52 protein-coding genes, 1 tRNA gene and 2 pseudogenes (1 of these 55 cut by a window edge) are annotated in these 56601 nt (G+C 67.9%); 20 read left to right on the forward strand and 35 right to left on the reverse strand.

Going from position 1 to position 56601, the window contains the following annotated elements:
- Positions 1 to 166: 166 nt before the first annotated feature.
- Positions 167 to 3265: a TonB-dependent receptor gene (locus L2D00_11855; GenBank protein ID WBQ12538.1), complete on the forward strand. Its 3099-nt coding sequence runs from the start codon at positions 167 to 169 to the stop codon at positions 3263 to 3265.
- A 130-nt stretch (positions 3266 to 3395) separates the two neighbouring features.
- Here L2D00_11855 and L2D00_11860 read toward each other — a convergent pair whose 3' ends face one another.
- Positions 3396 to 3764 carry a response regulator gene (locus L2D00_11860; protein ID WBQ12539.1) on the reverse strand — a complete coding sequence of 123 codons (369 nt, stop codon included), beginning with the start codon at positions 3762 to 3764 and terminating at the stop codon, positions 3396 to 3398.
- A gap of 121 nt (positions 3765 to 3885) precedes the next feature.
- On the opposite strand from L2D00_11860, the gene L2D00_11865 reads away from it, so the two are divergent.
- The 5 genes and pseudogenes from L2D00_11865 (at position 3886) to L2D00_11885 (ending at position 6803) form a co-directional block, all read left to right on the forward strand.
- Positions 3886 to 4770 carry an N-formylglutamate amidohydrolase gene (locus L2D00_11865; GenBank protein ID WBQ12540.1) on the forward strand — a complete coding sequence of 295 codons (885 nt, stop codon included), beginning with the start codon at positions 3886 to 3888 and terminating at the stop codon, positions 4768 to 4770.
- Between the two features lie 179 nt (positions 4771 to 4949).
- Positions 4950 to 5339, forward strand: coding sequence for a helix-turn-helix transcriptional regulator (locus L2D00_11870; protein WBQ12541.1), 390 nt, complete (start codon positions 4950 to 4952; stop codon positions 5337 to 5339).
- A gap of 2 nt (positions 5340 to 5341) precedes the next feature.
- Positions 5342 to 6163, forward strand: coding sequence for a histidinol-phosphatase (locus L2D00_11875; protein ID WBQ12542.1), 822 nt, complete (start codon positions 5342 to 5344; stop codon positions 6161 to 6163).
- 79 nt (positions 6164 to 6242) lie between these two features.
- Positions 6243 to 6449 (forward strand): annotated as a pseudogene (locus tag L2D00_11880) (NifU N-terminal domain-containing protein).
- A gap of 138 nt (positions 6450 to 6587) precedes the next feature.
- On the forward strand, positions 6588 to 6803 hold the full coding sequence (locus L2D00_11885) for a NifU family protein (GenBank protein WBQ14510.1): 216 nt from the start codon (positions 6588 to 6590) through the stop codon (positions 6801 to 6803).
- Positions 6804 to 6825: 22 nt separating this feature from the next.
- Here L2D00_11885 and L2D00_11890 read toward each other — a convergent pair whose 3' ends face one another.
- The 3 genes from L2D00_11890 to L2D00_11900 all read right to left on the reverse strand — a co-directional run bounded on the left by L2D00_11890 (position 6826) and on the right by L2D00_11900 (position 10689).
- Positions 6826 to 7218, reverse strand: a complete 393-nt coding sequence (locus tag L2D00_11890) for a hypothetical protein (GenBank protein WBQ12543.1) — start codon at positions 7216 to 7218, stop codon at positions 6826 to 6828.
- Between the two features lie 25 nt (positions 7219 to 7243).
- The gene (locus tag L2D00_11895) at positions 7244 to 8407 is read right to left on the reverse strand and encodes a PepSY domain-containing protein (protein WBQ12544.1); all 1164 of its coding nucleotides are present in this window, start codon (positions 8405 to 8407) and stop codon (positions 7244 to 7246) included.
- A 131-nt stretch (positions 8408 to 8538) separates the two neighbouring features.
- Positions 8539 to 10689, reverse strand: a complete 2151-nt coding sequence (locus L2D00_11900) for a TonB-dependent receptor (protein WBQ12545.1) — start codon at positions 10687 to 10689, stop codon at positions 8539 to 8541.
- Positions 10690 to 10887: 198 nt separating this feature from the next.
- On the opposite strand from L2D00_11900, the gene L2D00_11905 reads away from it, so the two are divergent.
- Entirely contained in the window at positions 10888 to 11523 is a 636-nt protein-coding gene (locus L2D00_11905) for a malonic semialdehyde reductase (protein ID WBQ12546.1), read from the forward strand.
- A gap of 10 nt (positions 11524 to 11533) precedes the next feature.
- On the opposite strand, the gene ftsY is transcribed toward L2D00_11905, so the two are convergent.
- Together ftsY and mtaB are read right to left on the reverse strand one after the other, a co-directional pair.
- Positions 11534 to 12784: a signal recognition particle-docking protein FtsY gene (gene ftsY / locus L2D00_11910; protein ID WBQ12547.1), complete on the reverse strand. Its 1251-nt coding sequence runs from the start codon at positions 12782 to 12784 to the stop codon at positions 11534 to 11536.
- Positions 12781 to 14109, reverse strand: coding sequence for a tRNA (N(6)-L-threonylcarbamoyladenosine(37)-C(2))-methylthiotransferase MtaB (gene mtaB, locus L2D00_11915; GenBank protein WBQ12548.1), 1329 nt, complete (start codon positions 14107 to 14109; stop codon positions 12781 to 12783). Before mtaB ends, ftsY begins: the two co-directional genes overlap by 4 nt.
- Positions 14110 to 14250: 141 nt before the next feature.
- Here mtaB and L2D00_11920 point away from each other — a divergent pair, with 141 nt between their 5' ends.
- The 4 genes from L2D00_11920 (at position 14251) to L2D00_11935 (ending at position 18200) form a co-directional block, all read left to right on the forward strand.
- Complete coding sequence (locus L2D00_11920; protein WBQ12549.1) at positions 14251 to 15270, forward strand: hypothetical protein; 1020 nt, start codon at positions 14251 to 14253, stop codon at positions 15268 to 15270.
- A 2-nt stretch (positions 15271 to 15272) separates the two neighbouring features.
- The gene (locus L2D00_11925) at positions 15273 to 16289 is read left to right on the forward strand and encodes a peptidoglycan -binding protein (GenBank protein ID WBQ12550.1); all 1017 of its coding nucleotides are present in this window, start codon (positions 15273 to 15275) and stop codon (positions 16287 to 16289) included.
- 255 nt (positions 16290 to 16544) lie between these two features.
- Positions 16545 to 16766, forward strand: coding sequence for a 50S ribosomal protein L31 (rpmE, locus tag L2D00_11930; GenBank protein ID WBQ12551.1), 222 nt, complete (start codon positions 16545 to 16547; stop codon positions 16764 to 16766).
- 168 nt (positions 16767 to 16934) lie between these two features.
- Complete coding sequence (locus tag L2D00_11935) at positions 16935 to 18200, forward strand: FAD-dependent oxidoreductase (GenBank protein ID WBQ12552.1); 1266 nt, start codon at positions 16935 to 16937, stop codon at positions 18198 to 18200.
- A 2-nt stretch (positions 18201 to 18202) separates the two neighbouring features.
- On the opposite strand, the gene L2D00_11940 is transcribed toward L2D00_11935, so the two are convergent.
- From L2D00_11940 to ftsE, 5 genes are read right to left on the reverse strand one after another with little or no spacing between them, the layout of a single operon-like run.
- Positions 18203 to 19264: a DUF2125 domain-containing protein gene (locus L2D00_11940; protein ID WBQ12553.1), complete on the reverse strand. Its 1062-nt coding sequence runs from the start codon at positions 19262 to 19264 to the stop codon at positions 18203 to 18205.
- A 5-nt stretch (positions 19265 to 19269) separates the two neighbouring features.
- Entirely contained in the window at positions 19270 to 19989 is a 720-nt protein-coding gene (locus L2D00_11945; protein ID WBQ12554.1) for a 1-acyl-sn-glycerol-3-phosphate acyltransferase, read from the reverse strand.
- Between the two features lie 18 nt (positions 19990 to 20007).
- Positions 20008 to 20619, reverse strand: a complete 612-nt coding sequence (locus tag L2D00_11950) for a YdcF family protein (protein ID WBQ12555.1) — start codon at positions 20617 to 20619, stop codon at positions 20008 to 20010.
- Positions 20616 to 21515 (reverse strand): cell division protein FtsX, encoded by a 900-nt coding sequence (locus L2D00_11955; protein ID WBQ12556.1) that lies wholly within the window; start codon positions 21513 to 21515, stop codon positions 20616 to 20618. Before L2D00_11955 ends, L2D00_11950 begins: the two co-directional genes overlap by 4 nt.
- Positions 21512 to 22231, reverse strand: a complete 720-nt coding sequence (gene ftsE, locus L2D00_11960; GenBank protein WBQ12557.1) for a cell division ATP-binding protein FtsE — start codon at positions 22229 to 22231, stop codon at positions 21512 to 21514. Before ftsE ends, L2D00_11955 begins: the two co-directional genes overlap by 4 nt.
- Positions 22232 to 22306: 75 nt before the next feature.
- On the opposite strand from ftsE, the gene L2D00_11965 reads away from it, so the two are divergent.
- Positions 22307 to 22987, forward strand: coding sequence for a zinc-ribbon domain-containing protein (locus L2D00_11965; GenBank protein ID WBQ12558.1), 681 nt, complete (start codon positions 22307 to 22309; stop codon positions 22985 to 22987).
- Between the two features lie 7 nt (positions 22988 to 22994).
- Here L2D00_11965 and L2D00_11970 read toward each other — a convergent pair whose 3' ends face one another.
- The 4 genes from L2D00_11970 to L2D00_11985 form a co-directional block, all read right to left on the reverse strand.
- Positions 22995 to 24353: a trypsin-like serine protease gene (locus tag L2D00_11970; GenBank protein WBQ12559.1), complete on the reverse strand. Its 1359-nt coding sequence runs from the start codon at positions 24351 to 24353 to the stop codon at positions 22995 to 22997.
- An 81-nt stretch (positions 24354 to 24434) separates the two neighbouring features.
- Positions 24435 to 26918, reverse strand: a complete 2484-nt coding sequence (locus tag L2D00_11975; GenBank protein WBQ12560.1) for a PAS-domain containing protein — start codon at positions 26916 to 26918, stop codon at positions 24435 to 24437.
- A gap of 201 nt (positions 26919 to 27119) precedes the next feature.
- The gene (locus L2D00_11980; protein ID WBQ12561.1) at positions 27120 to 27563 is read right to left on the reverse strand and encodes an energy transducer TonB; all 444 of its coding nucleotides are present in this window, start codon (positions 27561 to 27563) and stop codon (positions 27120 to 27122) included.
- Between the two features lie 83 nt (positions 27564 to 27646).
- On the reverse strand, positions 27647 to 29359 hold the full coding sequence (locus L2D00_11985) for a methyl-accepting chemotaxis protein (GenBank protein ID WBQ12562.1): 1713 nt from the start codon (positions 29357 to 29359) through the stop codon (positions 27647 to 27649).
- Between the two features lie 178 nt (positions 29360 to 29537).
- Between L2D00_11985 and L2D00_11990 the strand changes: the two genes are divergently transcribed.
- On the forward strand, positions 29538 to 32084 hold the full coding sequence (locus L2D00_11990; protein ID WBQ12563.1) for a DUF4175 domain-containing protein: 2547 nt from the start codon (positions 29538 to 29540) through the stop codon (positions 32082 to 32084).
- Between the two features lie 19 nt (positions 32085 to 32103).
- On the opposite strand, the gene L2D00_11995 is transcribed toward L2D00_11990, so the two are convergent.
- Entirely contained in the window at positions 32104 to 32514 is a 411-nt protein-coding gene (locus L2D00_11995; GenBank protein WBQ12564.1) for a response regulator, read from the reverse strand.
- A 98-nt stretch (positions 32515 to 32612) separates the two neighbouring features.
- Positions 32613 to 33854, reverse strand: a complete 1242-nt coding sequence (gene aroA / locus L2D00_12000) for a 3-phosphoshikimate 1-carboxyvinyltransferase (GenBank protein WBQ12565.1) — start codon at positions 33852 to 33854, stop codon at positions 32613 to 32615.
- 211 nt (positions 33855 to 34065) lie between these two features.
- Here aroA and L2D00_12005 point away from each other — a divergent pair, with 211 nt between their 5' ends.
- Together L2D00_12005 and L2D00_12010 are read left to right on the forward strand one after the other, a co-directional pair.
- Positions 34066 to 34569 (forward strand): FYDLN acid domain-containing protein, encoded by a 504-nt coding sequence (locus L2D00_12005; protein WBQ12566.1) that lies wholly within the window; start codon positions 34066 to 34068, stop codon positions 34567 to 34569.
- Positions 34570 to 34728: 159 nt separating this feature from the next.
- A tRNA-Ala gene (locus L2D00_12010) sits at positions 34729 to 34804 on the forward strand.
- A 66-nt stretch (positions 34805 to 34870) separates the two neighbouring features.
- Here L2D00_12010 and L2D00_12015 read toward each other — a convergent pair.
- The gene (locus L2D00_12015; protein ID WBQ12567.1) at positions 34871 to 35572 is read right to left on the reverse strand and encodes a tellurite resistance TerB family protein; all 702 of its coding nucleotides are present in this window, start codon (positions 35570 to 35572) and stop codon (positions 34871 to 34873) included.
- Between the two features lie 157 nt (positions 35573 to 35729).
- On the opposite strand from L2D00_12015, the gene L2D00_12020 reads away from it, so the two are divergent.
- Positions 35730 to 35966 carry a DUF1150 domain-containing protein gene (locus tag L2D00_12020; protein WBQ12568.1) on the forward strand — a complete coding sequence of 79 codons (237 nt, stop codon included), beginning with the start codon at positions 35730 to 35732 and terminating at the stop codon, positions 35964 to 35966.
- An 83-nt stretch (positions 35967 to 36049) separates the two neighbouring features.
- On the opposite strand, the gene L2D00_12025 is transcribed toward L2D00_12020, so the two are convergent.
- Together L2D00_12025 and L2D00_12030 are read right to left on the reverse strand one after the other, a co-directional pair.
- Entirely contained in the window at positions 36050 to 36388 is a 339-nt protein-coding gene (locus tag L2D00_12025; GenBank protein WBQ12569.1) for a Rieske (2Fe-2S) protein, read from the reverse strand.
- A 10-nt stretch (positions 36389 to 36398) separates the two neighbouring features.
- Positions 36399 to 36719, reverse strand: a complete 321-nt coding sequence (locus tag L2D00_12030; protein WBQ12570.1) for a YciI family protein — start codon at positions 36717 to 36719, stop codon at positions 36399 to 36401.
- Positions 36720 to 36813: 94 nt separating this feature from the next.
- Here L2D00_12030 and L2D00_12035 point away from each other — a divergent pair, with 94 nt between their 5' ends.
- Positions 36814 to 37446 carry a LysE family translocator gene (locus L2D00_12035; GenBank protein WBQ12571.1) on the forward strand — a complete coding sequence of 211 codons (633 nt, stop codon included), beginning with the start codon at positions 36814 to 36816 and terminating at the stop codon, positions 37444 to 37446.
- 67 nt (positions 37447 to 37513) lie between these two features.
- Complete coding sequence (gyrB, locus tag L2D00_12040) at positions 37514 to 39916, forward strand: DNA topoisomerase (ATP-hydrolyzing) subunit B (protein WBQ12572.1); 2403 nt, start codon at positions 37514 to 37516, stop codon at positions 39914 to 39916.
- A gap of 593 nt (positions 39917 to 40509) precedes the next feature.
- Here gyrB and mnmH read toward each other — a convergent pair.
- From mnmH to ruvC, 14 genes and pseudogenes are all read right to left on the reverse strand, one after another.
- Entirely contained in the window at positions 40510 to 41562 is a 1053-nt protein-coding gene (gene mnmH / locus L2D00_12045; protein ID WBQ12573.1) for a tRNA 2-selenouridine(34) synthase MnmH, read from the reverse strand.
- Entirely contained in the window at positions 41559 to 42395 is an 837-nt protein-coding gene (gene folP / locus L2D00_12050; protein WBQ12574.1) for a dihydropteroate synthase, read from the reverse strand. Before folP ends, mnmH begins: the two co-directional genes overlap by 4 nt.
- Before the next feature lie 216 nt (positions 42396 to 42611).
- Positions 42612 to 44411, reverse strand: a pseudogene (gene ftsH, locus L2D00_12055) (ATP-dependent zinc metalloprotease FtsH).
- 80 nt (positions 44412 to 44491) lie between these two features.
- Complete coding sequence (gene tilS, locus L2D00_12060; GenBank protein WBQ12575.1) at positions 44492 to 45790, reverse strand: tRNA lysidine(34) synthetase TilS; 1299 nt, start codon at positions 45788 to 45790, stop codon at positions 44492 to 44494.
- 21 nt (positions 45791 to 45811) lie between these two features.
- On the reverse strand, positions 45812 to 46636 hold the full coding sequence (gene ybgF / locus L2D00_12065) for a tol-pal system protein YbgF (protein WBQ12576.1): 825 nt from the start codon (positions 46634 to 46636) through the stop codon (positions 45812 to 45814).
- A 155-nt stretch (positions 46637 to 46791) separates the two neighbouring features.
- Entirely contained in the window at positions 46792 to 47310 is a 519-nt protein-coding gene (pal, locus tag L2D00_12070) for a peptidoglycan-associated lipoprotein Pal (protein WBQ12577.1), read from the reverse strand.
- Between the two features lie 123 nt (positions 47311 to 47433).
- A complete protein-coding gene (gene tolB / locus L2D00_12075) occupies positions 47434 to 48795 on the reverse strand; it encodes a Tol-Pal system beta propeller repeat protein TolB (GenBank protein WBQ12578.1) in 1362 nt (453 codons plus the stop codon).
- Positions 48796 to 48830: 35 nt separating this feature from the next.
- A complete protein-coding gene (locus tag L2D00_12080; GenBank protein ID WBQ12579.1) occupies positions 48831 to 49649 on the reverse strand; it encodes a hypothetical protein in 819 nt (272 codons plus the stop codon).
- Between the two features lie 9 nt (positions 49650 to 49658).
- Positions 49659 to 50096: a biopolymer transporter ExbD gene (locus L2D00_12085; protein WBQ12580.1), complete on the reverse strand. Its 438-nt coding sequence runs from the start codon at positions 50094 to 50096 to the stop codon at positions 49659 to 49661.
- Between the two features lie 4 nt (positions 50097 to 50100).
- Positions 50101 to 50754 (reverse strand): MotA/TolQ/ExbB proton channel family protein, encoded by a 654-nt coding sequence (locus tag L2D00_12090; protein WBQ12581.1) that lies wholly within the window; start codon positions 50752 to 50754, stop codon positions 50101 to 50103.
- A 203-nt stretch (positions 50755 to 50957) separates the two neighbouring features.
- A complete protein-coding gene (gene ybgC / locus L2D00_12095; GenBank protein WBQ12582.1) occupies positions 50958 to 51407 on the reverse strand; it encodes a tol-pal system-associated acyl-CoA thioesterase in 450 nt (149 codons plus the stop codon).
- Positions 51404 to 52435 (reverse strand): Holliday junction branch migration DNA helicase RuvB, encoded by a 1032-nt coding sequence (ruvB, locus tag L2D00_12100; GenBank protein WBQ12583.1) that lies wholly within the window; start codon positions 52433 to 52435, stop codon positions 51404 to 51406. The genes ybgC and ruvB overlap by 4 nt, the downstream gene beginning before the upstream one ends.
- Positions 52432 to 53070 carry a Holliday junction branch migration protein RuvA gene (gene ruvA, locus L2D00_12105; GenBank protein WBQ12584.1) on the reverse strand — a complete coding sequence of 213 codons (639 nt, stop codon included), beginning with the start codon at positions 53068 to 53070 and terminating at the stop codon, positions 52432 to 52434. Before ruvA ends, ruvB begins: the two co-directional genes overlap by 4 nt.
- Positions 53067 to 53576 carry a crossover junction endodeoxyribonuclease RuvC gene (ruvC, locus tag L2D00_12110; GenBank protein WBQ12585.1) on the reverse strand — a complete coding sequence of 170 codons (510 nt, stop codon included), beginning with the start codon at positions 53574 to 53576 and terminating at the stop codon, positions 53067 to 53069. The genes ruvA and ruvC overlap by 4 nt, the downstream gene beginning before the upstream one ends.
- 129 nt (positions 53577 to 53705) lie before the next feature.
- On the opposite strand from ruvC, the gene L2D00_12115 reads away from it, so the two are divergent.
- Complete coding sequence (locus L2D00_12115; GenBank protein WBQ12586.1) at positions 53706 to 54272, forward strand: twin-arginine translocation signal domain-containing protein; 567 nt, start codon at positions 53706 to 53708, stop codon at positions 54270 to 54272.
- A gap of 2 nt (positions 54273 to 54274) precedes the next feature.
- Complete coding sequence (locus tag L2D00_12120) at positions 54275 to 55450, forward strand: cupin domain-containing protein (GenBank protein ID WBQ12587.1); 1176 nt, start codon at positions 54275 to 54277, stop codon at positions 55448 to 55450.
- A 95-nt stretch (positions 55451 to 55545) separates the two neighbouring features.
- Here the strand turns inward: L2D00_12120 and mgtE are convergent, their stop codons facing one another.
- Positions 55546 to 56601: the 3' portion of a magnesium transporter gene (mgtE, locus tag L2D00_12125; GenBank protein WBQ12588.1), read on the reverse strand. It continues 282 nt past the right edge of the window; only the last 1056 of its 1338 coding nucleotides appear in the window; its start codon lies off the right edge, out of view; the stop codon is at positions 55546 to 55548.

Genomic DNA, 56601 nt, shown 5'->3' on the forward strand with positions numbered 1-56601 from the left:
TTTTGCAACATTCGCGTGGCAAAAGCGGTAAACCACCGCCGCAACACGGTGCACAGCGCTTTACGCAGCGGCCTCGCGCCCCTCATAGTCCGCGCCAAGTGCGGCGATCCGCGCTGGCAGCCGGATAGCGGCGCGACAAGAACGGTCCAACACAAGGGGAACGATCGTGAAGATTTGGGAAAAGGAGCGCTTGCTGCGCTCGACGATTCTGGCGGGCTTCGCTGCGGTCACCATGACGGGTGCCCTGGCCTACGCCCAGGAAGCCGACGAAGACGAAGATGACGATCAGGCGCGCACCGAAGAGCGGGCACCTGAAGCCCGCAGCGGCGACACCGTGGTTGTGACCGGCTCGCGCATCCGCCGCGACAGCTTCACCTCCACCGCCCCGCTTCAGGTGATCGATGTCGAAGAGATCCGCGACGCGGGCCTGATCGACACCGCTCAGATCCTGCAGCAGTCGAACGTGGCGCAGGGCGTCCAGCTCGACAGCACGATTTCGACCGGCGGCTTCGTGACCGATGGCGGCCCGGCGGCGAACAACGTCTCGCTGCGCGGCCTGTCGGCTGACCGCACCCTGGTTCTGATCAACGGCCGCCGCTTCGCCCCGGCCGGTGCTGAGGGCGCGCCGTCGCTCCCGGACGTCAACCTGATCCCGACCACCATGATCCAGCGCATCGACCTGCTGCTGGACGGCGCGTCGTCAGTGTACGGCTCGGACGCCATCGCCGGCGTGGTGAACGTGGTTCTGCGCGACAATTTCGATGGCGTGCAGGCTGATGCCTTCTTCCAGGTTCCGGAAAACGGCGCGGCGATGAGCCAGCGTTACAACCTGCTGATGGGCAGCAATGGCGACAACCACAACTTCCTCATCGGTTTCGAGTATTTCACTCAGGACCGCATGAACCTGAACGACAGCGACTATAACTTCGACCCGAACCGCGGCATCGCCTGCTACCGGAACATCTGGATCGATGCGAACGGTCAGGAACAGTCGCGTTGCACCGGTGCCATCATCAACCGCGTCCGCCGCGGCGCTGACGTGTACCGCACGCCCGGCACCACCAACTTCCCGGGCGTTCTGCCGGTCGGCTGGTCCACGGGCGACTCGCAAGCTCCCCAGAACACGAGTTCGTATCTGGAAGGCAATGACGACGTCATTCCTTACTCCCAGCGCTACTCGCTGTTCGCGACCGCCAGCCGCGACCTCCAGCCGATTTTCGGCTTTGAAGGCGTCCAGGCGTTCGCCGAGTTCTCCCACTCGAACAGCCAGGCCAACCAGAACCAGGGCTTCCGTGGCCAGCTCTTCCCGGACGTGCCGGCGTCAAACCCGTTCAACCCGTTCGGTGTGAACGTTACGCCGATCCTGCACTGGCCGGCCGACCGCAGCTACTCGATCGAAGTTCAGCAGACCCGCTTCCTGGGCGGCCTGCGCGGCGATCTGGCGGGCTTCGGCATTCCCGAGTGGGAATTCGAAACCTTCGCCGGCTACACCCGTTCGATCGGCTATTCCCGCCGTAACGGCCTGGATGAAGACCGGCTGCGTCTGACCATCAACACCTCGCGTGTTGAAAATGGTGAGATTGTTTGCGGCATCGACGTTCCGCCGCCGGGCTTCGCCTTTATCGGCGCGGACTCCTGCGTTCCGGTCAACCTGTTCGCTGACAGCCTGTATCCGATCGATGGCGTGAGCGACTCGTCCTTTGCGACCCCGGAAGAGCTTGACTATCTCTTCGTCCAGCGCACGGTCACCACGCGCGTCGACCAGGCGGTCGCCGGCGGCTTCGTGACCGGCCCGGTCTTCCAGCTGCCTGCTGGCCCGCTGGCGGCGGTGCTCGGTGTCGAATGGCGCCGTGACTCGCTGGACTCCGGTGTGGACGCCGTGGCCTCTCAGGGCCGTGCGGCCGGCTTCTTCGCCGACCGTCCGTCCGTGGGCGCGGTGAGCATCGCCGAAGCCTATGGCGAGGTGTCGATCCCGCTGATCTCCGGCGCGCAATTCGCCGAAGACCTGTCCATCGACCTGGCCGGCCGTCTGACCGACCACGAGTTCTACGGTCAGAACAGCACCTACTCGGCCCGCGTCGGCTACTCGCCGTTCGACTTCCTGACCCTGCGCGGCACCTATGGCACGTCGTTCCGCGCTCCGAACGCCCGCGAGCTGTTCTTGGGTGGCCAGACCGGCTTCGTGGCCGGTGGGGTTGACCCGTGCGTCGTGCCAGTGGCGGCTCGCCAGTCGGACCCGAACGATCCGAATGCTCCGCCGACCTATGACGGCAGCCAGGACAATCGGAACCCGCAAGTGCTCGCTAACTGCCAGGCTGAGGGCGTGGATCCGTTCGCGCTCGGCCTGAACGGGGTGTCGTCGGTTGAAGCGTTCCGTGCAGGTAACCGGGGTCTGGATCCGGAAACCTCCACGGCTCTGTCGGTGGGCTTCGTGCTCGAACAGCCCTGGATCGATGCGTTCGACTTCGCCCTTTCGGTGAACTACTTCAAGCTGGAAATCGAAGACTCGATCGCTCTGCCGGGTGCCGCGTTCGGTCTGTCGCAGTGCTACAACTCCAACAACTTCCCGAACGACCCGTTCTGCGCCCGCCGCGTGCGTGACCCGAACAGCGGCCTTCTGCTGTCGGTCGACAACACGCCGTTCAACGTTGCCCGCTCGGAAATCTCCGGCGTTGACCTGAACACGCGCTTTGGCATGGACATCGACTATTTCGGTGGCCTGCGCCTTGACGTGAACACGGCGTGGACCTGGTCGGACGAAATTCTGAACCAGACCACCTCCACCTCGGCGATCTTCAACCAGGTCGGCGACTGGGGTAACCCGGAATGGCGCGGCAACATCACCACCCGCGTACGCCGTGGTGACTGGTCGGCCTTCTGGACCGCGCGTTATGTCGGCGCCCAGGCGGCGATCTACAACGACACCACGCCGGGTGCTGCGTTCCCGTACGGCCAGCGCATCTACCCGACCTGCTCGACGCTCGACGCCGGGTGCGTCACGGTCAACAACCCTGCCACGCCGTACGTGGACTTCTCGTCCTACGTCACGTCGCAGCCGGGCACGTGGTACCACTCGCTGTCGGCCACCTACACGCAGGACACCTGGATCATTCGCGCGGGTGTGAACAACATCCTCGGCGAAGATCCGGCCGTTGTGTCGGGCAACGCCAGCGGTCCCACCCTCGGGAACGGCAACGCGGTGCTGGGCTCCGGTTACGACATCGTCGGCCGCAGCTTCTTCCTGAACGTGACGAAGCAGTTCTAAGCACCGATACGCTTAGGAGACTGAACAGACTGAAAGGGCCCGCTCGAATGAGCGGGCCCTTTTTCTATTTTCAGATCGATATAGACAGGGTGGCCCTCACAGGCGCGGCGCACCCTTGAGGCCAGACGCCTCAGGCCGCCTGCATCACCCGGGCGACCTCATCGACCAGATCGCGCAAATGGAAGGGCTTGGACAGCACCTTGGCCTGGGCGGGCGCATTCGCGCCGGCATTGAGCGCCACGGCGGCAAAGCCGGTGATGAACATGATTTTCAGGCCCGGATCGACCTCGGCCGCCCGCCGGGCGAGCTCGATGCCGTCCACGCCGGGCATCACGATATCGGTGAGCAACAGATCATAGCCGCCGGGCGTCTCGCCCAGAGCTGCCAGACCTTCTTCGCCATCGGCGACCCGCTCGACCTCGTGACCGGCGCGTTCGAGCGCCTTGGCCAGGAAGTCTCTCATCGAGTCGTCGTCTTCAGCCAGGAGTATGCGGGCCATTCTCATCCCCTTCATGGTATCCACCAGTTTCACCCTATGACATCCGGGTAAAAGTCTGCTGAACGCGCACGGCGGCGTGATGTGATTGACCAAAAGGGCCGGGGCGCGGACACTGCGCCTCATGTCCCATGATCCTGCCGCGTCCGGTCCCGGCCCAGAAGACGGCCCTGAAAACAGTACGTGCACTGTGCATGCGCCCGTGCGGCGCACGTCCGCCTTTGTCTTCGCCTCCCCCCATTCGGGCCGCCAGTATGCGCCGGAGGCCCTGGCCAGGGCCCAGCTGCCGCTGAGCGTGCTGCGCCAGTCTGAAGACGCCTATGTGGATCAGCTGTTCGCCAGCGTCCCCGGTCATGGCGCCCCTCTGGTCGAGGCGCTGTTCCCGCGTGTCTTCGTGGATGTGAACCGGGCTGAATGGGAGCTCGACCCGGATATGTTCGATCCGGCGCCGGCCAGCACACGCGCGGTCAGCGCCCGCGCCGCGGCCGGGCTGGGTGTGATCCCGCGCGCCGCTGCGGACGGCCGCCCGCTCTATGCCGGACGGCTGGCGCTGACCGAGGCCGAGACGCGTCTGGCACAGTGCTACCGTCCCTATCACGCGGCGCTGAAGGCCGAGCTGGCTGCGGCGAAAGCCGCATTCGGCGAGGCGTTCCTGATCGATTGCCACTCCATGCCCGCCGCCAGTGCGCGCGGGGCCGATATCGTGCTGGGCGACCGCTATGGCGCAGCGTGCTCGCGCGCCTTCATCGCGGCAGCCGAAGCGCAGTTCCGTGCGCTCGGCTTCACCGTGGTGCGCAACCGGCCCTATGCCGGGGGTTATACAACCGAGCATTACGGCCGCCCGGCCCGCGGCGTCCACGCCGTACAGATCGAGATCAACCGCGCCCTCTACCTGGATGAGCGCACCGTGACCCCGAACGCTCACATGCCCGCGCTGGCCGCCGCCCTGTCCCGCTGGATTGAGCAGATGGATATGCATACCCTCTCTGCTCCACGGGCGGCCGAGTGACTGGCGCCGCTCTTGCGGGGCTGATTGATGACAAATGCGTGACGTGGCGGGTCAGTCTGCGTTATACTCTTGCGCGGGGAATAAGCGTGTGACTTGTTACGCACCGTCACCAATGTGATTTGTCCGTACGTTCCAGGTCGCCAAGCTTGGTCTCCACATCCTTCAAGGAATTGAGTGCCATGACTAATGAAATTGATCATCACGTCGGAAAACGAATCCGCCGCCGCCGCCGTCTTCTCGGCCTGACCCAGCAACAGCTGGCTGTTTCGGTCGGGATTCGCTTCCAGCAGGTGCAGAAGTACGAAAGCGGTGCCAATCGCGTCAGCGCCAGCCGTCTGTTCGAGATCGCAGAAGCGCTCGACGTGCCGGTTCAGTATTTCTACGAAGGCCTGTCGGGCCGGGGCGAGAGCGCAGTGCCCGAGGGCGAACACATCGCTGCGGATATCCTGTCGCAGAAAGAAACGCTGGACCTGATCCGGGCCTATTACCGGCTCAATGAGCGCCCGCGCCGCCGCCTGCTCGAGCTGGCGCGCTCGCTGGATCCTGACAGCAAGTCTGACGCCGCCTGATCGTGCCGCCGGCCCGGCCGGACCTGAAGGACGAGCTGGTGTTTCTGGAGACGCTGGCGGACGCTGCGCGTCCGCTGGCGCTCCGGCATTTCCGTACCGGCATCATGTCTGAATCAAAATCCGCCGGACCGGACGCGGAGTATGATCCCGTCACCGCCGCCGACCGTGAGGTCGAGGCGCGCCTGCGCGCCCTGATCGCGCAGCACCGCCCCGGAGACGGTGTGCTGGGCGAGGAGCAGGCGGCCACGCCCTCTGCGACAGGCCGCACCTTCATCATTGATCCCATAGACGGCACCCGCGCTTTCATCGCCGGCCTGCCCACCTGGTGCGTGCTGATCGCGGTCAGCGGGCCCGGCGGTCCCGTGGCCAGCGTGATCGACCAGCCGTTTACCGGCGAGCGGTTTCTCGGTCTGACCGGCCAGACGGCCTGGCTGGATCGCGGGCTTGGCCGTCAGCCCATCCGCACCCGCGGACGGGCCGTCAGCCGGATTGAAGACGCCATTATCTCCACAACCGATCCGGGCCTGTTCGGCGGGGCTGAAGCGGGCGCATTCGCCGCCCTGGCGTCCCGGGCCCGCGTGCGCCGCTTTGGGCTGGACGCCTATGGCTATGCCGCGCTGGCGCTGGGCGGGATCGATCTGGTGGTGGAAAGCGGGCTCAAGGCGTGGGACGTCGCGGCGCTGATCCCTGTGGTCACCGGGGCTGGCGGCGTCATGACCGACTGGCGCGGCGGTGCGTGTCATGAGGGCGGGCAGGTGGTGGCGGCAGCGAACGCCGAGCTGCATGCGCTGGCGCTGGAGCATCTCTCACCGGCGGCGGCCTGAGCGAGAGCCCCCAGATCGCCAAGGGTTGAACCGCGCACGCGGTCAGGCCATCTGTGTTACAGAGCAAAGGTGGCCCGACATGTTCATTCAGACTGAAATCACCCCCAATCCCGACACGCTGAAATTCCTGCCCGGTCAGGAGATCGCCCCCGGCACGCCCCGCGATTTTGCCTCGCCTGAAGCGGCCGCGTCCTCCCTGCTGGCGCGCGAGCTGTTTGCCATTGACGGCGTGGTCGGCGTGTTCGCCGGTGCCGACTTCGTCTCGGTCACCAAGCGCGAGGAGGCCGACTGGATCCAGATCCGCCCGGCCATCCTGGGCGTCATCATGGATGCGGTGCAGTCCGGCCAGCCGCTGTTTGGCGAATCCGCCGGCACCGGCCATGCCGAATATACCGGCGAGGCGGAAGGCATTGTGCGCGAGATCATGGAGGTGATCGACACCCGCGTGCGCCCGGCCGTGGCCCGCGATGGCGGTGATATCGTGTTTCACGCCTACGACGCTGACAGCGGCGTGGTGCAGCTGCACATGCGCGGCGCCTGCGCCGGCTGCCCGTCCTCGGCCATGACGCTGAAGCACGGCATCGAGAACCTGCTCAAGCACTACGTGCCTGAAGTGACCGGCGTGGAGGCGGTGGTTTAAGGCCGCCTCCGGCCCGGCACAATTAAGGCGTGCTGGCTGCAGCCTCACCGCCCGCGAGCCTGGCCGCGCCCTGCGAGAAGGACGCGCCATGACGGCGCACGCCATCCGCCTCCCATTGCTCCGATGCCAGGTGCAGCGCTTCAAGCTCCGCCTGGAGGGCGATCACCTCCAGGCGCACCCGTTCCATGGCGTTTTCCAGGGTATAGGTCAGCTCGTGAATCTCGTTCATCGAGACTTCGTCGAGCTCGCCGGCCAGCGCCGTTTCCAGGGCTGGCAAATTACTGCGCAGATTGATCAGCGCCTCATCAAGGGTCTCGGCCGGCAGGCCTTCGAAATGATCGTCATCATCAGACGCGAGCGCTGCAGGCGACGCCAGCGCGGCGGTGAGGGCGGCCATCATCACAAACATTCTCATGGGTTTACTCCTTTTGAAGGTCCCGTCACAGGACGGCCGGGGCGAGAATGAACGGCAATAAAGTCAGTCCCAGCGCGACCCATCGGATCCTGCCCATGGCGCGCCAGGTCGCGACAAGGCCCGTGATCCAGCGTGCCGGGATGCGATCCTGCTTGGCGATGCGCAAGACATAGATCACCACGCCGGTCACGGCCAACGCGCTCAGGATAACGCCGAACACGAACCAGATTGTTTTGGTCCAGTAGCCGCCGAACGTGCCAAAATGCAAAGGATCGGCCGCCTCGGATATGCGCGTGTGCACGCTAAGGGCGCCGGGATCGGCGGCGCCGGCGATCCCGGCTGTGGCAGGATCCACCCAGACGACATTGGCGCGCGGGCGCACCAGAATGGCGTTGTCGGAATAGCCCTGGATTTGGAACAGGCCGTCCTCTCCGCGGGGCCAGTAAACCTGTTGCACCCGGTAATCGGGCCGCGCGGCCTGAAGGCGGGCGATCGCGCGGTCGACGGCTTCGCCGGGCGAGGCGGCGGGCAAGGCGGCGTGCGGATCAGCCAGCGCGTGCATCTGCGCGGCCACTGGCGGGCGCGCCGGATTGGGAGACGGTGCCGCGCCCCCCCATTGCTCGGCGAAATACCACAGGCTGGTGATCACCATCAGCACGACAAACCAGATCGACCAAAGCCCGCCAAAGCGGTGCAGATCGCCAATGAAGGCGCGGGCGGTCCGCCCCTGCGGAAGCCGGAAGAAGCCCCGCCACCACTTCTTGTAGACCCAGAAGGAGGTCACCAGGCTGACCGCCAGGAACACCGCCGCGAGGCTGACCAGCGACACGCCCCATTTTACCGGGATCATGAGATGGCGGTGGGCGTTCCTGAGAAAGCGCTGAATTCCGGGCCAGGGCCCCGTCCCGGTCACCTCGCCGGTGCGCGGATGGACATAGATGTGAAACGGCCCGTCCTCGCCGCGCATCAGCACGTCAAAGGTTGAGGCCGGGTGAAGCGGCCCATAGACGTTCAGCACCACGGCGTCAGGCGCATGCGCCGCCGCGGCCTCGCCCACCGCGCCCCAGCTGACCCGCTCCTCCGCCGCAGTTGGCGCAACCCACATGGCCGGGCGCGCCATCCAGTCCAGCTCGTACGAAAACACCGCCAGCGTGCCGGTGATGAACACGAACGCCAGAAACAGCGACATCTGCAGGCCGGCCCACTGATGCAGGCGCCACCATATCGACCGCTTCTTCACCGGCTTCGCGCCCGGGACCGGGCGCGCAGACGCCGCTGCGGAAGGATTTGGAGCGGCGTCTGGACGGTTGGCGGCGCACTCTACCACCGCCGGGTCAGCTCAAGGAAGATCGACCGCGGTGCGCCGGGGAAGTGCCCGGTCCGGTCGATGAAGCCGGAGGCCGCATAGGTCGCGTCAAACAGGTTGTCGGCTCTCAGGACCGCGCGCCAGGCATCGGTTTCGTAAATCAGCGAGGCGTCGAAGACCAAATAGGGCCGCACTTTCTGGCCGGAGATCGACTGGCGGACGTCCACATAGTCGCCGCCGAAGGCGATGGCCGTGTTCAGCTCCGGGAATTGATAGCGCGTCCAGAAGCCCAGCGTGTGTTCGGGCGCGTTGGCGAACCGGTCGCCCACCGAGACGGAGAAGCCGCCGCTGCCGTTATCGGCGGTGATGCGCGTGTCGTTGTACGCGTAGGACACGGTGCCGACCCAGTTCGGGGTGATGTCGGCCGTGACGTCGAATTCGAACCCTTCGCTGGTCACTTCGCCGAAGGCGATGAAGTCATCGACGCCGTCGCCGCCCACATCGCCGCGCGGATCAGACTGCAATACGTTTGAGCGCGTGATCTCGTAGATCGAAGCCGAGGACTGAAGCCGCCCGCCCATCAGTTCGGTGCGCACCCCGGCCTCGTAAATCTCGCCTTTTTGCGGATCAAACGGACCGCCAGCCAATGGGCTCTGCGCGCCGATGCTCTGCGGCTCGAAGCTTTCCGCCCACTGGGCGAACAGCGAGATATCTTCACGCACCCGATAGACCAGGCCTGCGCGCAGCGTGGTCGCCTCGTCCTCGAATCTGGCACCAGTCACGAGGTTGGTGTCCTCGAACAGGTCGCGTCGCACGCCGATGACGCCGATGAAGTCACCCAGCGTGGCTTCGTTCAGCAAGTAGGCGCCCGCCCGGTTCTGTTCGCTGGCGGTCAGGGAGTACCGGCTGCGCGGCGGCAGGGCGTAAGTTGAGGGATCGGTCACACCGTACTGCGGATCGAACAACGAGAGCGGCGTGGGGAGTCCGGCGGTCGGTGTGGCGCGGCCCCGCAGGGAGAAGCCGAGGAAATCGATTTCCATGGTGAACCAGTCCACGCCAGCCAGAAGCCGGTTGTCCACTGCGCCGAAGCTGTGCGACCAGATGGCGTTGGCCCCGAAGGACAGGCTTTCACCACTGCGGATCTGGTCGCGGAATTCTCGCACCGACGCGTCGACTGCGCCGTCGCCGTTGGAATCGAACAGGCCGCGCGGCTCGTGATATTGCTGCACCTCTTCGCCCGAATTCCAGCGCAGGCCGACGTCAATCACCAGATCATCGGTGAGCGCGTAATCCACCCTTGCCTGCAGCACATTGGATTCAAGGCGAAGGAAGTCGCTCTCCTCGTTATGGTTCCACCGCCGGTCAGTGATGAAGTTACCAAGATTGTCTGTGGGCACGCCGCGCAGGCGGTTGCCGCCGAGATCCTGATCATAGCGCGTCGCCTGCAGGACGATCTCACCGCGGCCGAGATCGACGCTGAGCCCGGCGTCGAAGATCTCGGTCGTGCTGTCGGCGTTGCGCCGCGGCTGGTTCATGTGCTCGAAAAAAAGCCCGCCGCGTGCCGAGACCCGATCAGACAGGCGGCGCTCGACCTCGACGGAGGTGCCATAGCGGCCCTCGGTCCCGATCACGAGGGAGGTATCGAGGATGTCACCCTCGCCGGGCCTTTTGGTGACGTAGTTGAACAGGCCGCCCGGCGCGCCCGGGCCGTACAGCATGCCCGAAGGGCCTTTGAGATATTCAACGCGCTGCACGTTGAACAGCTGCGGCACGGAGAAGCCGGCATACGGGTCCCCGCGCAAACCGTCGAAGAAATTCTCTTCCTGGCGGAAGCCTCGCGCCGTCACGCCGGCATAGCTGAACACGCTGACGCCGGAGAGATTGCGGTACAGGTCCTGGGCGTCGCGCGCGCCCTGGTCCTCGATCAGCTGCGCATTGATGACCTGGATGGTCTGGGTCGATAATAGCGGCTCCACCGGCAGCTTGCCGCCCTCGATCTCGCCAACGCGATAGAGCGCCTGGGCCCGTCCGGTGATGATGACCGTATCCCCGGTGTCTTCGGCTTGCGCTGCTGCGGGCGGCGCAACCTCCTGTCCCATGGCCCCTGTCCCGCACAGACCGGCCGTCAGGCTGGCCGACACCAAAAGCGCTATACGAAACCCCATAACCACCTCCTGCGAATGAGAATAGGTCTCATACGCAGGAGAGTTTCACCTGTCAATTTCTCCTGAAGAGGTCCGGGTCGCCTGGCTTTCCGGTTTTGAAACAGCGTGTTTCCCGCTTCCGGGGTGGTGAGGCGCGCGCCGCCGCCTTATGTCTCGCTGCAGCGTTCACGCCTGACCGCAGACACTGGAGACTTACCCATGACCGACACCGCCCCGCTCGCTCTCGCCGACCGTCACAAGCCGCTGAGCGACCATGCGCTCGATCAGCTGTTCCGCGGGGCGCGCACCTTCTATTCGTGGGAAGACCGGGATGTGTCCGACACGACGCTGCAGGCGCTTTACGACCTTCTTCAGTTCGGCCCCACCAGCGCCAATCAGAGCCCGGCGCGCTTCCTGTTTCTCAAGGGCGAGGCCCAGGCCAAACTGCGCCCGCATCTGATTGAAGCCAATATCGAGAAGACGCTGACCGCGCCGGTGACCGTGGTGCTCGCCTGGGACTGGAATTTCCACGACAAGATCCCGGAGCTCTTCCCGCACAATCCCGGTGCCCGTGACTGGTTTGCCGGCGACGAGGCGCGGTTTGAAAACGGCTTCCGCAACAGCTCGCTCCAGGGTGCCTATCTGATCATGGCCGTGCGCGCGCTGGGCCTTGATTGCGGGCCCATGTCGGGTTTCGACAAGGCAGGCGTGGACGAGACCTTCTTCAAGGCCGATCCGGACATGGGCACCTGGCGCTCCAATTTCCTGATCAATCTGGGTTATGGCACGCAGGACGCTCTGTTCCCCCGCCTGCCCAAGCTGAGCTTCGATACGGCGGCGAAGATTCTGAGCTAGCCTGACCGGCTCAGCCGGTCAGGCCTGCCAGCGCCCGCGCGAAATCGCGGGCGTTGAAGGCCTGCAGATCCGCCTCGCCCTCGCCCACGCCGATGAAGTGGATGGGCAGGCCGTAGCGTTCAGCCACCTGGACCAGCGCGCCGCCCTTGGCGGTGCCGTCCAGTTTGGTCATGATCACGCCGGTCACCCCGCCCGCCTCCATGAAGGCCTCGGCCTGGGACAGGGCGTTGGAGCCCACCGTGCCGTCGAGCACCAGCAGCACGTGGTGGGGCGCGGTCTCGTCCATCTTGCGGATCACCCGCACGATCTTGCGCAGCTCATCCATCAGCTCGGTCTTGTTCTGCAGCCGCCCCGCCGTGTCGATCAGGACCGCGTCCGCGCCCTCGCGCCGCGCGGTCTCCACCGCGTCATAGGCCAGCCCCGCCGCATCCGACCCGATGGGCCGGCTCATGAAGCGCGCGCCCGCGCGCTGTGACCAGACATCCAGCTGCTCCACGGCGGCCGCGCGGAAGGTATCGCCCGCCACCGTGATGACGGACGCGCCCTCGCGCGTCATTTTCACCGCGATCTTGCCCAGCGTGGTGGTCTTGCCCGATCCGTTGACGCCCACGAACAGCACCACGCGCGGCGCCGGGCCGGACATGTCCAGAGGCTGCTCGCACGGCTGCAGCGTCTCGGCGACCACATCGGCCAGCGCGGCGCGGATCTCGGCACCGGTAATCTCCGCATCGAATTTGTCGCGCGCCAGGCGTGCCGTGACCCGCGCCGCCGCAGCGGCGCCCAGATCGGCGGAGATCAACAGCTCTTCCAGCTCCTCCAGCGCCGCATCGTCGAGCTTGCGCCGGGCGAACACGGTGGTGAAGGCATCGGTCAGGCGCGATGAGGATTTCTTCAGCCCCGAGGCGAGTCGCGCGAACAGGCCTCTGGCCTCCGGCGCGGGGGCCTCGGCCTTGACCACGGGCGTTTCAACCGGCGCGTCCTTGGCAGAGGGCGCGTCGGGTTCCGGCGCATGGGACACCGCCGGGTCATCCTCCGGAGCTGGCGCGGGCGCGGGCAGAGGCTCTACATCCCTTTCAGCCGGATAATCCGGTTCGGGCGTGTAGCGGATCCGCTCGGGAATGGTGTCGGGCGCAGCCGGCACAGGTGCTGCGTCCTCCACCCCGTTGTCCTTGGCCCCGTCCTCCTCGGCCCCGGCGTCCTTGGGCCCGTTATCCTTATGCTTTTCGTCCTTCTTGCCGAAGCCGAAGCGGAACCAGCTCATAATGCGGCCTCCAGCGCGCGTGCGACCAGCGCCTGGCCGTCATGGCCGGTGATCGACGCGCGCACCAGCGCGCCGGGCCGGGCCGGCGCATCGATGCGCACGGGCGTGAAGTCGGCCGCGCGCGCCTGACCGCCGCGCTCCATCAGCACCTCCAGCTCGCCGCCCTGGTGCCGGTCGAGATGCCGCGTCAGCGCCGCCGCCCCCGCCGCTCGCAGGCGGGCGGCTCGGTCCTTGATCACGGCGCGGTCCAGCTGGGGCATGCGCGCAGCCGGCGTGCCCGGGCGCGGCGAGAACGGGAAGGCGTGCACGAAGGCCAGATCGCACTCTTCAATGAGGCGCAGCGTGTTGTCGAACATCGCCTCGGTCTCGGTGGGAAAGCCGGCGATCAGGTCGGCGCCAAACGCGATGTCCGGGCGCGCGGCGCGCAGCTGCCTGGCCAGTGCAATCGCATCCGCGCGCAGATGGCGGCGCTTCATGCGCTTGAGGATCATGTCATCGCCTGCCTGCAGCGACAGATGCATATAGGGGCAAAGCCGCTCTTCCTGCGCGATGGCCCGCATCAGATCGTCATCGATCTCGATGGCGTCGATCGAGGACAGGCGCAGGCGTTTCAGGTCCGGAACCTGTTTCAGGATCGCGCGCACCAGCCGGCCGAGCTTGGGCGCGCCCGGCAGATCGCCGCCCCAGCTGGTCATGTCCACGCCGGTGAGCACGACCTCGCTATGGCCGGTCTCCACCAGTCGGCGCACCTGCTCTACCACATCGCCCGCCGGGGCTGAGCGCGCATTGCCGCGTCCATAGGGGATGATGCAGAAGGTGCAGCGGTGGTCGCAGCCGGTCTGGACCTGCACGAACGCGCGCGCGCGTCCTTCCAGCCCGTCCACCAGATGGGGCGAGATCTCGGTCACGCTCATGATGTCGCCGACACTGACCCGCTCGCCGCCCTCAACCGCCAGAGCGCGAAAGCTCTCGGCGCGCAGCTTCTCGGCATTGCCCAGCACGCCGTCCACCTCGGCCATGCGCGCAAAGCGCTCCGGCTCGATCTGGGCGGCGCAGCCGGTGACGATCAGGCGCGCATCCGGACGTTCGCGGCGCAGCCGCCGCAAAGTCTGGCGCGCCTGCCGCACCGCTTCGGACGTCACCGCGCAGGTGTTGAGAATGATCGTGTCCTCAAGGCCGGCGGCGCGTGCATGATCGCGCATCACCTCGCTCTCCCAGGCATTGAGCCGGCAGCCGAACGTGATGATCTCCACGCCCTCGCGTGCCGCCGTTTGGGGGGCCGCGTCTGACGCCGTCGTGGCCGGGATGTCCTTGATGGTGGTCATGGCCGCGCAAAGTGGGCGCGCCCCGCCCACGGGTCAAGCCGGGCGCGTGTGTTGGGGCCCGCCCAAATTCCGCCCGAAGCCTTGCCTTTCATGGCCAATGAGGCCAACCCTGACCCGTGTCCGCTGTCTCAAGGGATTTCCATGCCCCAGTACGACTCCGCCACCCGCCAGCCCGTTCCGCGCAAGGCGCGTTTCACCGGACCGGGCCAGTATATCCTGTGGATGGCGGTGTTTATCGGCGCTGTGGCCGCGCTGTGCGCGGCGCTCTACGAGCCCCTGGCCACGGCCTTCCAAGCGAACCCGGCGATCAATGGCGTCATCCTGGCCGTGCTGGTGATCGGCGTGGCCTATACCTTCCAGCAGGCGCTGGCCATCGGTCCCAGTGCGCGCTGGCTGGTGCGCCTGCATGGTGCCGAACACCCTGATCAGCTGCCCCAGCCGCCGGCCCTCATTGCGCCCATGGCGGCGCTGATCACCGACGCGGCGGACGGGCGCTCGCGCATGACGGCGGGGTCCGCGCGCGTGGTGCTGGATTCAGTGGCTGCGCGCATGGCCGAAAGCGGAGCGTTCACGCGCTATTTTGGCCGGCTGCTGATTTTCCTGGGCCTCTTGGGCACGTTCTGGGGCCTGCTTCTGGTGGTCTCCGATGTGGGCGCGGCCGTGCGGGCGGTGTCGGCGACTGCGACCGGCGCGGGCGAGACCGACGCCATGGCGCTGATGTCGGCCATCGAAGAACCGATCCAGGGCATGGGCACGGCTTTCGCCTCCTCCCTGTTCGGTCTGGCGGGCTCGCTGATCATCGGCTTTCTGGAGCTGCAGGCGAGCCGGGCCCAGAACCGCTTCTACAACGAGGTGGAGGAATGGCTGTCCTCCATCTCGCGGCTGTCTGCGGCCGGTCCGGCCGGGGCGGGCGATGACACGGGCGGTGCTTATGTGGGCGCGCTCCTGGAGCAGAGCGCCGATGCGCTCGACCGGCTGTCGCACACGCTGGAGCGTCACACCCGCCAGCTGGAAACCATCATGGCGCGCTTCGCCGAGGATTCGGCCGAAAGCCAGCGCGAGGCCGCGCGCCTCCTGCGTGACGAGATCAAGGTGCTGGTGCGCGCGCTGGAAGCCCAGGCGCGCATCAACCGGGAACGCGGCGGCGGCGAGGACCGCTAGCCATGGCTCTGCCGCGCCATCTTCAGCAGAACCAGGGCGACCAGGGCGATTACTGGCCCGGCTTCGTCGATGCGCTGGCGACGCTGCTGCTGGTCATCGTCTTCCTGCTGGCCGTGTTCACCGCCGGGCAGTTCGCCCTGTCCACGGCGCTCACAGGCCGTGACGAGCAGCTGGCCGAGCTCAATGCGCGCCTGTCCACGCTGGCCGAAGAGCTCAATCTGGCGCGCAGCGATAATGAGCGCCTGTCGCTGCGGGTCAGCGGGCTGGAGACCGAGCGCGACCAGCTGGCCGCGGTGAACGCAGATCTCGAAGCCTCCATGGCCGGCATGCGCGAGGGCCTCGCCGCCGCACAGGCGGCGCTGGAAGAGGAAGAAGCGCTGAGCCAGGAGGCCCAGGCCACCATCGCGCTGCTCAACAACCAGATGGCGGCCCTGCGCGAGGAGCTGGCCCGGCTCAATGAAGCCCTCAACGCTGCCGAGGCGCGCGAGGCGGAGCTGGGCGCCGAAGTGGTCAATCTGGGCCGCCGCCTCAACGCGGCGCTGGCCAGCGAAGTGGCGCGTCTGGCCCGCTACCGGTCCGACTTTCTCGAGGCCATGGTGGAAGTGCTGGGCGACCGCTCCGGCGTCCGGGTCTCGGGCGACCGGTTTGTGTTCGAGACCGATGTCCTGTTCGCGTCCGGCTCGGCCGAACTGTCCGATGAGGGCCGGACGGCGCTGACGCCCATCGCCGATGCGATCTTGCAGCTGATCGGCGAATTGCCGTCCGATCTCGACTGGGTCTTGCGCGTCGATGGCCACACCGACCGGGTGCCGCTGGGGCCCAACGCCCCCTTTCGGTCGAACTGGGAGCTGTCGACGGCGCGTGCCCTGTCAGTGATCAATTATCTGGAATCGCGCGGCGTCCCGTCTCGGCGTCTGCTGGCCGCCGGCTTTGGCGAACACCACCCCATCGCCCAGGGCCGGACCGCCGAAGCCTATGCGCGCAATCGCCGTATCGAGTTGAAACTGGACGCACGCTGAGGCGTAAACTCATCCGGATGCGGATATCCACAGGAAGTTTTTTGGCCGCTGCTGCCTAAGTCCTTGACCGGACACGTGGTGCCTTTTGTGGGTTGAAGTGCGCTTAACCCGGGTATATACACCGCCGCTCAATTTCGGCAGGATTGCAATTGCAAGGTTAATGGCCTTGCAAGCAGAACGGTCCGAAGAGTTCGATACAGAAAATCATGGCGATGGCCTTCGGGCGTCGCGGATCACAGGGGCCGGAGCGGCGCGATGAGACAGGATATTCACCCCGACTACCACTTCATCGAGGTGGTGATGACGGACGGAACCCGCTTCAAGACCCGTTCCACCTACGGCAAGGAAGACGATGTCCTCAATCTGGACATTGACCCGCGCACCCATCCGGCCTGGACCGGCGGGTCGCAAACCCTGGTGGACCGCGCCGGCCGCGTGTCGCGCTTCAAGGACAAGTTCAAAGGCTTTGGTGTCTAACCGTCCATTCCCCCTCGATCGGACGAGAGCTCAGCTCCATCAGGGTCTTTAGAAGAACGCCCGCAGCCCCCCCTCGGCTGCGGGCGTTTTCTTTTCCGGCGGCCGGCGCGCTGCGCCTGCGGCGCCGTGGCGCTTTTCTGACGGCAGCGCTGCGCTATGCTTGAGCCCATGAGCAATCGTATTTTCTCTGGTGATGTGGTGGTGTCCGGCGGCGGCCTGGCTGGGCTGACCCTGGCGCTGGCCCTTCACCGGGCCGGTCTCAGCGTGGCGCTGATCGACGCCATGGCGCTGGACACGCGCACCGCGCCTGCCTTTGACGGACGCGCCTCGGCGCTGGCCTATACCAGCTGGCGCATGCTCGAAGCCGTCGGCGCGGCATCCCATCTCGAACCCCATGCCCAGCGCATCGAAGACATTCTGGTGGTGGATTCCCGGCCGCTGGACGGGCTCAGGCGCGGCGGCCCGGGGCCGGATCAGCTGCATTTCGACCGGCGCGAAATTCATCCCGGTTCTCACGGCGAACCGCTCGGCTGGATGGCGGAGAACCGCCATACACGGCTGGCCCTGGCGCGCGCCGCGCAAGAGGCGGGCCTGACCATGATCGCGCCGGCGCGGGTCACCGGCATGAGCGAGGCACGCGGGCGCGCCATTGTCACCCTGGCCGACGGACGCGAACTGGAGGCCAGCCTCGTGGCGGCCTGCGACGGCAAGGCCTCGCCCCTGCGCGAGCAGGCGGGCATTCGCAGCCTGGGGCGCGCCTATGGCCAGTCCGCACTGGTGCTGACGGTGGAGCATGAGCGCACCCATGACGGTGTCGCCTATGAAGTCTTCATGCCGTCGGGCCCGTTCGCCATCCTGCCCCTGCCGGGCAACCGGTCGAGCCTGGTCTGGACCGAACGGACGCAGGCCGCCCAGGCGCTGGACGCCATGGACGAGGCCGGTTTCCAGGAGGCGCTGGAGGCGCGGTTCGGTGATTTTCTGGGGGCCGTGCGGGTGGCGAGCCCGCGCTGGCGCTACCCGCTGGGCCTGGTGCTGGCCGAACGCTTCATCGCGCCGCGCCTGGCGCTGGTGGGTGATGCCGCCCGGTCTATCCACCCGATTGCCGGTCAGGGTTTCAATCTGGGTGTGCGCGATGCGGCGGCTCTAGCCGAAGTGCTCATCGAAGCCAAGCGCGCCGGGCTGGATCTCGGCGCAGCGGTGACCCTGACGCGGTATGACCGCTGGCGGCGCACGGACTCCGCGGCGCTGGTCTTCGGCACCCATGGCGTCAATGCCCTGTTCTCCAATGATCACGCCCTGGTCCGCGGCGTACGCGGCCTTGGCCTGTCGCTGGTGGACCGCGTACCGGCTGCGCGGCGCTTTTTCATGCGCACAGCCGGCGGCGAGATCGGCGACCTGCCCGCCTTCCTGCGCGGCGAGACCCTCAGCCTGTAATTTCAGGTCGGATCGGTGTCAGACGGGCCGGGCTCAAGGCCTGTGCGGCGCGTTGCGCCCAGCCGGGCCGGCCCCAGAAACACCGCGCCGTCCTGCAGGCGGAAGGGCAGGGCGATGCCATCCTGACGCGGCGGCGCCATCAGGGCGGCCAGACGCAGCGCCTGGGCCTGTTCTTCATTGACCAGGCCCGCCGTCACCAGCGCACCGGCGAGCCGTTCCGGGTTGGACACCACCACGCTCAGGCGCCCTTCCGGCATCAAGGCCTCGTCCAGCCGGAGCTGGCCTGACCCGCTGGCCTGTGCTGGGCCCCAGTCCAGCAGCGCCTGGTTGACCTCCAGCGCGCCCCCGCCGCGGGTCCAGGCGAGCGGATCAACGCTGCCGGCCAGCGCGCTCCAGACAGTGAGGTCGGCATGCAGGCGGATTATCCCGGCGCGCGGGCCAAACGCGCCCAGAAGCCGCTCCGGCAGAACGCCCGTGCCGATATCGGCACCGGTCATGTCAAGGCGCAGGCGCAAGACATCGGCATCGGACAGCAGACCGGTCATCGCCAGCCGCTCGATCCGCGCGAAAACGGGCTCGGGACCCTCCAGTGCGGTCACCGCCAGGGCCTCCGCCTCGGCACCGATGCGCGTGTTCGCGCCATTATTGCCGGTCATGGACAGGCGTGCGGACGCGGCCTCGATGGCGTAGCGCGCGGGATGTCCGTCGATCTGCGTGGCGAGCTCGCCACGCCCGTCCAGCACCAGAATCCAGTGATTGAGATTGTAGAACTGCGCACTGGCCGCCACGCGCTCATACGTCATGGACCATCCGCCCGCTTCCGGCGGTGCGGCGAGGGCAGGCGCAAGCGCGCGGACCGAGAAGCGGAACGGGTAACCTGAAACGCTGAGGCCCTCATGGGATACGCCATAGCCCGCCGCTACCTGCTTGGCGATCCAGCCGTCCGCCGCGGTGCGGATCTGGCCCGACATGAACACCCAGTAGACACCGTGCAGCACGATAATCACCGCCATGATGGCAAAAGGTGCCAGCAGGGCCAGGCGCGAGGGCGGATTGCGGCTCATGGGTGTCAGCGCTTTTCTGTCTGGACCAGCAGGGCGCTGGAGGCGGTCTCGATACGCGTTTCAAGTTCGGCCAGAAAGGCGTCTTTCGACAGGCCCGGAGCAATGGCAGGCAAGAATTCGACCACGATGGTCCCGGGCCGGCGCAAAAAGCCATGGGCGGGCCAGTACAGGCCCGAATTGAGCGCCACAGGAATGCACGGCACCTTCATGGCGCTGTAGAGCCCCGCCACGCCCGGCTTGTAGGTGTCGGTACCGCCCGGCTCAAGGCGGGTGCCCTGGGGAAAGATGACCACCTGGCGGCCTTCGCCGGCGCGCTCGCGGGCCTGCTTGAGCATGTCGCGGAGCGCCTTGGCGCCGGCGGACCGGTCCACCTTGATGTTCTTAAGCTTCATGGCGTACCAGCCGAAGACGGGCAGCAAGGCGAGCTCTTTTTTCAGGATAATCGCCGGATCGGGCAGGATCGCCCAGAAGGCCAGCGTCTCGAACATGGACTGGTGCTTGGACGCCACGAGCGCCCCGCCCGCGGGCATGTGTTCGCGTCCACGCACCACATAGCGGATGCCGCACAATACCTGCAGGCCGCCAAACACCAGAGCGAGATAGACGCGGAAGGCCCGGCGCGTCCAGCTGCGTGGCCCCAGCAGGGTGGGGGCGAACACGATCCCGAGCACCGCCATCAGGCCGTACATCCAGACGACAAACGCGATTGAACCGATCCAGGCCATGGGGTGTCCTTGCGAGGGTCAGGCAGGCGGATTTTCGGCGGCCATACGGTCTGCACGGGTGCGCCCGGCCGCGCGTTCACGCACGAAAACAGCAATATATTTAAAGTATTCCTGCAGCCAGCGGCGCCCCTGACCGGGGCTGCTCAACGGTCCGGGGGCGCGGACCCCGTGGGCGATCAGCGCCAGCTCCGGCGCGGCAGCGTGCAACTCCAGCAGGGCGCGCGGCATGTGGTAATCGCTGGTGACCACCAGAATGGCACCATAGCCACGCTCCCGCGCCCAGGCGGTGATCTCCAGCGCATTGCCTGCTGTGTTGGAGGCTTCCACCCCGATATCCACGCAGCACTCGAAAATACCGGCCGGCGCCCCGGCCGCAGCGGCAATATCGGCGGGTGGGCTGCCCGGATTGGAGCCGGAGATCAGCAGGCGTTCGGCCCGGCCGACCTGCAAGAGCTCCACACCTGTGGCCACGCGTCCACCGCCGCCGGTCAGCACCACCACGCCCGCCGCCTCTGCCGCCGGGTCCGGACCCAGGCTGCGCGCCTCGCGCACGAACAGGGCGAAGCCCGCCGCCAGGGTGAACAGCGCGACGAAGGCAAGAAAGCGGGCCAGGCTCAGCACGCCGCTCATGGCCAGCGCGCCTTCAGCTCGCCGGTCACGGCCAGTCGCGCGGCACCTGCGGCGATCAGGGCGGAGGCCAGAGCGGCACCCGGCGCAATCGCCGCCGCGCTCCAGCCCAGCGCCGGAACCGGCAGGAAGAAGACGGCGCCCGCTGCGCCTGCCCCGTGGGCCAGGCCATAGCCGGCCAGCGCCGCCAGGCCAGCTCCTGCGATGCCGGCTTTCAGGCCCAGAAAGAAGAAGCGCCGCTGGAAAATCCCGGTGACATACCGGTCCGGCGCGCCCACCAGATGAAGGGCTTCGGCCACATCCCAGCGCGCCGCCAGCGAGGCGCGCGCGGCGAACGCGATGACGGCTGCCGCCGCCAGCGCCAGGATCGCTACCAGTCCCAGCGCGAAATATCGCACGGCACCCGCCGTGCGCTGCACGGCGGCTTCCCAGCGCGCGTGATCGTCCACCACGATGTCATAGGGGTTATCGCGCAGCAGAGCCTCGATGGCGCCGGGCGCGGGCGGCGCATCCGGATCCACGCGCACCGCAATCAGGCGCGGGACAGGCAGGTCATCCGGCAGGCCGGCCCCGCCCAGCCAGGGCCGCAGCAAGGCTTCGGCATCGGCCCGGCTGCGGGCGGCAGCCGAAACAACACCCGGCAGGCGCGCGATCTGCGACGCGGCATCCACCGCATCGGCATCCGCGTCGCGGGCATCTTCGGCGATCAGCTGGACGGTGAGCTCGCTGGACAGCTGGGCGGTCCAGCCTTCGGCCGCCTGCCAGGCCCCCGCAGCGCCAAAGCCCGCCAGGCTCGCCAGAAACACCAGGATTGCTGCCACGGCAAACAGCGGCCGGTCCCGGGCGTGATCGGGCGGCAGCAGGGCCGCGGGGCGGCGGGGTTTGTCCGGCGCGCTCATGCGGTCCTCGGACGGCTGACCAGACGCCCGTCGGCCAGCTCCAGCACAGGCGCGTCCAATGCGCGCACCAGTGTAATGTCATGGGTGGCGATCAGCACGGTGGCACCCAGCCGGTTCAGCTCCACGAACAGGCGCAGCAGCCGCCGGCCCATGGCCGGGTCCACATTGCCGGTGGGCTCATCCGCGATCAGCAGTTCCGGCCTGGTGATCACCGCGCGGGCGATGGCGGCGCGCTGCTGCTCGCCGCCGGACAGGCTGGCGGGATGCGCATGCATGCGCTCACCCAGACCCACCCAGGCCAGAAGGTCTGCCACATCATCGGCATAGCTGACGCGTGGCTGACCGGCGACCCGAAGGGGCAGGGCCACATTATCGAAGACGCTGAGGTGCTCCAGGAGACGGAAATCCTGAAACACCACACCGATCCGGCGGCGCAGTCCGGGCAGTGCGTCGCGCGGCATCAGGGAGGTGTCGCGTCCGAACAGGCTGATCAGCCCGCGAGAGGGCTGGCGCGCGCGATAGATGAGGCGCAGCAGCGAGCTTTTCCCGGCCCCGGACGGTCCGGTGAGGAAATGGAAACTTCCGCTTGGTAAATCAAAGCTGAGATCGCTGAGAATCTCGGGGCCGCGCCCATATCGAAGGCCCACCGAATCAAAGCGCACCGCCGGGTCACGGCTGTGCGACAGGTCCGGTGCGGGGCGGGGGTTCAGGGTCATCGCTCTGCGGTCCGGGAACAAGTCCGTGTGGCGGAATGCGCCATCAACTATGCAGGAAAAGCGAGCGCTGCGTCCATGATCGTCACCTGTCCCAGCTGTGATGCAAAATACCGCGTCGAGCCTGCCGCCCTCGAGGCGCGCGGCGGACGGGTGCGCTGCGCATCCTGCGGCCATGGCTGGCAGGTGGAGGCCGAAGCGCTCACCTTGTCCGAACCGGCCGAGCGCCCGGCATCCGCCGCGCCGGAACCGGCTCCGGCCCCGAGCTTGCGCGACAAACCCGCGGCTGCGATCCGCGCCCGGTCTGAAGCGCGCCGGCGCAAGACGCGCCTGGCGGTTGAAGGTGCGGGCTGGATTGGCGTCGCCGCGGCCTTCGCTGTGGTGATGGGCGGTGCGGTGCTGATGCGCGCCGATGTCGTATCGGCCTTCCCGCGCGCAGCCGGGGCCTATGCGGCAATCGGTCTGGAGACCCATCCGCTCGGCCTGGCGGTGGAAGACCTGGTGGCCAGTTTTGAAGACTCCGACGATGGCGCTCCGGCGCTGGTGGTGGAAGGCGTGGTGCGGAATACCACCGGGCGCATCCGCCGCACGGCCCCGCTCAAGGCGATGGCGCTGGACGCGGACGGTCAGGTGCTTGCCGAATGGCTTGTGATGCTGGAATCCACCGCCCTGCCCGGCGGCGGGGCTGAACGCTTCCGCACGATGATGACGGCACCCCCCGACGCGGCAGTCCGCGTCGAGGTCGTGGTCGAGGGCTGAAACGGGCTTACTCGCTCTTGACGGGCTCCAGCGCACCTGGCTTGCCCGGACCGCGCGGACGCAATCCCCCCTGACCGATCCGGCCCTGGGCAAACTCGCTCACCAGCCCGGCAAACCGGTCGGCCCGCGCAGCGATATAGATCATCGGCCCGTCGGGATTGCGCCGGAAGTTGGAATCCACCGCGACCACATGCCAGCGCCCGTTTTCCTCGATCAGGAAGGGCGAACCGGAATCGCCGCGCGTGGTGTCGCAATCATGCGACATGGTGTTGTCGTCCACCGCGGCCAGGATGCGGCAGGCCTCATTGCCCGACAGGTTATTGCCCGTGTCCCAGGAATAACCCGCCTGGCTCAGCTGGACCTCGCGGGCGCGTGTCTCGCCGCGCGTGTCGACCAGCGCCAGCGGCTGGAGATAGCCCAACTCGTCGCCCAGCGGCGCGTCGATGCGCAAAAGCGCCCAGTCAGTGCCGTCCAGATCGTCACCGGCGCTGAACTGGGCTTCGTCCCATTCGGGGTCCAGGAGCACGTCCACCACGCGCGCCGTGCGCGTGCCACCCGGCAGGCCGTCTCCCGTCTCGAACAGGCCGGCGGGCCGGATGCGGCCCTCATCGCTGACGCAATGGGCTGCGGTGGCGAGCACGTTGGGGGCCACCAGCGAGGCGGTGCACTGGCTGCCGGTTTCGAACCGGACCCGGCCCACCACTGACCAGGGGAACACGCCAGTGTCCATCAGGACCCGGTCGTCATGGCCGAAGAAGTGATCATTGATGGTCAGCGGACGGGTGCGTCCGGCGCAATCGGCCCGGTCCGTGCGCGCCTCGCACCGGCCCGTGCCGATCTCTGGTTCGTCGCAAATACCGTCAAAGGCGCGGGTACAGCTGTCATTGCGGAAGCGCAGCCCGGTCATCTCGCCGCAATCGGTGCGGTCTGTGCCCTGGGTGCAGGCACCGGTGCCGATGCCGGGTTCGTCGCATTCGCCGTCATTGGCCCACTGGCAGGAATCGTCCTCCAGCCCGGTAATGATGCGCCAGCAATCAGAGTAGTCCGTGCCCGCCGTGCAGGCACCGGTGCCGATGCCGGGTTCGTCGCACTCGCCGTCATTGGCCCAGCGGCAGCTGTCATTGCCCGAATGGGTTCCCAACGGGCCCGTGGCGCTGGGCCGGCCGGCTGATGCGGGGGCGGGTTTGGAGGGGCGCTGCACCGTCTGCAGAAGGCGGGTGTAATCGCGCGATCCGGGCTGGCTGGAAAACCCGGCTGGCAGAGCCAGCTCATCGGCGCGGGCGGGCGCTTCAGCCGCCAACAGCGCAGCGGCGGCGATCGCGGCGAGCCCGCTGACCAGCCCTGACAGGTGCAAAATACGTTTCATGAGACTATCCCCCTCGTATGGCGCGCCAAGCTAGCGCGTTCGCGGCGCTTGGCAATCGGGTTTACGGGATGACGGGGTGGATCACGCCGGGCCGGGCTGCTCGCCCGTGCGGGGTGCCAGGCCGAGTTCGGGGACCGCTGCCCCGGCCTCGGCGATGAGCGGCAGGTGGCAGGTCACCCGGGTGCCCTCGCCCGGGGCGCTTTCCAGCGCCACCCAGCCGCCATGCAGGCGGACGATGTCATTGACCAGCGCCAGACCCAGCCCAGCCCCGCCGCCCTCGCCGCGTTCAAAACGCTCGAACACATGGGCCTGACGCTCGGCGGCGATGCCTGCGCCATCGTCGGAGACCCAGAGCGCGATCTCGCCATCCTCGACCCCCGCACCGATCTCCACCTGTCCGCCCGGCTCGATATGATCGAGGGCATTGGTCAGAAGATTGTACAGCACCTGCTTGAGCCGCTTGGCGTCGGCGCGCGCCACGGGAAGGTCATCCGGCGCGGCCTGAGAGATGCGCACACCTGCATGCTCGGACCGGGTCACGATCAGCTCGGCGGTTTCCGCGATCAGCTCGGCCAGATGCACATCGTCCAGCTCCAGCTCCAGCTGGCCCGCATCGATGGCGGCGATGTCCAGAATGTCGTCGATCAGCTTGCCCAGCTGGCCCGAAGCCTGCTGGATCGCCGACATGTGCTCGGCCTGGCGCTCGGACAGGGGACCGGCGAAGCCGCCTGCCAGCAAATCTGCATAGCCGTGAATGGTGGTCAGCGGCGTGCGCAGCTGATAGCTCACATGCTCGACAAACCCGGTCTTGATCTTTTCTGATTCCTGCAAGGCCTCGGCCCGGTCGCGCAAGGCGGCTTCCACCCGGCGGCTGTCGGTGATGTCGTCCCAGGCGATCAGCGTGGCACCATCGGGCAAGGGGCGGGTCAGCCAGGTCAGGGTGGACTGGTCGGTGCGCCGGATCTCGCCGGAGACGGGCGTGCGCGCGTCGGGGCTGGGGTCGGTGATGCGGGCCTTGAGCGCCCGCCAGGCGTCGGCATTGGGATACAGGCCCATGCAAGTCTCGGCCACCGCATCGAAGGGCGCATCGTCCAGACTGTCCGGATCCAGCGACCACAGGGTCTCGAACGCCGCGTTGCGCAGTTTCAGCCGTCCGTCCGAGCCGAACACCGCCACCGCCTCGTGCAGCTTGTCGAGGGTGGCGCGCTGGACCTTGATCAGCGTGTTATAGCGCGCCTGCAGCGCCAGCTGGTCGGTCATATCCTCGAAGATGACCAGCAAGCCGCCCATCAGGTGACGCTGGCGCGCCACACGCAGCATGCGCCCGTCGGGCAGGGCCCACAGCTCGTCGGGCATGTCGGTGTCGGGCGTGGATTCGTAGAGGGCCAGCTCGGCCGCCTTCCAGCGCCCGTAATCCTCCTGCTCGGGCAGGCGGCGCTTTTCCCGCAACCGGTCCAGCAGGGCCGAATGGGCGGGGCGCTCGTTGAGCATCGCCTCTTCCAGCGCAAACAGGCGTACGAAGGCCTGATTATAGAAGACCAGCCGCTTGGCCCGGTCGAAAATGGCCACGGCCTCGGCCATGTGGTTGAGGGTCTGGTCGTGCGCCTGACGGAAGCGCTTGAGGGCTGCGCGCGCCTCCTCGGCCTCGGTGACGTCCACGGCGAAACCGGCCGCGCCGCCGCTCACCGGATAGACATGGAAGGCCATGATGCGCCGCTGACCGCCGGCCACGGCCCCGCGCACGCTGAGGCGCGGGGACCCGGCGCGCAGGGCGTCCAGCGTCTGCTCGGCCAGCGTCGGCTCCAGCAGCACCTGCTCGTCCACAGCGTCGGCAGGGCTTTGCGCCTCGACAGCGCGGGCATAGGCCTCATTGACCCAGATCAGGCGTCCGGCAGCATTCATGCGCCAGGCCGGGGCCGGATTGCGCGCCGCCATGTCGTGACTGGCGGCGGGGTCGGCGTCTGAGAGCTTGCGGGTTTCTTCCACCCGCCCCTTTGCGCCGGTCTCCTCCATTTCGCGGATGGACGCATCGGTCAGCCACACCGCCAGCTGGCGGCCTGCCGCGCGCCCGTCCACTTCCAGCGTGCGTCCCGACGGCCCGGCAATGGTCAGCGAAAAGGTCTGGCCGGTGTCCATCAGGCGGCGCAGGCGCTGGCATAACGTCGTCGCCTCGCCGCGCGCGCTGCGCGCCTCAAAATCGGCAATACCATCGAGAATTTCGCGCCCCGCATCCCCGCTGGCCGCAGCACCCTGACCCAGATCGGCGAACTGCACCATGGCGGCCAGTGCGGCGGGCGAGCCGAAAATGCCCGGCCGGCCCCAGTCCTTGGAATCCGGATCGGGCGGGGTTTCCCACACGAGGATGAGGCCGGGATGGGCGCCCAGCACGCCACCGGCGCGCTCCAGCCGGTCTTCCAGCTGCGCCATGCGGGCACGCCACTCGGCCCGTGCGGCCCGTGCGCCTGCGGTCATGCGATAGGCCCACACGCCTGCGGACAGGGCGAACGCCACCGCGCCTCCGGTGACGATCAGTGTGGCGAGCTGGATCGGCCCGTCATCCGTCATGCGGTCTTGCGCCCCGATATCTGGCCAGCCCTGCGCCCATCGCGGACGAGGCTTTTCGAATCACATCTTACCGGAAGGCGAATCGCGATGCGACACACCACGCTTCGAACCCGTCAGGGTTCGCAAGCGCGACGGCGCGCCCGCAGCTTTAGCGAGGACCGCGATGCAACGGACGGGGCTGAGCACAGGGAGACATCCCCCTTACCTCACCCGCACCAGACCTTGCGTAAACTCAAACAGCACTACGCATCCGGTCAGCCGCGAGCCCGGCTCCAGCGGGGCGAAGCGCCAGCCGCGCACGGCCCGCTCGGCTTCGGTATTGAAGCTGCCGCCCGGCACGCCGCGCGCCACGTGCACCTGGTCCGTCGCGCCCGTCTCGGTCACGTCGAACTGGACCACAGTCCAGCCCTGCAGGCCGCGGGACCAGCCGCGGGCGGGATAGTCGGGCAGGCGTGCCTCCACGGCGCTGAGCTGCGCCCCCGAACAGCCTGATGCGTCGGCTGCCCGCTCCACATTGGGGGGTGTCGGCATGTCGGACAGAACCCGAAACGGTTGATCGCGCGGATCGGACAGGGGGCTGGCACCGCCGCAACCGGCCAGTGCCAGCACACCGCAGGTGACAAGAAGGGAGCGCAGTGTGGTCATTGGCCGACAGTGACGGTCACAAGGCGTGCCATCAAGCCGGTCCGGCACCCACAGAGCGCCCGGCGCGGCCATTACCGGGTGTGTCAGGCCACGCGCACCACACTGACGAATGTCTCCACGTCCCGTGTGAGCGAGCCGATCTCGGCGTCCACCTTGCGGGCGGCGTCGTCGATGAGCTGGGAAACATCGGCGGTGCGCGACGCCAGACGGTCAACCTCGCCGACATCGCTGCGCACTTCCAGCGCCTTCTGGGCAACCCGGTCAACCGCCGTGGCGATTTCGCCGGTCGCCGCGCCTTGCTGCTCCACCGCCGCAGCCACAGCCGTGGCGATCTGATCCATTTCCTCGATGGTGCGGGCAATGCCGCCTATCGCCTCCAACGAGCGGGTGGCGGTTTCCTGCATCAGGCCGATCTGGGCGCTGATCTCCTCGGTCGCCTTGGCCGTCTGGCTGGCGAGCTGTTTGACCTCGGTGGCGACGACGGCGAATCCTTTGCCCGCCTCACCGGCCCGGGCCGCTTCAATCGTGGCGTTAAGGGCGAGCAGATTGGTCTGCTCGGCAATCGCCTGGATCAGAACGACCACCTCGCCAATCCGCCGCGAGGCGTCCGCCAGTTCGGCCAGCCGCTCGTTCGACATGGACGCCTCGCCCACGGCGCGCGAGGCGATCGAGGAGGCGGTTCCGACCTGCCGCCCGATTTCCTCGATGGAGGCTGCGAGCTCCTGGGCGGCGCTGGCCACGGACTGAACCTCCTTGGCCGTCGCGTCCACCGCCTGCGCTGCCGAGGCGGTGCGCTGTGCGGTGTCGCTGGCCGCTCCGCGCAGTTCGGCCGAGCCGGACAGCATCGCGTTGGCCGTATGGCTGACATTGCTCAGCGCCGAATCGGCAGACTCGCTGAAGGTGCGGGCCGCCGATTCGGTCTGATGGGCCCGTGCGCGGGCGGCTTCATCCGTCTGGCGATTGCTTTCCTCCAGCTCTCGGGCTGCCAGCAGCTTGCTGCACAGCGCCTGGACCGTCTGGGCCAGCTGGCCGATCTCATCAGCCCGGGCGGTGTGCGGCACGTGCGTTTGCAGATCGCCTGCCGCGACCTCGCCCAGCCGGCCGGTGACCGCATCCAGCGGATTGAGCAGGCGCCCGACCAGCACAAACAGGGCCCCCAGCAGTACAATCAGGACCAGCGCGGCGGCCCCGAGCATGTTGAGCATCAGGGACTGTTTGGCCGCCTCGATGCGCTCGATCGGCTCGCCCACGAACAGAATGCCCGTGACCCGCCCCGATGCGTCGGTGGTCGGGAAATACCCCGTCATGAAGGTCCGCCCGAACAGGGTCGCAACCCCGTAGAAGGCTTCACCGCGGCGCAGGAAGGGCTGGGCCGGGTGGTCCGGGGCCAGCGATGTGCCCACGGCGCGCGCGCCATCCTCGCGCATGACGGTAGTGGATTGGCGCACGAAGGCACCGCTGTCTGCCTCATAGGAAAACAAGGTCGCCACGCCGCCGCCAAACGAGGATGAGCGGTCAACAATCGCGTGCCCGTCCAGTTCAGGCAGGCCGGGCAGGGTGAAGCCGGTCAGGCGGTGGCCATCGCTGCGCAGGCTGGTGCCGGGGATCTCTTCGGCGGTGTTGCGCGCCAGGCCGCTGATGCGCGCCTCGATGTCTGCGCGCACCTGGCTGTCGAAGGCGGAGGATATGACCAGGAATGCGGCCACGCTCACGGCCGCCACCGCCGCGATCACGCTGGCCGCGGCCAGCATGATGATGTTCATCCGCAAGGAACGAGGGCTGATGCGATCCAGCATGGCTGACTCCCGATCATGGTTACTCTGGCGATAACGCCGGGGTCAGGTTAAAAAACGATGTTGCAAGCGTGCGGGCAGGGGCGTCGCAAGGCCGGGCCGCCGCTGAGTTTGGCCGGTCAGCCACACCGGCTGAGATTGTCATGTGCCAACGGCGCGCCGAGCCATTACCTTACCCTTCATGACCCGTGCCGAGCGCCGCCTGGCGGCCCAGATTGTCCGTGCCCGCGCCGCGCTCCTGTGGGAGCGCGCGGCGCCGGTGCTGGCACCTGTTCTGGCGGCGCTGGCCGTGTATCTGGTCCTGGCGCTGTTCGGCGTGTTTGAACGCTTTGGCGATCCGTGGCGCCTGCTGACCTTGCTGACGCTTGTCGTGGCGGGGGCCTGGGGTGTTTTGCGGGCGCGTGCAGGCTGGCGATTGCCATCGCTCAGCGAGGCCGAGCGGCGGGTTGAAGATGATTCCGGTCTGGATGGCCGGCCCTTCGAGGCCATGCGCGACGCGCCGGCCTCGGGCTCGCACGATTGGTGGGCGGCGCACCGCGCGCGGATGGCTGCCCGGCTGACAGGGGCCCGCGCCCGCCGCCCCAAAGCTGCCTGGGCGGCCATAGACCCGCTGGGCCTGCGCGTCTTCGCCCTGATCGTGATCGGCTGCGCCGCTTTCCTGGCGGGCGATCTTACGGTGCCGCGCCTGGGCGATGCCTTCGCGCCGCGCCTGATGGCAGGCGGGTCTGTCGCCGGGACCAGTGTCGAGATGTGGATCGAGCCGCCGGCCTATACCGGCCGGCCCGTGATCTACCTGCGCGACCGGCGCGAGGCGCGCGCGCCTGCCGGGTCGGTGCTGGCGGTCCGGCTGGCCGGAACCGGGCGGACCCCCTCAGTCCATGGGGCGCCGTCCGAGATCGAGACCCTGCCCGGCGATGTGCGCCTCCTGCGCATTACCCCCGAGGGTGATGGCGAGATCCTGATCCGCGCCGGCGGCTGGCGCGAGCGGGTGACTCTGGAGCTGGTTGAAGACCGGCCACCGCAAGTGCGCCTGGCGGCCGAGCCGTCCGGCGATGCTCAAGGGCGCCTGGTGCTGGAGCTCTACGCCGAGGATGACTACGGGGTGGAGGCGCTGGTGTTCGCCTTCGCGGCGGAAGCCGGGGGCGCGGCCGAAGAGATTGAGATTCCCGCCGGGTCGGTCACCACAGCAGGCGAGGGCGGGTTGCAGACCGTGCGCCTGGACCTGTCGCGCCACCGGCTGGCGGGCGAGCGGGCGCAGGCGCGGCTCATCGCCGTGGATGCGCTGGGCCAGCGTGGCTCCTCTGGCGACATCGCCCTGACCCTGCCCCAGCGCGTGTTTCTGGACCCGCTGGCGCGCGCCGTGGCATCCGAGCGCCGGCGTTTTCTGACCGACGAGGCGGACTATGCGCCCATGCCCGATCTCGCCTCGGTGATCACGCTGGCCGGAGCGTTTCTGGACGATGAACCCGAACGCCGGATCGAGCGCGCCCCGCCGGGCGTGCAGCGTCTGGCGCTGGCGCTGGATGCGGTCAGCGACGCGCCCCATCGCTATTTTGATGACCCGGTGGTCTGGATGGGCCTGCGCACTGCCCTGCAGCAGGTGCGCCGGGCGCGAGAGCGTGAGGCGCTGGGTCATCTGGAGGAGGATTTGTGGCAGATCGCCCTGCGCGCGGAGCTGGGCAGTCTGGCCGACGCGGAAGAGGCCCTGCGGGCTGCTGAGCAGGCACTGATGGATGCGCTGGCGCGTGGCGCCGACCCCATCGAGCTGGCCGCCCTGTTCGATGCGTTCGAGCGCGCGGTGCAGGTTTACATGCAGGCACTGGCCCGCGAAGCCGCCGAGGCCGGCCGCTTCGCAGAGGGCGGGGCGGGTGGCGGCATGAGCGGCATGGATTCCGACAGCCTGCAGGCGCTGATGGACGCGATTCGTGAGGCCGCCGAACTGGGCGATGAGACCGGCTCGCGCCGGGCGCTGGCCCAGCTGACCGAGATGCTGCGCAACATGCAGATTACCCTGTCCCAGGGCGGGCGCGGCGAGGGCCAGGACAGCGCCATGGCGCGGGCCTTGCGCGAAGCCCTCGAAGAGCTCTCCGAAGCCATTGGTGAGCAGCGCGCCCTGACCGAAGACACGTTCAATCGCGACCGCCAGTCGGGCGGCGGCGGAGCGCCGCGTCCGCCGGGCACCGAGGCGACGCCCGGCGAGGAAGAGGCGGGCGAGGCGCAAGACGGTGCAGGCGCAGGCGATGAGGACCGGGAGGATGCGCAAGGCGGTGGCCCGGGCTTCGGCGACCTTGCCGAACGTCAGCGGGCGCTGGAAGAGGGTCTGGATGCGGCGCAGGACGCTCTGGACGGCGCTGCGGCAGGCGACGCAGCACGCGCGGCCCTGGATGAAGCCCGGCGCGCGATGGATGCGGCTGCGCGCGCCCTGCGCGAGGGCGACAGCGAAGGTGCCCTGCGCCAGCAGGACGATGCCCTGCGCGCCCTGCGTGACGCCTCGCGCGAAGCCGCCGAGGCGCTGGAGCGCGAAGCGGAGGGCGATGCCGAAGGCAGCGATCCGCTGGGCCGAGGTGCGGCCGGCGGCACCGAGGGCGAAACCACTGTCCCCAGTGAAGCCGAGCGCCAGCGCGCCCGTGACATTCTGGAAGAATTGCGCCGCCGCGCCGCCGAACGCGGACGCCCCCAGGAAGAGCTCGACTATATCGACCGCCTGCTGGAGCGCTTCCGCCGGTAGGCGGGCAAGCTGCAAGCCTTCAGCGCACCGCGGCCTTCAGGATCGCGCCGACAATGGCCAGCGCCGCGCGGTATTGCTCCATGGTTTCAGGCTTGCGCACCGATGAGACCACGTTGGGAAAGCTGGAAGAGGCACGCTGCAGGCGCGCCACATCGCCTGAAAACACAATCACCGGGATGCGCGCCAGCGCGTCGTCATCCAGCAGGCGGTCCAGCAGCCAGAGCCCGTCTTCGCCGGTCAGATTGAGATCCAGCACGATACAGTCGGGTGCCGGGCCGGCCTGGAGCTGGGCGAGCGCCCCGGCCCCTTCCAGCGCCCGGTCGATTCGCGCTGCGCCGGCTTCCTCGCGCAGCATCTTTGAGAACAGGAAGGCGTCCTGCTCGTCATCTTCGACCAGGAGCACGCGGGCTCCGGCTGCATCCTTGATCATGGCATGCCCATCAAGCTCTGTCTTCGTGACGCGATGCTAGGACCTCAAGCGCCGGAGGCAAAGGCGTAATTCTGCTTGGCCCCGGTCCGCTGCTCCGGTCAGGCCAGGTCCGCACCCAGCTGGGCCATGTCGTCAAAGAAGCCAGGATAGCTGGTGGCGATCATGGCCACATCATCCACCGTGACCGCCTCGCGTGCGCCGAGACCCATAATAAGCCCACTCATGGCGAGGCGATGGTCGTGGCGGGTCTCCACACGCCCCCCGCCCGGAACGCCGCCCGCGCCGCAGCCATGCACCACCAGATAATCCCCGCCCAGCTCGATTTTCACGCCATTGGCAGCAAGCATGGCGGCGGATGCGGCCAGCCGGTCGCTTTCCTTGGCGCGCAGCTCGGCCAGCCCTTTCATCACGGTCACCCCTTCGGCGAAGGCGGCGATCACAGCCAGGATGGGATATTCGTCGATCATGGACGGCGCGCGGCTTTCGTCGATCTCGAGGCCCGTCAGCATGCCTGAGCGCGCCGACATATCCACCAGATGCTCCCCGGCGCAGGTGCCGGCCGGTGTGATGGTCAGGTCCGCGCCCATCTCCTGCAGCACGGCGTAGAGGCCCGAACGCGCCGGATTGTCCATGACGCCGGTCAGCGTCACCGCGCTGCCTTCAGTCACCAGCGCCGCCGCAATGGCGAAAGCGGCCGAGGACGGATCGCCCGGCACCGCAAGATCATGAGGCGTCAGCACCCGCCCGCCACGCACCCGCACAATCAGGCCGGCCCCGTCGGGTGCCGCGTCCATGTCGGCCCCGTACAGAAGACCCATGGTCTCGGTATGGCCGCGCGTGGCGTGGGCCTCGCGCACAATGGTTTCTCCCTGGGCGCCCAGCCCGGCCAGCAGGATGGCGCTCTTGACCTGGGCCGACGCCACGGGCGGGGCGTAATCGATGGGTTTCAGCTGGCTGGAGCCGAACAGGCGCGCGGGCAGGCGACCGCTGTGTGATTCGCTGCGCGCCCCCATCGCCGCCAGCGGGTCCAGCACGCGGGCCATGGGCCGCGCTGACAGGCTGGCGTCTCCGGTAAACACCGCCTCCAGATCAAAGCGCGCTGCCGCACCCATCAGCAGGCGCACACCCGTGCCCGCATTGCCCAGGTCCAGCGGCCCTGCCGGGCTGGTCCAGCGTCCGTGTCCGGTGACCGTCCAGACACCAGGGCCGTCCCGGCGCACGTCCGCGCCGAGCGCCGCGACCGCACCGGCCGTGGCCATCACATCGGCGCTTTCCAGAAGGTTGGTGATGCGGCTGGTCCCGGCGGCCAGCGCGGAAAACATCAGTGCGCGATGCGACACCGATTTGTCTGGCGCAGCTGCCAGCGCTCCGGTCAAGCGCTTGGCGGGACGGGCGGTTCTCGGTCCGGTGGGAGGCGGGGAGGCGGCTGTCATGGGGTCGCTTGCGGTCCGGGTGCGGAAAAAGGTCAAATCGGGTTTTGACAGCGCGCGTTTAACGTGGCAACTGGCGCGCCGATTTAAAGACGCCAACCAGCGCTGAAGGACAATGCCAGTGCCCAAAACCGATCTCGGCGTAAAGCGCACCTGCCCTGAGACAGGCAAGAAGTTCTACGACCTGGGCAAGGACCCGATCGTATCGCCCTTCACCGGCAAGGAATATCCGGTGTCCTATTTCGAGGAGCTGATCGCCAAGACGCCCCCGAAAAAGGCCGCCCGCCCGAAGCCTGAGCCCAAGGAAGACATTGAGGACGAGGACGAGGACGTCGAAGACGCCGTCGAGGCCGATGAGGACGAAGACGAGGCCGAAGACGACGACGCGCCCGAGCTGGACGAAGAGCCCATCGATCTGGGCGAGGACGACGAGGACGATGACGTGGCTGCCCCGGCCAAGAAAACCAAGGCCGCGCCGGTGGACGAGGATCTGGACGGCTTCTCCGAGGGCGAGGCCGACCTGGACGACGAGGATGATGACGACACCGGCATCCTTCTGGACGATGACGATGATGATCTCGACGATGTGGTCGTCGGCGATGACGATGATGACGACGATCTCTAGGGCCTGATCTTCATGGCCGTATCCGGCCCGCCCGGGGGTGCTGCACAAGGCGCTGCACAGGGCGGTGCCGGGCAGGCTTGATCGGCGTGCGGCGCGCGACTAATGTCCGCGCTCTCGATCTGGCGGGGGTCCCTCCCCGCCCGCCCTTCCGGGCGATTCGGGGCCATAGCTCAGTTGGTAGAGCGCTTGAATGGCATTCAAGAGGTCGGCGGTTCGATTCCGCCTGGCTCCACCAGTTCAAAACCCCCGCAGCCAGCCGGCGCGGGGGTTTTTTGGTTTTGGGGCTTTGCCGGGGCTCGGTCTATGCGGGCGCGGGCGCTCCGGCGGCGGTGTGGATTTCAGCCACCAGCGAAGACTCCAGGCCCAGGCGCGCGGCCAGCAGCTTGAGATAGGCTGCTTCAGCGGGCGTCTCGCATTCGATGGCCACCAGCGAGGCGGCGTAGATCTCAGCGGCCATCTCCGGCGTGGCGGCACCCGCGACAACGGCATTGAGATCCAGCGGAGCGTTAAGCTCGTCAAAGACAAAGGCCTTGGCGTTAGAATCCAGTTCCATTGCCGACAGGCGTTCGAAAATGCGGGTCTTCTCGGCCGGATCGATCTTTCCGTCCGCCTTCGCCGCTGCGATCATGGCGCGCACCAGCGCCTGGCCCAGCGCCTCCTGAGCGGCGGCATCGTCCGGCGCGGGCAGGAAGGCGGTTCCGGCAGGCGCGGCCTCGTAGTCGGCGGCTGCGGGCGTTGGTACCAGGATTGCGGCACCCGATGCGGCTGCCGGCGCCGGGGCAGCAGCGTTGCGCTGGTGGTTCTGCCAGGCGTGGTAGGCCAGCCCGCCAACGGCAGCGATAGCGCCGTATTTGGCAGCCTTGCCAAGGAATTTGCGGCCCGAGCCGCCCATCAGCATCGAGGTGGCCAGGCCAGCGGCGAACCCGCCTCCGCCCGCCAGGGTGGCGTTGCGCGCGGCAGGGTCGTTTTGCAGCGCATCGACGATGCGATTGAAGTCGATCAAGGGGGTCTCCATGAAGCGGCATGAGGGAGTGAGACAAGGCGCGCGGGATATGGGCAGGGCCCTGGCCAAGATCAACACCCGTCCGGCCTCTTGACGCCTCCCCTCGCGCGCCCCACCTTTTTATCCACTGGAAGAGGCCCTCGAGAAGGAGCGCGCCATGAATGTTTCGACCGATGAAGCGACCCGCGACGATGCGCCGACGGTTTACGTCCGCGCCATTGCCGGTGCCGAGGTCATGGAGGCGGCCGCCGCCAGCGATATCCGCATCGCGGCTGATGACACGCTCTATGCCATCCACGATGCGAGCGGTCAGCGCATGGCGGTGTTTTCCGACCGTGACGCCGCCTTCGCCGCCGCGCGCTGGCACGGGGCCGAGCCGGTGAGCGTGCACTGATCAATCTGAGCTTTGCCGCCAACTGAACTGCGCCCCGGTCGTTCAAGGCCGGGGCGCTTTTCGTTGTGGCTTGAGCCGCGCCTTCATGCGGCGATGACCTGACCGTTCTCGACGCGTACGGGCGCGGGCGTCAGCACCGACTTGCCCGCCGGTCCGCCCACGCACGCGCCGGTCTCCAGATCAAAGCTGGCACCGTGGAACGGGCAGACGATGAAGCGGCCCTCACTCACGAGAGTTCGCCCCGACGGCAGGCAGAGCGGGCGGCCCTGATGGGGGCAGACATTCACGAAGGCGCGCACGGTGTCTCCTGAGCGCACGATCAGGATCGGGACAGCGTCGTAGTCGGCGGGCGCGCCGCCGGGATCGGGGATGGCGTCCAGCGCCTTGAGCACCGTGCCTGGGGCCGGCAGCGTCACGCTCACGCCGATACTCTCACGCCAGGCCCTCGGGCGCTTTCAGCGTCCATTTGAACGGCATCCACACCACGTCGGCGAACAGATCTGCCCGGGCGTAGGGATCGTCCTTGAGGATGGCGCGCAGCTGCTCGCCGTCCTCGGCTTCCACGATCAGCAGCGAGCCGGCGGGCTGGCCTTCTCCATCGAGCAGCGGCCCGCCCATTTTCACCGGCGAATGCGCGGCGCCCGCCCAAGCGAGATGGGCCGCGCGGTGCTCCAGGCGCACGCTCAGCGCGCCAGCTCGATCTGTGCAGGTAACGGCGAACAGCATGGCCAGACCCTCCGTACGGGAACGCATATCCGCTTGGTTACCGCGCGCGGCTACGCTCTGCCAAGCCCGTGCTGCGGCAGACGCTGGGCAGGGCGCGGTGCCGGCGCTAGCACTCGCGCCCATGACGCTTGCCTCGCTCGCCGCCTTCGCCGGCGCCATCCTCATCCTGTTCTTCACACCGGGGCCGGGCAATCTGGCCATGGTGGCGCGCACGCTGGATGCTGGGCCCGTCCATGGCTGGGTCTATGGCGCCGGCATCATCACCGGCGACATCATCTGGCTGACCGTGGCGGTGTTCGGGCTGGCTGCCGCCGCGGAACTGGCGTCGGGACAGCCCGCCCTGTTTCTGGCGGCGCGCCTGATCGGGGCAGCGATCCTCATCTGGTTCGCCTGGGGGGCCTTGCGCGGCTTCCTCAAGCCCAAACCCGCCGGGGCGTCCCTGCCGCGCGTCACCGGGGCGGGGCTGGCCGCGACGTATGTGGCGGGCGTGGCCATGCCGATGACGAACCCGAAGCCCATCGTCTTCTATCTGTCTTTGCTGCCGGCGTTTTTCGACCTCAGCCGGGTGGACGCCGTCAGCTATGTGGCCATGGTGGCGATCATGCTGGCCATGTATGGCCTGACGGCGGCGGTGCATGTGGGGCTGGCCGAACGCGCGCGCGGCTGGATGGCCTCGCGCGGGGTCAAGCGCTGGGCGGATCTCGTCACGGCGGTGATCCTGGCGGGTGTGGCGGTGCTGCTTCTGGCGGGCTGAAGCCCTCGCGTGCGTGCGCGCGCAAAACCGGTTACCAAAGCGTAGCAAAAGCCTTTAAAAGAAGACCATGTCAGAAAACACGAATCAGGAATACGGCGCAGACTCCATCAAGGTCCTCAAGGGCCTTGACGCGGTGCGCAAGCGGCCCGGCATGTATATCGGGGATACCGATGACGGCTCGGGCCTGCATCACATGGTCTATGAGGTGGTGGACAACGCCATCGACGAGGCCCTGGCCGGTCATTGCAGCCAGATCGTCGTGACGCTCCATGCCGATGGCTCGGCCAGCGTCACCGATGACGGGCGCGGCGTGCCGACCCAGATCCATACCGGCGAGGGTGTGTCGGCGGCGCAGGTCATCATGACCCAGCTGCACGCGGGCGGTAAGTTCGACCAGAATTCCTACAAGGTGTCCGGCGGCCTGCACGGCGTGGGCGTCTCTGTGGTCAACGCCCTGTCCGACTGGCTGGACCTGACCATCTGGCGCGACGGCAAGGAGCACTTCATGCGCTTCCGGCTGGGCGAGCCGGAAAATGGTCAGGATCTGCAGGTCGTTGGCGACGCCAATGGCCGCAAGGGCACGTCTGTGCGCTTCCTGCCCAGCGAGGCGACCTTCTCCGAGATCGTGTTCGACCGCGCGCGCCTGCATCACCGCCTGCGCGAACTGGCCTTTCTGAACTCGGGCGTGCGCATCCTGCTGCGCGACGAGCGCGAGGCCGAGCCCGTCGAGGAAGTGCTGCAATATGATGGCGGCGTCGCCGCCTTCGTGAAGCATCTCGACCGCAACCGCACGCCGCTCTTCCCCGAGCCCGTGCTGATCGCGGGCGAGCGCGACGGCGTCACCGTGGAAGCCGCGCTGCAGTGGAATGACGGCTATCACGAGACCATGCTGTGCTTCACCAACACCATCCCCCAGCGCGATGGCGGCACGCACCTGGCCGGTTTCCGCGGCGCGCTGACCCGGGTGATCAACCAGTATGCGGCCACGTCCGGCGCGGCGACCAAGGCCAAGGTGGCGATCACCGGCGATGATGCGCGCGAGGGCCTGACCTGCGTCCTCTCGGTGAAAGTGCCCGACCCGAAATTCTCCAGCCAGACCAAGGACAAGCTGGTCTCCAGTGAGGTGCGTCCGGCCGTCGAGGGCGCGGTGTTCGACACCTTGTCGGAATGGCTGGAAGAGCATCCGGGGGAGGCCAAGGCCATCGTCGCCAAGGTGGTCGAGGCGGCCGCCGCCCGCGAAGCGGCGCGCAAGGCGCGCGAGCTGACCCGGCGCAAGAGCGCGCTCGATATCTCCTCCCTGCCGGGCAAGCTCGCCGATTGTCAGGAAAAAGACCCGGCCAAGTCCGAACTGTTCATCGTCGAGGGTGATTCGGCCGGCGGTTCGGCCAAGCAGGGCCGTAATCGCGAGAACCAGGCCGTGCTGCCCCTGCGCGGCAAAATCCTCAATGTGGAGCGCGCCCGCTTTGACAAGATGCTGGGCTCTGATCAGGTCGGCACGCTGATCACCGCGTTGGGCGCCGGGATTGGCCGCGACCAGCTCGATCTCGACAAGCTGCGCTACCACAAGGTCGTGATCATGACCGACGCCGACGTGGACGGCGCGCATATCCGCACGCTTCTGCTGACGTTTTTCTACCGGCAGATGCCCGAGCTGATCGAGCGCGGCCATCTCTATATCGCCCAGCCGCCGCTCTACAAGGTCGCGCGGGGCAAGTCGGAACGCTATCTCACCGACCAGGCCGAAATGGACGCCTTCCTGATCGAGGAGGGCGCGCAGGACGCGGTGCTCGCCTTCGCCAGCGGCGAAAGCATCACCGGCGCCGATCTCGCCGCCCGGGTGAAAGCCGCCCGCGGCGTGCTCCTGTCGCTGGAGCGTCTGGCCGCGCGCGCGCCCATTTTCGCGCTGGAAGCCGCCGCCCTGTCCGGTGCCCTGTCCACCGAAGCCGAGCCCGACGCCATCGACCGGGCGGCCCGCCGCCTGGCGGCCATGGCCGATGAGGGCGAGGATGGCTGGACCGGACGGCGCGCGCCGGAAGGTGCCATCGTGTTCGAACGCGAAGTGCGCGGCGTCACCGAGACGCTGACCCTGGATGACCGCGTGCTCGCCAGCCCCGACGCACGGCGCCTGGCCGAGCGGGCGGCGGCGGTGGCCGAGGACTATGACGGCCCGGCCGTGTTCCGCCAGCGCGGCAATGAAACCGTCATCCATTCGCCCGCCCAGCTGGTCCACGCGGTCCAGGCCTCGGGTGCCAAGGGGCTGAAAATCCAGCGCTATAAGGGTCTGGGCGAGATGAACCCGTCCCAGCTGTGGGAAACCACGCTGGACCCGGATGCGCGCTCCTTCCTCCAGGTCACCATCGAGGAAGCCGACACCGCCGACGAGCTGTTCTCCAAGCTCATGGGCGACGTGGTCGAACCCCGCCGCGACTTCATCCAGGAGTTTGCGCTTGAAGCGGAGGTGGATGCGTAAGGGGGGCTCTCCACGCCTGAACCCCAGGAGTTGAGTTGCGCCCCATTTTTCCTCCCGCGCTTGCGGGGGGAGGAAAAGACTGCACCCCCGTACTCATATCGGCACTCCCTGTTTTCCCGGAATTTGCGAAGCAAATATCCGGGACCCATCCCGACACTTTTGAGCTGCCTCGATGGTGGAGAGAGTAGGTGGATGGGTCCCGGGTCGGCTGCGCCGCCCGGGAAAACAAGTAGGTTTGCTTGATCCACACACGCCCCAAACCCGATGCGGAGTCTTCCGCAAGGCGCATCCGGCGCGTCAAGGCTGACCGGGCTTGGCCCGGTCACTGCTGAGCGGTGCCCCGGATTAAATCCGGGGCGGCCTTGACCCGCCGGAGCGCTTGCGAAAATCGGCGGCTGTGAGGTCAGGGGGAGAATTGGCGACGCGCTGGCTTCCCCTCCCCTTGATGGGGAGGGTCCGGCGCGCAGCGCCGGGGGGGTGGGGTGATGGTGGAGCGCCTCGGAAGATTCTAAGTGGCCGCCAGAGGGCGGCGCCCCCACCCGGCTTCGCTTACGCTCAGCCACCCTCCTTACTTCTGGGGAGGGGAAAGTCCCCTACCCCTCCATCGCCCCCCACACCGCCCGCGCCAGCGCATCCAGACTCTCCCCATCCAGCCTGTGCGCCTCGAACCGCCCGCGCACGGCGGGCTCGAACCGGGCGCGCTGGCGGGCGTAGCGGGGGTCGTAATGCTCGGCCATCAGGCTGGCGGCGAGGGCTTCCAGCGCGCCGCCGGCGGCGAGGGTGCGCCAGTCTTCAATCAGCGCCCGGGCGTGGAAGGGCTGGAGGCGTTCGATGAGGGCGGCGAGGCGCTGCGGGTCCTCGGCGATATCGCCATAGGCGGCGGCGAGATAGGCGGCGCGGGCCTCCAACGGGGCGGAGATGACCAGGCGCGGCGCGTCGGCCATGGCGGTCCACAGGGCCGGGGGCAGGATGCGCGCGCCGATCTTGCTGGATTCAGCCTCCACCAGGACCGGCCGGGCCGGGTCCAGGGCGTCGATCTGTGCGGCCAGCTGGCTTTCAAACGCCTTCTGGCTGGGCTGGGGCGCGGTGAGGGCACCGAACAGCGAGCCGCGATGGCCCGCCAGGCCTTCCAGGTCCAGCACCTGCCCGCCCAGCGCCTGCACCCGCGCCAACACCGCCGTCTTGGCCGCGCCGGTATCGCCGTCCAGAAGGATCACCCGGGCCGGGAAAGGGGCGTCATAGACGCGCTGGCGCACGGCCCGGCGATAGCGCTGATACCCGCCATCCAGCACGCTGACCCGCCAGCCGATCTCGGCCAATATCGTGGCGAAGGCGCGCGAGCGCTGGCCGCCGCGCCAGCAATAGACCAGTGGACGCCAGCCGCCGGGCCGGTCGTGCAGGATGGTTTCGATATGACGGGCCGTGTTGCGCGCCACCAGCGCCGCGCCGATCTTGCGCGCCAGAAACGGGTCCTCCTGAACATAGATCGTGCCCACCCGCGCCCGCTCGGCATCGTCGAGCACCGGCAGGCTCTGGGCGCCGGGCATGTGGTCCTGCGCATACTCGCCCGGCGAGCGCACATCGATGATCTCGTCACAGCCCAGCGCTCTGAAGTCGCCGAGCGTCTCCGGCGCGACACGGGTCACAGCCGCGCATCCAGGATCGCGGCCTGAACCTCCAGCGCCTGGACGGTCTCGCGCACATCATGGACGCGCACCATGGCCACCCCGGCGCGCGCGGCATACAGCGCCACGGCCAGCGATCCGCCGAGCCGGTCCGACGCTTCGGCCGCGGACGGGTCGATCCCGGCGATGAAGCGCTTGCGCGAGGCGCCCAGAAGGATGGGGAAGCCGAGCCCGGCAAAGTGCTCCAGCGCGCCCAGCAGGGCGAGATTATGCGCCAGCGTCTTGCCGAACCCGATGCCGGGATCGAGCAAAATGTGCTCGCGCGCCACGCCCGCCGCCATGGCCGCGCCGGCGCGCTGGCCCAGAAACCGCGCCACATCGGTGACCACGTCATCATAGCGCGGCGCATCCTGCATGGTGCGCGGCTCGCCGCGCATATGCATCAGGCAGACCGGGCACCCCAGCCCTGCCGCCATCTCTGGCGCGCCGTCCGTGCGCAGCGCGCTGACATCATTCCACAAGGACGCGCCCGCCCCGATGGCCGCACCGGCAACGCCGGGCTTGAGCGTATCAATGGAGATCAGGGTTTCGGGCCGGGCGGCGCGGATCGCCTCGATGACGGGCAGGACCCGGTCCATCTCCTCGGTCTCGCTGACCGGATCGGCGCCCGGCCGCGTGCTCTCGCCGCCGATATCCAGCCAGTCGGCACCCTGGTCGAGCAGGGTCAGGGCGTGATCGCGCGCGGTGCCCAGCGACACGAAGCGCCCGCCATCGGAAAAACTGTCCGGCGTCACATTGACCACGCCCATCACCAATGGGCGGCCACGCGACAGGGGAGCGAACGGGGTGAACATGCGTGTGTTTGAAGCGCGGTCAGGGCCATGTGGCAATGAAAAAGGCCCGCGCCGTGCGGGGCGCGGGCCTTGTGAAGTGGACGTCGCCGCGCCTCAGGCGATGCCGGGCCTGGGGCCCAGCCCGCCGGGGGCGGTGACGTCGTCCTCGTCATCGGCGACTTCCGGCACCGCGCCCGAAGGCGGCTCGCTGGCGTCGGACTTGGGCGGCACGGTCGTGTCGCGTACCGGCGGTTCACCCTTGAGCAGATTGGTGATCTCCGCCCCGGTCAGGGTTTCGAACTCCAGAAGGCCCTGGGCCAGGCGCTCCCAGTCCTCGCGCTTGTCCTCAAGGATCTGCACCGCGCGGGCATAGGCATCCTCGATGAGGCGCCGGACCTCTTCCTCGATCACCCGCTTGGTCTCGGCCGAGACCGAGAAGCCGCCGGTTTGCCCGGTATAGCCTTCATGGGCTTCGGAATAGTCGATATTGCCGATCTTCTCCGACATGCCCCAGCGCAGCACCATGGCGCGGGCCAGCGCGCTGGCCTGCTGGATATCGCCCGCCGGCCCGTTGGACACATGTTCGGCCCCGTATTTCAGAACCTCGGCGGCTTTGCCGGCCATGGTCATGGCCAGCTTCTGCTCGCACTCGTCCTTGTGCCAGTTGAGGCGGTCCATCTCGGGCAGGGACACCACCATGCCCAGCGCGCCGCCGCGCGGGATGATCGTGGCCTTGTAGACCGGATCGCACATGGGCAGGTTCAGGCCGACAATGGCGTGACCGGCCTCGTGATAGGCGGTCTTTTCCTTCTGGTCGTCGGTGAGCACCATGGAGCGGCGCTCCGGGCCCATCATGACCTTGTCCTTGGCGTCTTCCAGCTCGGCCATGCCCACCACGCGCTTGTTGCGCCGGGCCGCCAGCAGAGCGGCCTCGTTGACCAGATTGGCGAGATCGGCACCGGAAAAGCCCGGCGTGCCGCGCGCAATGGTCTTGGCATCCACATCGCCGGCCAGCGGCACTTCGCGCATGTGCACTTTCAGGATTTTCTCGCGCCCGGTTACGTCCGGATTGGGCACGTGGACCTGACGGTCGAAACGGCCCGGACGCAGCAGCGCCTTGTCCAGCACGTCGGCCCGGTTGGTCGCGGCGATGATGATGATGCCTTCATTGGCCTCGAACCCGTCCATCTCGACCAGCAGCTGGTTCAAGGTCTGTTCGCGCTCGTCATTGCCGCCGCCCATGCCGCCGCCGCGCGCCCGGCCCACAGCGTCGATCTCGTCGATGAAGATGATGCAAGGGGCGTTTTTCTTGGCCTGCTCGAACATGTCGCGCACGCGCGATGCGCCGACGCCGACAAACATCTCCACGAAATCCGAGCCGGAAATGGTGAAGAAGGGCACGCCGGCTTCGCCCGCGACAGCGCGCGCGATCAGCGTCTTGCCGGTGCCCGGAGGGCCGACCAGCAGCGCGCCTTTGGGAATCTTGCCGCCCAGGCGCTGGAATTTCGACGGGTCCTTCAGGAACTCCACGACTTCGCGCAGTTCTTCCTTGGCTTCATCGACGCCCGCCACGTCTTCAAACGTGACCCGGCCGGATTTCTCGGTCAGCAGCTTGGCCTTGGACTTGCCAAAGCCCATGGCACCGCGGCCGCCGCCCTGCATCTGGCGCATGAAGAAAATCCACACCGCGATCAGAAGCAGCATGGGGAACCAGCTCAGGATCAGCCCCCAGAAGCCCATGCCGCCATCGCTCGCCGAGCGGGCGGTGATCTCGACATTGGAGTCGCGCAACGCGTCGGAGACGCGGGCGTCACCCGGGATGACCGTCCGGAAAGCACCGCCATTGGTGGTCTCGCCGGTGATGACATCGCCCTGGATGGTGACCGAGCGAATCTGGCCGGCATCGACCTGATCCCGGAAGTTGGAATAATTGACCTCGGTGGCCGCAGGCTCACGCGCCGGGCCCTGAAGCATGTTGAACAGGGCCAGAAGCAGGATGAGCAGAATGGCCCAGACGAGAATATTGCGCATGTTCATGACGTTGCTTATGTCCTTCGCGCGTCGTGTCCGCCGGACGGGCCGGATCGGACGGGCTCGGCGGCGAACCGCCTTGAGCTTCAGATATGGGTCTGCACAGGCTTGATCTCCAGTGCGGCGCATGCTCGCACCTGCGCGTTCTTCTCATCAAACCACGCCGGGAGCGCAGGCGGAAGCGTCAGACTGCGCACCCGGTCGCGGACCAGCCAGCGGCCAGGCCGGTTTTCCGCGGCCAGAACCGGGCCGGCAGCGGTCTCTGCCAGGATCAGTCCCGGGCGCAGCACACCCGGCACGGCCGCGTCCCCAAGGCCCGGCCGGCGCGCGCCCAGCAGCTCCAGCCGGAGCGGTGCCGACGCTGTCACTTCGTAGCGGCCATCAAACACGCCGGTCTCGCCCGGCTCAAGCGTCAGGGGTGCGACACTTGGCGCGCCGTCCGCCCGGCCTGCCGCTCCGGGATCGCGGCCGAGCACGCCGGCGGCCGTCAGGTGCGCGCCCGCCCCGGTCATGGCGCGATGGTCACACAGCGCGGTCAGAAACCGCCGTGCCAGGTCCGGTGCCGGCTCGGCCGCTGCCCCGGACACCGCCGTGATGAGAGCTGACAGCGCACGCAGGCCTGCCTGGGTGTCTGCATTGGACAAGCCGTCGGGACGCAAGGTCACACCGCCCCAGGGCGTGTCCTCGCAGCACCGGTGAATGATGCCGCCGGCCGCCCCGGCGAGTTGGTGCGCTCTGGCCAGCGCGGCGTTGCCGGCGTCGAGCACGGCGTCTTCGTCTGCCGGGCCAAGCGGGCTTAGCCGCACCCGCACCCGCTCATAGCGGCGGTCCACATTGGACGGATCCTCAATCCAGTCCGCACGCACGCGCTGCAGGGCCGCGCGCAGATCGCTGCGCCGCAGGGTCACCAGCGGCCGCACGATCACCAGCTCCCGCCCCTCGGGCCAGACCGGCGAGGCGCTGACCGGGCCCATTGCAGCGAGCGTGCGCCCGCCGCCGCCGCGGGCGGCGCGCATGCGCAAGGTCTCGATCCGGTCATCCAGTGTATGGCCCAGGCACAGGACGCGCGCGCCCAGTCGCCGGCAGGCCAGCGCCATCAGCCTGTGACGGGCCCTGCGGGCCGCGCCTTGACCCGGACGGGGCGCATCCCAGACCAGAATATGAGGCGTGGCACCCAGTGCCTGTGCGCGCCGGGCCGCGAGCTCGGCCTCGGCGGTGCTGTCCGGGCGCAGGCGGTGATCCACGATCAGGGCGTGAAGGGGGGCGTCCGGCCAGCCGGCGCGCAGGGCAATCAGCAGCGCCGTGGAATCCCCGCCGCCGGAAAAGCCCGCCGCCAGGACGGGCGCTTCCGGGGCCGGGGCCTCGGGCTGAGCATAGCTGGTCACCAGCCTGTCAGCCCTGCCCCGTCAGCACCCGGTGCGCGACCGCTCGCGCTCGGCGCGGCGGCGCGCGTCGTCATTGGCATTGGGGTATTCACGTGCGAACGAGCCCAGCAGCTGGCAGGCCCGCCCGGTTTGGCCCAATCCGGCGAAGGACGCGGCCAGGCGCACCAGCGCGTCCGGTGCCCGTGTCCCGCGCTGGTCGGCGCGCAGGGACGCGATATACGCGTCGGCCGCATCCTGCAGATCGCCGTTCACGAAATGGGTTTCGCCCAGCCAGTACCAGGCCTCCCCCGCACGCGGATGGTCGCCATATTGATTGGTGAAGGCCTCAAACCCGTCCCGTGCGCCCAGAAAATCGCCATCGCTCAAGCGGGTATAGGCGCGCGCAAAAACCTGATCGGGATCTCCGGAAGATTGCGGCGCGTCCTGCGTGCCGGCGGGTGCGTCCTGTTCGGGCAGGCGCAAGGGCTGGACGGTCTGCGCGCGCGCTGCACCAAACGGATCGTCCGGATTCACCTCGCCAGCGCCGAGCATCAAGGCATCCGCTTCGTCCATCGGGGCCGGGGCGCGCTGCAGATCGTCCAGCGTCTGGCGCAGCTGGCGGTTCTCGAAGTTCAGCCGCTCGATCTCGCCGGTCAGCACGCGCTGCTCGCGCTCCAGCGCGTCCAGACGCGCCAGCAGTCTTTCCGCCAGCGGGTCGCCGGCTTCGGCCCCCGATTCCAGCTGGGCCAGGCGTGCTTCCAGATTATCGAGCCGCATTTGCAATTCACGCCGGCTCTGGGCCTCCGCGGGCGCGGCCAGCGCGATTGTGAGGAGCACGAAAAGGGCAGGCAGGGCGGCGCGCAGCATGGCGGTCTCCTGAAGCGTCGGGACGGCAGGCAGTCAGGCGCGCCAGTTTCCGCGCTCGCACGGCGAAATCAAGGCGCCCGCAGAACCCGGACAGCACAGCGCCCGCAAGCATGGGCTTGCGGGCGCGTTGCAGACATCGAAAAACGGTGCGGACCTTAGGAAACCGCGCCGGCCTGGATCACCGTGGTGGCGTTCCGGTTGACGGCCCAGCACTGCTCGGTGGACTGGCGGCAGGTCGGCCGCTCCTTGCCATACGAAACGGTCTGGATGCGCGACGGGTCCACGCCCTGGGCGACCAGGAAGTCGCGTGCGGCGTTGGCCCGGCGTGCGCCGAGCGCCAGATTGTATTCACGCGTGCCGCGCTCGTCGGCATTGCCGGCGATCAGCACGCGGGTGCCGGGGTAGCTGGCCAGCCACGCGGCCTGACGGCGAAGCGTTTCGCGCGCTTCATTGGTCAGGTCGTGACGGTCATATCCGTAGAACACGCGGTCGCCCGCAGTGGCCTCGAAGTGGGCCGAGCTGCCCGGCGTCGGGCCAGCCGGCTCGTTCGAGCCGGTGTCGGGCGAGGTGATCGGCGCGACCGGGTCCGGATCGGGCATCGGCTCGGGACGGCTTGCGCAGGCTGAGGCCAGAAGGCCCAGAGCGGCGACGGCGGCAAAGGTGAGGCGCATCATGGTTGTTTTCCCTCCAGAAACCTGCAGGCCGAGGCCGCAAGGCTTGCGCATTTATCCGAGAATCGGGCGTACGCGCAATTCCCCTCGACAACGCGTAAGCGAAAAAACAGTTGCATGCGAAAACTATTCGATCAAGGGCGACCAGGCCGGATCGGAGGCGGCACCCTGGGTCGGCAGGCGGCGCAGATTGAAGCCTGCAAGGTCGACGCTCCAGATCGAGTACTGCGTGCCCTCGCGGCCAAAATCGCCACGCGTGAAGGCCAGGATACGCCCGTTGGGTGCCCAGGTCGGGCTGTCAACGAAATAGCCCTCATAGAGAATGCGCTCGCCGCCCGAGCCATCCGCCCGCACCACGCCCAGCGCAAAGCGCCCGCCGGACTGCTGGCGCACGAAGGCAACCAGATCGCCGCGCGGCGACCAGGCCGGGGCGTAATACTGGCCCTCGCCAAACGTGATCCGGCGCACGTCCGCACCATCGGCGTCCATAACGTAGAGCTGGGACCGGCCCGAGCGGTTGGAGGAGAACACGATCTGTGTCCCGTCCGGCGCAGGCGACGGCGAAACATCATCGGCCGGGTGGCTGGTGATCTGACGCAGAATCCGGCTGCGCAAGTCATAGCGGAAGATATGGTGCGAGCCGTGACGCTCGGCTGCGACCAGCAAGGAGCGCCCGTCAGGCGCGAAGCGCGGCGCCAGGGACTGGCCCCCGCTGCTGATCGACGGCCCGCCGCCATCAAAGAGGGATTCGCGCCGGCCTGTGGCCAGATCATAGAGATAGCTCATATTGCGCCCGTCTTCGCGCTGGGCGACGAAGGTGATCTGCTGGGCACCGGGCGAGTAATTGGGCAAGAGCGCCATGAAGGAACGGTCTGTCAGAAGTGACGGATTGGCCCCGTCCTGATCCATCACCGCCAGGCGGCGCAGGGTCTGGCCGTCCGACCCGACCGACTCGGCGACATAGACGATCCGGGAATCAAAATAACCCTGCTCGCCGGTCAGGCGCTCATAAACCGCGTCGGAAACCTTGTGCGCGATGCGCCGCCAATTGTCCGGCGTGGTGGCGAACTGGAGGCCCAGCAATTGCTGCTCGGTCGCGGTATCCCACAGGCGGAAGGCGATCTGCATGCGGTCTTCGCCATCAATGGTGACGCGCCCGGTCAGCAGGGCCTGGGCATTGATCACCCGCCAGTCGCCAAAGCGCGGGCGCAGATCGATATTCTCGATGGTCTCGATGAAGGCGTCCGAATCCACCGGCGTGAACAGGCCCGTATTGCCCAGATTGTTGTTGATGACCCGCGCGATCTGCGCGCCGGCGTCAGCGGCCCGGCCATCGGTGCCGATGAAGTCCGGCACGGCCACCGGCATGGGATCGAGATGGCCGTCCGTGACGTCCACCCGCAGCGGCCCCTGGGCGAAGGCGGGTGCGGCGAGCAGAGCAAGGGCGGCGAGCAGGGCCGCAAAGCGGGCAAGGCGGGCGATGATCATCGGGCGGCTCCGGACTTGGGACGGGATTGCGGACACTAGCGGACAGCCTGGGTATCAACCATGACTTCAAGATGGCGCCACTGTGCGTAGGCTTCGGGCGGCAGGCGGTAGGGCTGGCAGTCGATCACGGCGCGCACCGCGCGCTCGCCTGCCACCCTCAGGAAAGGGTTGGACGAGTTCATCACCCGCGCCTCATCACGCAGGCGCGGCGGGGTCGACAAGGCGCCACTGCGCTCCAGGCGGACCTCGACAACCACGCGCAGATCCATGTTGGACGGTGCATCGGCATTGGAGCGGGTGCAGCGCGCAATCTGGCTGCGCAGCATGTCCTGCAAGGTGGCGGTCATGGCCGTGCCCTCGCCGGCGCCGCGCCGCGCTTCGCCCTCTTCCGTGGCGCGCGGACGGGTTTCCTGACGCGAGCGGTCGACCAGGCGCGACAGATCATCCAGATCCAGCCCGCGCTCGGGCTGGGGCTGGGGACGCGGTTGGGGGCGGGGTGCCGGTGCCGGCGCAGGTTCAGGCTCGGCCTCCGGCTCGAGCTCCGGCGGAACCGGCTCAGGCTCAGGCTCCGGGTCCGGCTCGGGAGGCAGCGGGACGGGTTCGGGCTGGGTGACCGGTTCAGGCTGCGCCTCCGGCTGCGGTGCCACGGGCTCGGGCTCGGGTTCAGGCAAGACCGGTTCAGGCTCGGGGCGGGCGGCGCGCACATTGGTAATATCGGCCAGCGTCACCAGCTCTACGGGCAGGATCACCGAGTCCGATGCATAGCGGGTGGCCTGGGGAAAATAGATGAAACCCGTCGCCACCAGGGCGACGTGCAGAAAGGCCGACACGATGAATCCGAGGGCCTGGCGCATGGTGCGCTCCTAGTCGCGGACCGGGTCTGTGACGAGCCCGATATTGGGATAGCCCGACGCCGACACCCTCGCCATGACCCGCACGACCTCGCCATAGGCCACACCCTGATCGGCGCGGATATAGACGCGCGCTGCCGCGCGTGTACCCGCAATCGCCTGCAGGCGCGGGCCCAGCTCGTCAAAGCTGACGGCGGTTTCCATCAGGAAAATCGTGCCGTCAGGCTGAATGGTGATGGTCAGCGGCTCTTCCGACGTGGTCATGGCGCGCGCTTCGGTGTCGGGCAGGTCCACCTCGATGCCGACCGTCAGCAGCGGTGCCGAGATCATGAACACGATCAGCAGCACCAGCATCACGTCCACGAAGGGTGTGACGTTGATTTCCGCCGCCGGCTTCCAGCGCCGCCGCCCGCCGCCAGACCGCCCGCCTGAGTCCATCCGCGCGCCCATCGCCCTAGCTCTCCCGGCTGGCGAGCGCGGTCAGATCGTCGACAAAGCCTTCCAGCCGGGCGGCGTACTTGCCCAGATTGGAGCTCAGCGCGTTGAAGAAAATCACCGCCGGGATCGCCGCGATCAGGCCCAGCGCCGTGGCGAACAACGCTTCGGCAATGCCTGGCGCGACCACCGCCAGCGACGTATTCTCTGCCGTGGCGATCGCGCGGAAGGCATTCATGATGCCCCACACCGTGCCGAACAGGCCGATAAACGGCGCTGACGAGCCGATGGAAGCGAGAATGCCGAGGCCCTTTTCCATCTTGGACAATTCGCGGTTGGCTTCCGCCCCGCCGCTCTTGGCCACCGAGAAGCCGTCCCAGTCGCGCAAGGCCGCCGCCAGCACCCGCCCGAACGGTTCCTTGGGATCGCGGGCATAGCGCTTGGCCAGGTCATCCAGCGACGCGCCGGACCAGAAATCATTCTCGAACTTGACCGCGCGGCCGTGGGCGCGATTGAGCTCCATGGCCTTTTCGATGGCGATGGCCCACGACCAGATCGACATGAAGACCAGAATGCCCATCACGATTTTCACGATGATGTCGGCGCGCATGAACAGGTAGAGAATGGTGAGCTCGCCCTGCGGGCTGGCCAGTTCGACGGCGACGCTTTCCATGATGATCGACCAGACCCCTGTTTGGTGCGCCGGGTGCGGCGCGAATTGGCGATGGCAGTGGCGCCCCCCGGCAGCGCCGTCTTGCTGTTTAACCGTGTGCAAGCCGCGCGCCAAGCCGCAGCCGGACGCTCGTGGCGCATGAACGTGTCTGAATGCGGCGATTTGAGGGAAAAAGGCTTAAGAGAACTGCCCTTGGCAGGGGCTCAGGCACCCGGACCCGGAACAATCAACCGCTCCAGCGATGTCAGGGTCGCGGCGGGCAGGCGCTTTGGCCGCCCATTGAGATCGATGCAGGCGGCGTCCACCTGAGCGGTGATGAGGACGGTGCCGCCGTGCAGGATGCGCTGGGCCACGGCCAGCCGGGCACCGCGCGCCTGCGTGAACCGTGTCTCGACCATCAGCGCGTCGTCGATGCGCGCCGGGGCGACATAATCCACCGTGATACGGCGCACCGCGAAGCCCAGCGGCGGGTCGAGGGCGAGGAGATCGCTATGGGACACCCCGGCGGTGCGCAAAGCATCGGTGCGGCCGCGCTCCAGGAATTTGAGATAATTGGCGTAATACACAATGCCGGTGAAGTCCGTGTCCTCGTAATAGACCCGGATGGGCAGGCGGTGCGCGCCGTCTGACCAGGTGCCGGATGTGGGGGTCATGGCGCGTCGCCAAACAGATCAGGCCCGGTACGCGGCGGCTCCAGCCCCAGATGAGCCCACGCCCGCGCCGCAGCGACCCGTCCGCGCGGCGTGCGCTGGATGAAGCCCTGCTGGATCAGGAAGGGTTCGACCACATCCTCCAGCGCATCGCGCGCTTCGGCGCAGGCCGCCGCCAGCGTCTCCACCCCCGCCGGGCCGCCGGCGAAACTTTCGATCAGCACCCGCAAATAGCGCCGGTCGAGGCTGTCGAGCCCCAGCACGTCCACTTCCAGGCGCGCCAGCGCCGCGTCGGCCACGGCCCGATCGATCACCGGCGAACCATCGGATTCGGCAAAGTCACGCACCCGGCGCAACAGCCGCCCCGCCACGCGCGGCGTGCCGCGCGCGCGCCGGGCGATCTCCATGGCACCGTCCTGGGTCATGGCCGCGCCCAGCTTGCCGGCACCGCGCGCCACGATATGGGCGAGCTCTGCGGCGTCATAAAACTCCAGCCGCACCGGCACGCCGAACCGGTCGCGCAGAGGCGTGGCCAGAAGGCCCGCCCGCGTGGTGGCGCCGATCAGGGTGAAGGGGGGCAAATCGATGCGCACCGTGCGCGCGCTGGGCCCCTCGCCAATCACCAGATCCAGCGCGAAATCCTCCATGGCCGGGTAGAGGATTTCCTCCACAATGGGCTGCAGGCGGTGGATCTCGTCGATGAACAGGACGTCGCGCGGCTCCAGATTGGTCAGGATGGCCGCCAGATCGCCGGCGCGCGCAATGACAGGACCGGAGGTGGCGCGAAAGCCCACGCCCAGCTCGCGCGCGACGATCTGGGCCAGCGTGGTCTTGCCCAGACCCGGCGGGCCGGACAGCAGCACATGGTCCAGCGCCTCACCGCGCCGGCCGGCGGCGTCGACAAACACTTTGAGATTCGAGATCGCTGCCGTCTGGCCCACAAAATCGCCAAAGGACAAGGGCCGCAGCGCCTTGTCGCGCCCGTCCCCGGCCTGATCCTCCGGCGAGATGATGCGCTCAGGTTCGCTCATCGCGCCAGCTCCTTCAGAGCCGCCTTGATCAGCGCCCCTTCGCCCGCCTCATCGCCCAGATCACGCAGGGCCTGGGCTGCGGCGCGGCGGGCGTCGCTTTCGCCATAGCCCAGATTGATCAGGGCCGAGACAGCCGCTTCGCGCGCAGCGCTGGCGGCGGGGGCGGCGGGCGCGGATGGCGCGGTTGAACCGGCAGACGCCGCCAGCGCCGCGCCCCCGCCCAGCGTGCGGCCCGCCGGGGGCGCCTTGTCTTTCAGCTCCGCCGCAATGCGCTGGGCGAGCTTGGGGCCGACGCCCTTGGCGCGCGAGAAAGCCGAAGTGTCGCCCAGCGCCGCGGCGCTTTCAATCTCGCCCGGCGCAATCGCGTCCAGGATCGCCAGCGCATGGCGCGCGCCCACGCCCTGCACCGATTGCAATCGCACGAACCAGGCCCGCTCGGCATCGGTGAGGAAGGCGAAGAGTTTCAGCGCGTCTTCGCGCACATAGGTCTCCACATGCACGCTCACCGCCGCGCCGGGGCTGAGACGCGAGAGCGTACGCGCGCCGGCATGGATGAGATAGCCCACCCCGCCCACATCGATGACCGCCTCTTCCTCGCCGACGGCGTCCACCATGCCTTTAAGCTTGCCGATCATGACGCCGCCCTCGCTGAAACCATCCCGGCCGGGCGCCGGTGATGGGCATGACAGATCGCCACGGCCAGCGCGTCGGCCGCGTCGGCCTCGGCCTTCGCGCCGGGCAGGATCACCGACACCATGGCCGCGACCTGGGCCTTGTCTGCCGCGCCCGTGCCCACCACCGCCTTTTTCACCAGACGCGGCGCATATTCGGCCACCGTCAGCCCGGCCCGCGCAGGCGCCAGCATCGCCGCAGCCCTTGCCTGACCGAGTTTCAGGGCGCTGGCCGGATTGACGTGGACGAACTGGTCCTCGACCGCGGCCTCGTTGGGCTGATGCGCGCCGATCAGCACCTCCAGCGCGTCGTAAATCGCACACAGGCGTTCGGCCATGGGCGCGCGCGACGGCGCACGGATGACGCCATAGGCCACAAGGGTCAGGCGCGACCCGGACTGATCAATCAGCCCCCAGCCCGTGGCGTTAAGACCGGGATCGACGCCAAGAATGCGAATCGCTGCGCTCATGGCGTCAGCATAGCCCGCCTCGCCCCCTCCCGCTCCTATGGTTTCAGACGCCCTCAAGGCTGCGAATTTTCGCTCGCCAGCGCGTGGGAAGAGGCGTAGCATCAAGGTGTTGCAGCTTTGGGGGCGGGCATGGCGAAATTCAGACCACTGACGCGGCGATCGTTTCTGGCGCGTGTGGCCGGCGGCGGGGTGGCGCTGGGCGCGGCCGGCCTGACCGGATGCGCCACCGGCCCGTATACCGGTGCCACCGATTCCGATCCGTTTGACGCCGTCGGCCATGGCCGCTCGGGCGGATATGGCGGCGGGCCCGTTCACGGGTCGGGCTGCACGGACGCCGATAGCGGGGCCTATGCCGATCCGGGCGGTCAGGGCCGCCGCTGCGGCGGGTACGAGCCGGGCTATACCGGCTTCACAGATAATGATGGCGGTGCCTATGCCGACCGCGCCAATTATGGACACGGGCGCGGCTCCGGCGGCGGACGGGCTTGCTCGGACGCCGATAGCGGGCGCTATGCCGATCCGGGCGGGCAGGGCGTGCGCTGCGGCGGGTACGAGCCGGGCTATACCGGCATCACCGACAATGATAGCGGCTCGTATGCGGATCGCGCCAATTATGGCCGCGGCGGATCGCGGTCCTGTTCGGACTCTGATTCCGGCCCCTGGGCCGACCCGGGTGGTCAGGGGCGGCGCTGCTGATCATGGACGCCAAGTCCGGCCCGTTCGGGCTCGCCGAGCTGATCGCGCCGCACGATGAGGCCGGTTTCCTTGATGAGGTCTATGAAAGGCGCGCGCTTCACGTGCCCGGGCGCGATCCGGACCGGTTTCGCGCCCTGATCTCCACGGCCGACATTGACCGCCGCCTGGCTGATGAGCTGTTCCGCGAGGGCGAGGCCTCCATGGCCCGCGCCGAACCCAAGCTGGCTGAAAGCGCCTATATCAACCGCCTGGGCGTGCTGGACCGGGGGCAGGCCGCGCGCCTGTTCCAACAGGGCGCGACCCTGATCCTGCCCCAGCTGCACACGCGTGTGCGCCCGCTCGCCGATCTGTGCCGGGCGCTGGAGGCCGATCTGTCTGCCCATGTGCAGACGAATATCTACCTCACCCCACCCAACGCCCAGGGCTTCCAGACCCATTATGACAATCATTGCGTCTTCGTCCTCCAGGTGGAGGGCGAGAAGCGCTGGCGGCTCTATGACTCGCCCGTCGGTGCGCCCTATCGTGGGGAGCGCTTCACGCCGGGCCAGTACGCGGCTGGCGCGCCGAGCCAGGAGCTGATCCTGAAACCCGGTGACGTGCTCTACGTGCCGCGCGGGCTGATGCATGACGCGGTCAATGAGGGGTCGGGCGCGCCGTCTTTGCACATCACCACCGGGGTCATTACCCGCACCTGGGCCGATTTTCTGCTGGAAGCGGTGTCGGAGGCTGCCCTGCGCCTGCCCGAGCTGCGGCGCTCCCTGCCGCCGGGCTTCCATCACAGCGCGGATGCGACAGTGTTTCAGGCCCGTTTCACCCAGGCGCTGCGCGCGGTGGAGTCCGAGGCCGATATCGCCTCGGTCATCGCCCTGTTCGCCGATGAATTCGTCACCAGCCGCACGCCCGACACAAGTGGCGCGCTGACCGGCGGCCCGGTGACGGACAGCACGCCGGTGCGCCGGCGGGCACTGACCGCGCTGCATCTGGCGGAAGACGACGGCCATATCGCGGTCACGGGACCCGGCGGGCCGGTGATGATTGATCTGGCCGCCGGTCCGGCGCTGGAGCGCCTGGTGGCGGGCGAGACGGTAAGCGCCGCCGATTTCGCCATGCTGGGCGAGGACAAGGCCCGCGACGCTATCGCCCGCCTGCTGGCCTTCGGCCACGCCCGGCGGGTTTAGGGCTTCAGAGGTCACTCTCACGAAAACAGGGACTTGCGATCACTCATCCCTGCAAATCGAACATTAAATGTCAGATTTACAAGGATAATGCCCCGTTACGGGAACAGGATCGCTGTGGCGATGGAGAAGTAAACCAGTATGCCCATCACGTCGGCGATGGTGGCGATCAGCGGGGCGCTGGCGGTTGCGGGATCGACTTTCAGCCGGCTGAGCACAAAGGGCAGGCTCATCCCGATCAGGCTGCCGACCAGCACCACGATCACCATTGAAATCGACACCACGAGCGCGATGCCCATGTCGCCGCGCGCATAGCCGATGGGCGCCACAGCCAGCGCCATGGTCCCGCCCAGCATGGCCGCCACAAGCAGCTCGCGGCCCAGCAGCACGCCCCAGTCCTTCATCACGACGTCGCCTGTGGCCAGGGCGCGCACCATCAGTGTCGCGCCTTGCGCCCCGGCATTGCCGCCTGAACCGATGATCAGCGGCATGAAGATCACCAGCGTCACATAGGCGGCGATCGTGTCTTCAAACACCGCGATACCCGCGCCGGAGAACAGATTGGCGAACACCAGGATGACCAGCCAGACAATGCGCTTGCGGTAGAGGGTGAAAATCGGCGCATCGCGCACGCTTTCGCCAAGGGAGCCGGCAGCGGCGAATTTGTGGAAGTCCTCTGTGGCTTCGGCTTCGACCACGTCGATCGCGTCGTCATGGGTGACGATGCCGACCAGCTCTCCGGACTCGTTGATCACCGGGATGGCCAGCACGTCATAGCGCGCGATCTTGCGGGCTACCTCTTCCTGGCTTTCCTCCAGACGCACCACCAGAGCGCCGCGCTCCATCAGTTCGGCGATCGGGGTGTCCGGGGCGGCCAGGATCAGCGCCTGCAGGCGCACCGAGCCCAATAGCTTGCGCTCCTCATCCACGACATAGGCGCGATAGATGGTTTCCTTGTCCGGCGCTTCCTTGCGCAGGGAATCGATGGCCTCGCCTGCGGTCAGCTCCAGACCCAGCGTGGCGTAGTCCGACGTCATGATCGCGCCGGCCGTGCCCTCTTCGTGGGAGGCGAGGCGGCGGATGTCTTCGCGTTCGGCGCGCGCCAGACCGGGCATCAGCGCGGCGCGCTGATCTTCGGTGAGCCGGTTATAGAG

The sequence above is a fragment of the Hyphomonadaceae bacterium BL14 genome (assembly GCA_027627705.1).
Taxonomy (GTDB): Bacteria; Pseudomonadota; Alphaproteobacteria; order Caulobacterales; family Maricaulaceae; genus Oceanicaulis.

Bases quoted from the DNA above. Each gene is read 5' to 3' on its own strand.
- ybgC (WBQ12582.1), bottom strand. From the start codon at position 51,407: ATGACCCCCACATCCGGCACCTGGTCAGACGGCGCGCACCGCCTGCCC.
- L2D00_11975 (WBQ12560.1), bottom strand. From the start codon at position 26,918: ATGACGGATGACGGGCCGATCCAGCTCGCCACACTGATCGTCACCGGA.
- ruvB (WBQ12583.1), bottom strand. From the start codon at position 52,435: ATGAGCGAACCTGAGCGCATCATCTCGCCGGAGGATCAGGCCGGGGAC.
- L2D00_11990 (WBQ12563.1), top strand. From the start codon at position 29,538: ATGACCCGTGCCGAGCGCCGCCTGGCGGCCCAGATTGTCCGTGCCCGC.
- L2D00_12085 (WBQ12580.1), bottom strand. From the start codon at position 50,096: ATGGGCGCGCGGATGGACTCAGGCGGGCGGTCTGGCGGCGGGCGGCGG.
- L2D00_11890 (WBQ12543.1), bottom strand. From the start codon at position 7,218: ATGAGAATGTTTGTGATGATGGCCGCCCTCACCGCCGCGCTGGCGTCG.
- L2D00_11945 (WBQ12554.1), bottom strand. From the start codon at position 19,989: ATGGCCTGGATCGGTTCAATCGCGTTTGTCGTCTGGATGTACGGCCTG.
- L2D00_11935 (WBQ12552.1), top strand. From the start codon at position 16,935: ATGAGCAATCGTATTTTCTCTGGTGATGTGGTGGTGTCCGGCGGCGGC.
- ybgF (WBQ12576.1), bottom strand. From the start codon at position 46,636: ATGCTGCGCGCCGCCCTGCCTGCCCTTTTCGTGCTCCTCACAATCGCG.
- ftsE (WBQ12557.1), bottom strand. From the start codon at position 22,231: ATGACCCTGAACCCCCGCCCCGCACCGGACCTGTCGCACAGCCGTGAC.
- L2D00_11950 (WBQ12555.1), bottom strand. From the start codon at position 20,619: ATGAGCGGCGTGCTGAGCCTGGCCCGCTTTCTTGCCTTCGTCGCGCTG.
- L2D00_12080 (WBQ12579.1), bottom strand. From the start codon at position 49,649: ATGCGCCAGGCCCTCGGATTCATCGTGTCGGCCTTTCTGCACGTCGCC.
- mtaB (WBQ12548.1), bottom strand. From the start codon at position 14,109: ATGACCACCATCAAGGACATCCCGGCCACGACGGCGTCAGACGCGGCC.
- tolB (WBQ12578.1), bottom strand. From the start codon at position 48,795: ATGATCATCGCCCGCCTTGCCCGCTTTGCGGCCCTGCTCGCCGCCCTT.
- gyrB (WBQ12572.1), top strand. From the start codon at position 37,514: ATGTCAGAAAACACGAATCAGGAATACGGCGCAGACTCCATCAAGGTC.
- L2D00_11980 (WBQ12561.1), bottom strand. From the start codon at position 27,563: ATGACCACACTGCGCTCCCTTCTTGTCACCTGCGGTGTGCTGGCACTG.
- ruvA (WBQ12584.1), bottom strand. From the start codon at position 53,070: ATGATCGGCAAGCTTAAAGGCATGGTGGACGCCGTCGGCGAGGAAGAG.
- L2D00_11940 (WBQ12553.1), bottom strand. From the start codon at position 19,264: ATGAGCCGCAATCCGCCCTCGCGCCTGGCCCTGCTGGCACCTTTTGCC.
- L2D00_12090 (WBQ12581.1), bottom strand. From the start codon at position 50,754: ATGGAAAGCGTCGCCGTCGAACTGGCCAGCCCGCAGGGCGAGCTCACC.
- L2D00_11955 (WBQ12556.1), bottom strand. From the start codon at position 21,515: ATGAGCGCGCCGGACAAACCCCGCCGCCCCGCGGCCCTGCTGCCGCCC.
- L2D00_12115 (WBQ12586.1), top strand. From the start codon at position 53,706: ATGGCGAAATTCAGACCACTGACGCGGCGATCGTTTCTGGCGCGTGTG.
- L2D00_11905 (WBQ12546.1), top strand. From the start codon at position 10,888: ATGACCGACACCGCCCCGCTCGCTCTCGCCGACCGTCACAAGCCGCTG.
- pal (WBQ12577.1), bottom strand. From the start codon at position 47,310: ATGATGCGCCTCACCTTTGCCGCCGTCGCCGCTCTGGGCCTTCTGGCC.
- L2D00_11895 (WBQ12544.1), bottom strand. From the start codon at position 8,407: ATGTCGCTGTTTCTGGCGTTCGTGTTCATCACCGGCACGCTGGCGGTG.
- L2D00_11920 (WBQ12549.1), top strand. From the start codon at position 14,251: ATGCCCCAGTACGACTCCGCCACCCGCCAGCCCGTTCCGCGCAAGGCG.
- L2D00_11870 (WBQ12541.1), top strand. From the start codon at position 4,950: ATGACTAATGAAATTGATCATCACGTCGGAAAACGAATCCGCCGCCGC.
- L2D00_11995 (WBQ12564.1), bottom strand. From the start codon at position 32,514: ATGATCAAGGATGCAGCCGGAGCCCGCGTGCTCCTGGTCGAAGATGAC.
- rpmE (WBQ12551.1), top strand. From the start codon at position 16,545: ATGAGACAGGATATTCACCCCGACTACCACTTCATCGAGGTGGTGATG.
- folP (WBQ12574.1), bottom strand. From the start codon at position 42,395: ATGTTCACCCCGTTCGCTCCCCTGTCGCGTGGCCGCCCATTGGTGATG.
- L2D00_11970 (WBQ12559.1), bottom strand. From the start codon at position 24,353: ATGAAACGTATTTTGCACCTGTCAGGGCTGGTCAGCGGGCTCGCCGCG.
- L2D00_11865 (WBQ12540.1), top strand. From the start codon at position 3,886: ATGTCCCATGATCCTGCCGCGTCCGGTCCCGGCCCAGAAGACGGCCCT.
- L2D00_12030 (WBQ12570.1), bottom strand. From the start codon at position 36,719: ATGCGTTCCCGTACGGAGGGTCTGGCCATGCTGTTCGCCGTTACCTGC.
- L2D00_11885 (WBQ14510.1), top strand. From the start codon at position 6,588: ATGGAGGTGATCGACACCCGCGTGCGCCCGGCCGTGGCCCGCGATGGC.
- L2D00_11965 (WBQ12558.1), top strand. From the start codon at position 22,307: ATGATCGTCACCTGTCCCAGCTGTGATGCAAAATACCGCGTCGAGCCT.
- L2D00_11860 (WBQ12539.1), bottom strand. From the start codon at position 3,764: ATGGCCCGCATACTCCTGGCTGAAGACGACGACTCGATGAGAGACTTC.
- L2D00_12035 (WBQ12571.1), top strand. From the start codon at position 36,814: ATGACGCTTGCCTCGCTCGCCGCCTTCGCCGGCGCCATCCTCATCCTG.
- ftsY (WBQ12547.1), bottom strand. From the start codon at position 12,784: ATGAGCTGGTTCCGCTTCGGCTTCGGCAAGAAGGACGAAAAGCATAAG.
- L2D00_11985 (WBQ12562.1), bottom strand. From the start codon at position 29,359: ATGCTGGATCGCATCAGCCCTCGTTCCTTGCGGATGAACATCATCATG.
- ruvC (WBQ12585.1), bottom strand. From the start codon at position 53,576: ATGAGCGCAGCGATTCGCATTCTTGGCGTCGATCCCGGTCTTAACGCC.
- L2D00_12020 (WBQ12568.1), top strand. From the start codon at position 35,730: ATGAATGTTTCGACCGATGAAGCGACCCGCGACGATGCGCCGACGGTT.
- L2D00_12120 (WBQ12587.1), top strand. From the start codon at position 54,275: ATGGACGCCAAGTCCGGCCCGTTCGGGCTCGCCGAGCTGATCGCGCCG.
- L2D00_11900 (WBQ12545.1), bottom strand. From the start codon at position 10,689: ATGGGGTTTCGTATAGCGCTTTTGGTGTCGGCCAGCCTGACGGCCGGT.
- L2D00_11925 (WBQ12550.1), top strand. From the start codon at position 15,273: ATGGCTCTGCCGCGCCATCTTCAGCAGAACCAGGGCGACCAGGGCGAT.